Genomic DNA, 57,671 nt, shown 5'->3' on the forward strand with positions numbered 1-57,671 from the left:
CGGACAACACCTTGAATAACAAAAGCTTAACGCAGGGCCGATGCTAGACTGCAAGCCGAAGGAGAGATGCCATGACCATGACGAGCACGCAGCCCTTGCGCGAGGCGGAAAAGGTCGCGCATGCCAAGCACCAGGAGTGGTTGGAAGCGGAACTGGACGCCGGCGATGCCAGCGCCGAAACCGAGGGCACGGTAACGGCAGACGAGCTGCTGGAAAGCCTGGACGCGGCCATCGACCAGCATGCCGGCAAAGCCGCTTAGGGTCGCCCGGCTAGCCCAGCGCGACGCCGTCGCCGCTGTGCAGTGGTACGCAAGCGAGGCCGGCGAAAGCGTTGCCCGTCGGTTCCGCGACGAAATCTCCGCCGCCCTGACCTGGGTCGCCGAACATCCGCTGGCCGGCAGCCCTGGCAACAAAGGCCGGCGTCGCAAGCATCTCGCGCATTTCCCCTACACCTTGTACTACCGGGTCCATGCCAGCCACGTGACCGTGCTGCGCATCATTCACCAGCATCAAAACTACCGCTGAGCCCGCATGCGCATCGCCCTCTTCATCCCCTGCTTCATCGACACCTTCTTCCCCGACGTCGCCATCGCCACGCTCGAACTGCTCGAGCGGCTGGGCTGCCGGGTCGACTACCCGCCCGACCAGACCTGCTGCGGCCAGCCGCTGGGCAACAGCGGCTGCCATGACGAAGCGCGCGCCTGCGAGACGCTGTTCGTGCAGAACTTCGCCGGCTACGACTACATCGTGGCGCCTTCGGGCAGCTGCGTGCACCACGTGCGCGACCACCTGAGCGCGGCGCCCGACGACGACGTCACCCGCCAGGTCCGCGACCGCACCTACGAGCTGGTCGAGTTCCTGCACGACGTGCTCGGCGTGCGCAACTTCCCCTGGGCCGAGTTCCCGCACCGCGTCGGCCTGCACAACAGCTGCGGCACGCTGCGCCGGCTCGGCCACGCCAGCGCCAGCGAGCTGAACGGCCCGGCCTTCTCCAAGCCGCTGGCGCTGCTGGCCGGCGTCAAGGGCATCGAATTCGCCACGCCGAGCCGGCCCGACGAATGCTGCGGCTTCGGCGGCACCTTCTGCATCACCGAGGAGCCGGTCTCGGCGCGCATGGGCTACGACAAGGTGCGCGACCACAGCGCGGCCGGCGCGAGCTACGTGGTGTCGGCCGACATGTCCTGCCTGATGCACCAGCGCGGCTGCGCCGAGCGGCTGGGCCTGCCGCTGCGCTTCATCCACATCGCCCAGATCCTCAACGGAGCGCGCGCATGAGCCGCCGCGTCGACCACGCCAAGGCCTCGCGCGCCTTCATCGGCGACGAGCCGCACATCCGCTTCCACGACAAGCGGCTGTGGGGCCTGCGCGAATTGCGCGACCAGGCCGCCCACGGCATCGCCGAATGGGAGCAGCTGCGCGCGCTGGCCTCGCAGATCAAGGAACACACGCTGGGCAATCTGGCCGGCTACCTCGAGCAGTTCGACCGCACGGCGCGCGCCAACGGCGTGGTGGTGCACTGGGCGGCCGACGCGGCCGAGCACAACCGCATCGTCCACGACCTCCTGGCCGAGCGCGGCGTCGACCTGCTGGTCAAGAGCAAGTCGATGCTGACCGAGGAATGCGAGATGCGGCCCTACCTCGAGGCGCGCGGGATCGAGGTGGTCGAGACCGACCTGGGCGAGCGCATCCAGCAGCTCGACGGCGAGATGCCCAGCCATATCGTGGTGCCGGCCGTGCACAAGCTGGCCGCCGACGTGGCCGAGGTGTTCGCCGACAGCATCGGCACCGACCGCGCCAACGCCGATCCGCACTACCTGGCCGAGGGCATGCGGCAGGACACCCGGCCCTACTTCCTGCGCGCCGGCGCCGGCATGACCGGCTGCAACTTCGCGGTGGCCGAGACCGGCACCGTGGTGGTCTGCACCAACGAGGGCAATGCCGACCTGAGCGCCAACCTGCCGCCCATCCACATCGCCAGCATCGGCATCGAGAAGCTGATCCCGCGCCTGAGCGACCTCGCGGTGTTCGTCCGCATGCTGTCGCGCAGCGCGCTCGGTTCGCCGATCACCCAGTACACCTCGCACTTCCGCGCCCCGCGCGAGGGCGGCGAGCTGCACTACGTGCTGGTCGACAACGGCCGCAGCGCGCGGCTGGCGATGGACGACTTCTGGTATTCGCTCAAGTGCATCCGCTGCGGCGCCTGCATGAACACCTGCCCGGTCTACCGCCGCAGCGGCGGGCTCAGCTACGGCGGCGTCTACGCCGGCCCGATCGGCGCCATCATCAATCCGACCTTCGACCTGAAGAAGTACAGCGCCCTGCCCTTCGCCAGCACGCTCAACGGCAGTTGCAGCAACGTCTGCCCGGTCAAGATCAACATCCACGAGCAGATCTACAAGTGGCGCCAGATCGTCGCCGCGCAGGGCCACGTCGGCTTCGTCAAACGCGAGTCGATGAAGCTGGCCGGCGCGGTGCTTGGCGATCCGCGCCGCTACCGCAAGCTGTCGGAGACCACCGGCCGCGCCATCGCCGGGCTGCCGCGCGCCTTCCTCTACAACCCGTTCAACGCCTGGGGCAAGCAGCGCGAGCTGCCGGCGGCGCCGAAGCAGACCTTCCACCAGTGGTATGCCGCCAACCGCCCCAGCGAGCGGGTCAAGCCGACCGTGCCGTGCATGGCCGAGCCCGCCGCCGAGCCGCCGCAGGACCAAGGAGAGACCCGATGAGCAGCCGCGTCGCCATGCTGGCCACCCTGCGCGCGCATGCACGCGCCGCCGTGCCGCTGCCCGAGGTGCCGCTGTTCGACCTGGGGCTGCCCGAACGGCTGCCGCAGTTCGTCGCCATGCTGGAGAAGATGGGCGGCCGCTGGATCGGCGACCCTGCCGCCGAGGCGACCGGCGACGATCTCGACGCGCTGCTGCGGCGGCGCTTTCCCGATGCGCTCGCCTTCTGCTCGGCGGTGCCCGAGGTGCGCGGCACCGTGCGCATCGAGGCGATCGGCGACGCGCGCACGCTGGCCGGCATCGACGTCGGCGTGGTGCGCGCCGGCTTCGCGGTGGCCGAGACCGGCTCGGTCTGGCTGTCCGAGGCGCAATACCGGCTCAATCCGCTCGGCTACCTGCCGCAGCACCTGGTGGTGCTGCTCGACCCGGCCGAGATCGTGCCCAACCTGCACCACGCCTATGCCCGGCCGGAATGGCGCGAGGCGCGCTATGCCGTGCTGACGAGCGGGCCGTCGGCCACGGCCGACATCGAGGGCGTGCTGATCCGCGGCGCGCAGGGGGTGCGCAGCCTGACGGTGATCGCACTGGGCCGGGCGAGCGGGCCGGCCGAGGCGTAGAAGACCCTTTCGCCAGGGAGCCGAGGTATTCGAGACCCAAAAAAGGCGGCACGCCGAAGCGTGCCGCGAACTCTCCATTTGAAGAGAGGAGTGAAGCTGGAGGCTGCCGGTCGTGATCGCCCGGCTAGCCGATGATTTTGAATATATTCATGTTAACGATTACAGTGAAAATTTTCCAGCCACAATATCTTTCCAAATATTTCCTTTTACTATCGTATCGCAAGAATAGCGCCCGGTGTCGTCGGCATCCAGTCCTCCACCCGGTGTAAATCCTGCCGTCCCCGATGCAAGAATGACCGCCGCCATCGGCCCGATCTCCGTCCCACGCGGCCCGGCGGCGGGCACGCCGCTTGCGCATGAGCGGGCAGGACCGTCGCAATCGCACGGCCCCTCCCCGTCCAAGCCAAGGAGATTCCGATCATGCTCAACACCCCGGCCATTCCCCCCGGCGGCGCCGCCATCAGCGGCTCGGCCGAATCGCTCAACCAGAATCCCGGCCCCGGCCCCTTCCTGATGCTGGCCGACACGCTGACCGGCAACGACGTGGTCAATCCGGCCGGCGACAAGCTCGGCGACATCAAGGGCATCATGCTCGATGTCCAGCGCGGCCGGATCGCCTACGCGGTGCTGTCGTTCGGCGGCCTGCTCGGCCTGGGCGACAAGCTGTTCGCCCTGCCCTGGTCGGCGCTGCTGCTCGATACCGACCGCAAGTGCTTCGTGCTCGACGCCGACAAGGAACGGTTGGAGAAGGCCAACGGCTTCGACAAGGACCACTGGCCGAGCATGGCCGATCCGCGCTGGGCCAGCGACCTTCACCTGTACTACGGCCGCCGTCCCTATTGGGAATGAGCCTGCGCGGTGCGCGCCGCGGCTTCGCGGCGCGCACCGCGTCGGATCGAGGCAAAGAGAAACGGACCGCACGATCGCGGTCCGCTTGCTTTCGATCCGTCTTTCGATCGTTCGCCACGCTGGCGAACGCCGCTCACATGCCCAGGTGCTCGGCCCCGGCCGGCGGCTGCGGCGACGCATCGGGCTGCCCCAGCGCCAGGTGATGCGCATGGGCGCAGTGATCGCAGCAGTAGCAATCGTTGCCCTCGCCGGCCACGCCATGGCCGAGGATGCGACAGCCGCAATGGGCGCAGGCCGGCGCCATGGCGAAGATCGCGCATTCGAAGCTGTCGAACAGATGGCGCGCACCGTCGCGCTCGACGATGAAGCCCGACCGCGTCGGGGCTCCGCATTGTTCACACTTGTCCATCTCGTCTCCTTTCGGGAAATCCGCCGGAACGGCGGACGCGGGCAGCGGATCGGCCGCCCGCGCCCGGCCGCGGGAGCGGGATCAGCGATGCATCACGCTGCCGCCGCGGACCTCGACCCGGTCGCCGGCGGCGAAGCTGCCGTCGTCCTGGGTGACGGTCTGGTAGCGGCCGTCGTCCATGCGGATCGACAAGCGATAGGACACGCGGTTTGCGTTGTTGCGGTCCTGGACCTTGTCGCCGACGTAGGCGCCGCCGACCGCGCCGGCGATGGTCGCGGCGGTGTTGCCGTGCCCCTTGCCGACCTGGTGGCCCAGCAGGCCGCCGATCACGCCGCCGACCACCGCGCCGGCGCCGACGCCGTCGGTGCGCTTCTCGACCACGGTGACCGACTCGACCGTGCCGTAGCGCTCGGCGTAGGAGACGCGCGAGGGCATGTCGGAGCGGGGCGGCGTGCTGCTGCAGCCGGGCGCGGCCATCAGGGCGGCGGCCAGCGGAAGGGCGATCCAGAGGGATTGCATGGCGGTCTCCTTGCGAGGGTGGATGCGGCAAGGCGTGCAGATTCCGTGCCCTGTCGCAAAAAGGCCGCCGTTTCGCGCCGGATCGCCGGTCCATCCAGGCTGCGGCGGGGCCATCGCGAAGCAGGATCGGAAGGCCTGCCCGCGCGCCGGTCGCCATGTAAGTTTTTCAGCGCGCCGGTAAAAGCTGCATCCCGCCTTGCCCCGTCCGGGCGACGGGTTCCAGGCCTGGCGCGGCCCGGCGGGCTGGCCCCGGAATTGCTGAGTGACCGGCGCCCCCTCATCCCGCCGGAGTCCCCGCCATGCTCTTCCAATCCAGCCCTGCCCCATCCTCGCCCTGCGCGCTGCTGCACGCAGACGGCGGCCGTGCGCCGGCCCAGCCCGATGCGGCCCGGCCGGACGATGCCGAACGTACCCTGCGCCCGCGCGGAGCCCGCCCCGGCGAACCGGCCGCGGTGCTGCTGCATGCCGTGCTGCGGATGGAAGCGGCCGGCGTGGAACCGTCGTACGAGCCCAGCCGCCCTGCGCGCGCGGCGATCGACGGCGAAGCCCGCCGCACCGACGACGCCGAATGGCGCTGGCGCGAGGCGCAGTGCGGCCAGGAGAAGGCCGGCGGGTCGAGTTATCTGCTGATGTAGGCGTTGGCGCCTGGCGCGCGTGTCGGCGCCGCGCTTGCCTCATTTGCGCAGGAGCGGCTTCAGCCGCGAATGGCCGAGTTTTCATGGGCCATTCGCGGCTGAAGCCGTTCCTGCAAGGTCTCGGATTTGTCGTAGGCGGGGCTTCAGCCCGACAGCGCCATGCATTGCGGCCGCTGCCGGGCTGAAGTCCGGCCTACTTGCCCTTCCCCGTTCCCTTGCCCTTCGCCGGCGCCTTCGCCCCGCGCTCGGCCGAGCGCTGCAGCAGCGCCGCGCAATTGCTGTCCTCGGCGCCGCCGAGCTCCACCAGCGGCAGGATCGCCAGCGGCCCCGCCACGCTGCCCAGCAGCGCGGCCAGGCCGGTCCGGCCCGCCGCCTGGCCCAGCGACGGCCGCACGTCCGGGTCGGCCAGCGTGCCCTTGATCAGGATCGGCCCGCGCAGCGCCACCAGGCTGACGTCCTTCGGATCGGCCACCAGCTTGAGGTCGAGCGCCTCGTTGCGCAGGTCGACGCCGCCCTCGCCGGTAATCACCTGCTTCTCGGTGTCGATCAGCAGCGTACGCACCTTCATCCGGCCGTCGTCGGCCGCCAGGTCGGCCACCGCGCAGCGGATCGGCACCGGCTTGTCGCCGGTCAGCAGGACCACCAGCGTATTGGTCACGTCGAGGTTGGCCAGCCGCAGCAGGAGCTTGCTGATCTCGCCGCCCTTCATCGCCAGCGCCGCATCGCCGCTGGCGCTGCCGAGCATGGCCGCGACCGAATTGCCGCGCGCGGCGAGCTTGACCCGTCCGCCGATCAGCCCGCTGCTGGCCTTGCGCAACTGCAGCTGCGGGAACAGCCGCTGCAGCTGCAGCCGCTGTACTTCGATCCGGGCCTGGGTCGCGATCGGCGTGCTGCGCGCGTCCATGGCGATATTGGCCGACAACTGGCCGCCGGCCATGCCGAACTTGAGCGGCTCGAGCCGCAGTTGGCCGTCGCGGATCGCCATGAAGGCGTCGAGATCCTCGAACAGCCAGTCGGCGGTGGTGATGTGCTGGCCGCGCAGCCGTGCCTCGACGTTGGCGGCATTGAGCTTGTCGAGCCGGAACTCGGCGTGCGGCAGCACCTTGCCCGACGGCTGCGGCGTCTTGTCGCCGTCGGCCTTGCGGCCGCCGATGAAACCGGCCAGGTCGGCCAGGTCGAGCCGCTGCGAGCGCAGGTCGGCCTCGATGAATTGCGGCTTCTTGCCGCGGTCGACGCTGAAGTCGCCGCCCAGGTCGCTGGCGCCGACGCGGCCGCTGAAGCGGCGCAGGCTCCACACCGCCGCCGAATGCTGCAGGTGGCCGCGCAACTGGTAGGGCCGCGTCGGCGGCAGCGGCAGGCCGAGGATGCGGTAGAGCTCGTCCATGCTGGCGCCGGCCAGGCTGAAATCGACCGACAGCCCGGCCAGCCGCAGCGGATCGGTGACGGTGCCGGACGCCTCGAAGCGGGTCTTGCCGATCTTGCCGCCGCCGGCCAGCGGATAGGGCCGGCCCGGATCGCGCAGGCTCAGCAGCGGCCCGCCGCGCAGCGAGACGCCGGCGTCGAGCTTGCGGTACCGGCCCGCCAGCGTGGCCGCCAGCGGCAGCTTGCCGCCCTGCCCCGGCGTCAGCGACAGGTCGGCCTGCAGCGCGGTGCCGGCCTGCGGATCGAGGAAGCGCAGCCGGCCCTGCCGCACCGCCATCTGGCCGATCACCAGCGGCCAGCCGCCGGCCTCGCCGCGCTCGAACAGCCAGTTGTTGCTGCCGTCGGCGCGCTTCTCCAGCAGCACGTCGGCGTTCTCCAGCGTCACCTCGGGCAAGACCAGCCGGTGGCTGAACAACCGCGGCAGATCGACCACTAGCTCGAGCCGGCCGACGCGCGCCATCTCCGGCGCGCTGCCGCCCGGCGTGTTGCCGAGCACCAGCTCGCGCGCGGTGATGCGCGGCTTGAGGCCCAGCTTCACGTCGAGATCGCCGCGCATCTCGAAGCTGCGGCCGCTGGCATCGCTGACGCGGCGCTCGATCATCGGCCGCAGCCAGTTCCACTGGAACAGCCAGCAGGCGAGGCCGATCAGCGCCAGCAGCGCGACCAGCACGGCCGCCACGCGCTGGCGGCGGCTCGTGCGCCGCCTGGCCGGCGGCGGCGAAGGCGGCGGTTCGCCGGCCGCAGCGGCGGGCAGCGTGGGATCGGTTGGAGTCGGCGGCATCGTCATGGCGACCTCTCTTGGTCTTATGGATACGGGTATCGGGTCGGTCAGCGGCGCGGTCGGATCGGCTGCCGGTCCGGCACGTCGAGAATGACGCTCAGCTGGCCGCTGCCCTCGAGATAGGCGTGGCGGACGTTGGCCAGCGTCTCCTGGCCCACCTGGCGCAGCTCGGTCATCAGCTCCTCCTCGGAAATCCGCTGGCGTTCGAGATTGCGCGGGAGCAGGCGGCCGTCGCGCACCAGCTCGACGCGCTCGCCCTCGACCAGGTTCAGCCTGGGAAAGCGGTGGTCGATCAGGTCGGTCAGCAGCGCCCAGCCGAGAATGGTGCCGGCCAGGACCAGCGCCTCGGTCACCGAGTGGTATTCGCCGGCCATACCGTTCTGCACAGCGTCGGCCAGCAGCACGATGGCCAGCAGATCGCCGACGCCGAACTTGCCGAGCGCGCGGCGCGGCATCAGGCGCAGGGCGATGAACAACGCGAGGTAGACCACGCTGCCGCGGATGAAGATCTCGAGCAGCGAGCCCGAGGGGACGAACAGCGCCGACCAGTCGACTTCGATCATCGGCGGGCTCCCGTCGTTGTAAGGCTTACCGCCCGGCCGGGCGTTTTCTGCGCGGGCACGGCGACCGCGGCCGGAAGGCGGGACGAAGCGATCTGGACAGCGAGGTCGGCAATGACGGGGGACAAGGCGGGCTCCTGCGGCGCGATGACGAGGCGGCGGCCGGACCGGAACCGGCGCCATTGCCTGGATCGCGGGCACGTTGCGTGCCATGTGCGGGAGCTGAAGGCAGTTGGCGACACACGCATGCCGCCAAATCGGGGGAAAGAACTTAAGTATTCAGCACACGACGCCGCTTCAGCGCACGACGCTGATATAGCTCCTCTCCCGTGCACGGGAGAGGGGTTGGGGGCACCCGGCGTAGGGTGAGGGGCGTCCTACGAAGAGCCGCCCCTTCCAGCCCCCGGAATTACGTTCTTCCGAATTTGGACTACCGGACAGCTATAGAAACAAAGCCGAATCAAACGGACTAGAAGTTGTAAAACACCCGAATCACATTGCCATCCAAATCGCCCGCCACGAATTCATGCAGCCGCGACCACGACTTGGATTCCGGCGGATGCACGATCCGGGCGCCCTGCCCGCTCCACTTTGCATGAAGCGCATCCACGGCGTCCTTGCTGTCGAGATTGAGCCAGATCACCACCGGCGCCGGGTTGCCGAAGTATTCGCGGAAGGATTCATCGGTCACGAATACCCGGCAATGACCTTGCGAGATGCCTGCAATGCCGCCGCCGTCGCGGCCCCAATCCACCTTGAAGCCGAGTGCGTGTTCGTAGTAATCGAGCGCCCGGGCCAGGTCGGTCACCGGGATCTCGGGTACGGCGGCGGGGAAATCGTTAGTCACCAGGCCCACTCATGAACGGAACATGCAGCCGAGCAGCATTACATCGGCAGTCGCATCAAACCAGCCGGCAGGCGAAGGCCGACATCATGGCTCACCACCCACGAACACCAGCTGGCCACGGCGCTGGCGATATGCAGCGCATCAGGCAGTTTCATCCGCGTTTCCGCCCGCAGCGCGGCAGCTTGACGCAGGATCGTGCGATCGATCGGCACCAGTTCCACTTCGCCTCCGGTCAGGAAGGCGTCGTAGGCTTGGGCAATGGCGGCCTGTTCCTGCCGCAACGGCTGCACCAGCACTTCAGCCAAGGTCAGTTCACTGCTCACCAGCACGGCATCAGCGGCCACCACCGCACGCAGGACCGCTTCCACCCGCTCGTAGTATTCCGGGAAGGCTTCGATCAAGTAGATGACGACGTTGGCGTCCAAGTAGACGCGCGCGCCTTGCTCGATGCTTACCATTCGTCGCGCGCATGGCGGATCGCCGCATCGGCTTCCGCCGCGTCGGCATAGGCACCCCGGCCAGCGCCGTGATGGCGCCTCAACCGTTCCAACCGAGCACCGGCGGCTTCGTCCAATTCGGCCGCCGCTGGCGGGCTACGCCGCACGATGCGCACGGCCTCTCCTTCCAGCGAAACATCCAATGCGTCGCCGTCTTCCAGCTTCAAGGCGGCGAGCACTTCGTCCGGCAGGGTAATTCGGTGATGTTCGAGACGGACGATGGCTCCCATGGCGGGCCGGTCCTTGATCAAGTTGGGCGTGCGGCCATTGTATGCCTTCCTCTTCCCCGAACAAGCCGGACGGGGTAGGCACGTTCCCACGCATTTTCCGGCATCCGGACCATTCTTTTTTCATGCTGGACTCACTCTCGGAGTGAATTGAATCCACTCCTGCACACCCCTGCCCCGAACGCCAGTTCGACGCAAAACGTGCGGCCAGACGCTCAGCTCGCCCAGCAGAACCGCGTCAGCGCGAAGCTGAGCGCGAACAGGTAGCCGAAGGCGAAGCGATCGATCCGCAGCACTTGCTGGCCGCGCCTGGCGCGCCAGGCGCCGAGTGCGGCCATGCACAGGCCCGCGGCGACCGGCGTGGCAATCAGGTTGACCCAGCGCCACGGCGTGCCGGCCAGCATGCTGTGCGGGAACAGCGCGAGGCTGGCGCCACCCAGGAGGGCACCGACGATGGCATAACCCAGCGCGGCCAGCCAGGGGTTGGCCGGCTTGCGGTCGGGATCCGCCAGGCTTCTCAGGCCGAGCTCGAACAGCAGCTCGCCAATGATTTGAACGACGAATTCGAGCAGTAATTCGAACAGGATTTCCATCGATTCAAAGGACTCGCGTTGTGGCGGCCGAACGGTTCGGCGATGCCGGAGGTGCCGCATGTTAATCGGAACCGGTCGGACCGCCAGGCGACGCCTTTCCGCACGGGCCGCGCATGCGATGCCTTCCCCGCTCCGTCCACGTTCGCGGAGCCAAAACGGCAGCGCCCCGCCCACGGTAAGACACGATCGAATCCACGCCGCGTCCGCGACCCGATTCGCCTAGAATCACGCGCGCCGCCCGCCGGCCGCGGCGCTTGCGGCCATTCGAACAACGCCGCGGTGGCCGCAATCGCGTCCCGGCAAATCCTCATTCAAAAAGATCGATCCGAATCTCATGACATCCAGCATTTCACTGAAGCAATGGGAGGCCTTGACCGCTCCCGAGCGACAAGCCGTCCTGAGCCTGTCGGTCACCGACGAGCAGATCGAATTCGCCGGCAGCGTCGAACGATCGGTCGAGCGCTGTAACGCCGAGCCGGACGGACAAGTGGCCGGCCTGGCCATCTTCGAGTGCGACGCCATCGTGGGCTTCATGCTGCTCAAGCGCGCCACGGTCGAGCAGGCATGGGCGAACCCGTCCGACGCGCTGGTCACCGCGATGCGCATCGACCTCGCCCACCAGGGCAAAGGCTTCGGCACCGCGGCGCTGCGCGCGGTCCCCGGCTGGATTGCGCAGCATTGGCCGGACTCGCGGCGGCTGGCGCTGTCGGTGGACGAAGAGAACGCAGCGGCCCGGCGCGCCTACGAGAAGGCGGGCTTCATCGACTCGGGCGTGCGTGAAATGGGCCGCATCGGCTGGGTCCGCTACCTGGCCATGCCGCTGGAACAGTTGGCCGATGCAGCGGCCGCTTGAATGCGGCCCCTCGAACCAGGGACGACCCTAACCTATCGCTTCCTGCCGCTGCTGATGGCCGCCGTGCTCTCCACCTCGCATGCGGCCCGGGCCGATGAAGCCGAGGACCCGGCGCCGAAGCCGACATCCAAACCGATGTGCGCCAATCTCCAGGAGATCATGCAGCGCATGTCGACGCAGTGGACGGCCCTTGCCAACCGCCAGCGGATCGGGCTGGGGTGCAGTCTGGATGCCGCGGTCACGGTCGAGCACCGTGCAGTCGTCCAGGTCGGAGTGCTGCGCTCCGATTGCAAGCCGCCTGCCGTCAAGCTGGCCATGGAGCAGTTGCAACGGCTCGAGTGCGATGTCGAAGAAAAGGCGGTCCTGTCGGTTCCCGTCAAATTCTATATCGAGCCTTTTGAGTGAGCAGGTACTCCAGGCGTAGTTGATCCTCCTGCCTGAAATTTAGGCACAGCACGACCGTCAAAACAGATTGCAATACAATATATGCTACCAACTTGGGAAAATTCAAAGCATCTTTTAGCTGCCGATGATGGCTCAGCTACCGAGATAATTCTAACTGGCCTTCCGATTACACAGCTCCAGGTGGTCATTTCGGCATTATCCAGCTTGCCAGAATTGGAAGTCATATCATTCGATAGCGAAACATTCGAAAATAGCGAGACTTTTGATGCTGATTGGCGTATCCGGCTCGAAACAGTACCGGATCATAACTGCCAACATTCGTTACGCTCCGCCTGTGGTACTGCACAGCACCTTCAGGTGTATTTGTGGATTGATGTGAGTGCCAAATTAGTTGAACTGGATTTAGTTTTCTGGAACGACCTAACGTTTCCTCCGGGCTTGGCGGTCGAAGAATATGAACAACGCCTTCTGTCACTTTGCTCGCTGGTAGAGGATTGTCGTGCCGGCGTTAAAAATTCGAAATGCATTCTTACTCCTGAATACAATGGCCCAATCAGCGAATTGGAAAAACATGATTACATTGTTCAATGGTAAATGTGTTCAAAGAATGCATAATCTGATGAATTAAGCACCGACCGCATGAAAAGTGGCTGCGTCCCAACCAGGCCAACGTACCTGCAACCCCAAAGAGAAAGTGACGATCTTGCTGCCTATGGCATTCAAGTTCGAGTCCTGACACGCGACGATTAATCTCGACGGACGGTGAAACCATCGCGGCAACACCAACTGCCCGCCAGGCCGCATCTGCATTACCATCGCCGCCATGAAGACCTCCCTCGATCACCTGCCCGAACACAAGCGCGATCAATTGCAAAGCGCCGTCGAGCGCATTCGCGAGCTGATCGATCCGGACCTGATCATCCTGTTCGGCAGCTATGCACGCGGCGACTGGGTCGAGGAACGCGAGCCGGGCACGCCGTCCTACCGCTACCAGAGCGATTTCGACCTGATGCTGGTGGGCCGTAACGAGCATGCGGTGCGACAGATGGAACGCCTGCGCGAACGCCATGACAGGGCTCCAGCCCTATGCAGACGCCGACGGTGAGCGTGATCTGCGATGAGATTCACCACGTCAATGCCAGCCTCGCCAAGGCACGCTATTTTTACGTAGATATCTATAAGGAAGGCATCGTCCTTTACGACAACGACAAACTGAAACTAGATGAGCCGATGGAATTGACGCCGGCAGAGCGGCGGGCGTGGGCACAGGAGTACTACGAGCAATACATAGCGAGGTCCGCCGAATTCATTCTCAGCTACGAAGTCGTGCGAGACCATAATGCGCTGGCGACCGCGGCATTCCAGCTACATCAAGCCTGCGAACAGCTCTATTGCGGCATCCTGCTGGTCTATACGCATTACAAACCGCGGTCTCACGACTTGAAGAAACCAGGTGGTCTTGTCAATGCAGCCGACCCACGTTATTTGCCGGTTTTCCCTAAGGGCCAGCCTGAAGAGGTGCGTCGCTTCGAATTACTACGCAGCGCCTACGTTGACGGCCGCTACGATAAGAACTATCGGATCACGATCGGAGAGTTGGAATGACTAGCCGGGCGGGTGCATTTGTTACTTCAATTGGCAGAGAAGCATTGCCCGGAAAAAATCGCCGGATTTATTGACATCTCGAATCGGCTGTAGATTACATTTCATGCCGATAGCAAGACCATTTTTGTAGATTGGGCTGAGCAAAGCGAAACCCAATGTTCAACGCGATAAACGCCGGACTTCATTCAGCACAACCCACATGCTAAAAATGGTTTTAACACTATAATGATTTGGACTGATTAATTATTCTATGCTCAAGCTGCTCACATATCATATACATTTCCTTTGCTTCATTCCTGAATTCCAGGGAAGTGTCTGACTCCAGCATATTGGCTATGCGCTTTTGCGCTCTTGCAATCTGCTCTAGCGCCACCTCTTTTGGCCCATCTGAAGAAAGTAGCATTTCTACCTCACGAATTATTGATCGTATTGATTTAATACGATTTGACGATAAGTGAACATCACCACGATCTCTCTCCAACATATACATTGCCCTGCGAAAATCCGATCGCATTGCACTCATTTCCGCACGCACAAGCTGAAGCAAACCTGCATAGTCATCATCACCGACCTCCTTTAATGAAGCAGGTTTCGACAATGATAATATTCTGACAATTGAATTTATGCCCTCACCACGATCAGTCGCATCCTTGGTAGCCTTCAACGCCTCTGAAATTGATCTTTGGTCTTCCAGGACTTCACGATAACGAAGCTCTCTTCTATATTCCGTGTACCTTAATGGTGCAATATCAAATATCTTCGAAGACCCTGACTCTTGAACCAAAACCGTAGGTTTATCAAAAGCTTGCCGCAAACCAAGCTCAAAAAGAACATTAGGATTTTTAGCGCTCAAGTCACAGATTGCCATAGGTGAATCTATAAGCTTCTGAAGGATATCGAGATGGATTAAATTAGTCTGCCCCACATCATCTGCACGCACAGCTGTAAATCCTGCCGAAATACAAGCTGGTTTGAAGATATCCTCATATACCTTAGTGAAATGGCCCTTATCATATCCATCGTGATCAGCAATAGGCATAATTACAAAACAATCATTTGGCATGGGCTTTACTTCTGAGTGTTGTTGCTTAGCCATACGAACTCCAATCAAAGAAATTTTCTAGTGTACTAAGACACTATTAAACCGTTGCATTCATTGACCTAACCCTTTACTCCGTTACTCTTCTCACATGTGCCCAAGAAGCTCTCACCTCCCCACCTCATAAACCCCAAAAGCCTCCCGCAACTGCTCCCGCAACTGCCCGGCTGCCAAGGCTTGGTCATGAACCGAAAAATCGCCCCTTCATTGATCGCCGACAAGATCGACTCCACATCCGTGTAATTGCTCATCGCAATCCGCACCGTCTGCCCATGGATCCCCTTCACCTGGCGCAGGAAGTCTGCCCCGCTGATGCCCGGCAAGCGCTGATCCGCAATCACCACCCCCACCTGGTTGATCGCCAGAATATCCAGCGCCGATTCCGCCGAATCGGTATTCAGAATGTGATACCCCTCGCGATGCAATTCGCGCCAGATGCGCGCATGCACCGCCGGCTCGGCGTCCACCACCAGCAGGGTGCGCGGGTCGCGGCGCACGTCGAGGTCGGGCAGGCCGAAGGCGCCGCCCTGGGCCATCAGCGCCACGCAGCCGCTGGCCGGCAGCGGCGGCGAGTAGTAGTAGCCCTGGATCTGGCCGCAGCCGGCCTTGAGCAGGAAGCCGAGCTGCTCGATCGTCTCCACCCCCTCGGCGATCACCGCGATGCCGAGCGACTGCGCCATGCTGATGATCGCCCGCGTCATCGAGGCGTTGCCGATATTGCAGTGCACGTCGTCGATGAAGCTCTTGTCGATCTTGAGCTGGTCGAACGGGTATTGCCGCAGATAGCTCAGCGCCGAATAGCCGGTGCCGAAATCGTCGATCGACCACTTCAGGCCGGCCTCGCGCAGCTCTTCCATGATGCGCTTGGCGGTGTCGACGTTCTGCATCAAGAGGCCTTCGGTCACCTCCAGCTTGATGCGGCCCGGCGGCACGCCGTGGCGCGCCAGCGCCTCGACCATGAACTGGACGATGCCGCGCTCCTGCAGGCTCGAGGTGGAGAGGTTGATCGCCACCTCGCCCGGGTCGTAGCCCAGGTGGCACCACTGCGCCACCTGGCGGAACACCGCGTCGATCACGTAGCGGTCGATCTCGCGGATCAGGCCGGTCTCCTCGGCCACCGGGATGAATTCGAGCGGCGAGACGATGCGGCCCTCGCACTGCCAGCGCACCAGCGCTTCGAAGCCGCATAGCGCGCCGCTGCCGATGTCGAGCTGCGGCTGGTAGAACATCACCAGCTCGCGCTGGGCGATCGCCCGGCGCAGGTCGCGTTCGAGCGCGACGCGGCGCTGCACCGAGTCGTTCATGGTCAGCTCGAAGCGGCTGACCCGGCTCTTGCCTTGCGCCTTGGCCTTGTACATGGCGGTGTCGGCGTTGCGCAGCAGCGAATCGGCGTCGGCGCCGTCGGTCGGGTAGAAGCAGTAGCCGATGCTGCCGGAAACGTAGAGCTCCATCTGGCCCGACAGCACGATTGGCTTGCCCAGCGCGGCGTTGACGCGTTCGAGCACCACCTGCACCTCGTCCTCGTTGCGCGTCTCGGGCAACAGCAGCACGAATTCGTCGCCGCCCAGCCGCGCCAGCGAGTCGAGCTCGCGGATGCAGCCCTCGATGCGGCGCGCCACCTCGATCAGCAGCAGGTCGCCGACCGAGTGGCCCAGGCTGTCGTTCACGTACTTGAAGTTGTCCAGGTCGAGGAAGGCCAGCGCGAAGCGCTCTTCCTTGCGGTTGGCCAGCACGCTGGCCTGGCGGATGCGGTCGAGCAGCAGGTTGCGGTTGGGCAGGCCGGTCAGCGTGTCGAAATTGGCCTGGTGCTCGAGTTCGTCCTGGTAGCGCTTGGCCTCGGTCACGTCGTTGAGCACGCCGACGTAATGGCTGACCTCGCCGCGTGCGTCGAACGAGGGCGTCACCCGCAGCTCGTTCCAGAACATCGAGCCGTCCTTGCGGTAGTTGCGCAGCAGCGCCTTGCCCTCGGTCGACTGCTGCACGGCGCGGCGGATCGCCTCCAGCGCCGGCTGGTCCTGGTCGATGCCCTGCAGGAAGCGGCAGTTGCGGCCGATCACCGCCTCGCGCCTGTAACCGGTGATGCGCTCGAAGGCCTCGTTGACATAGGTGATCGGGTTGTCCGGGTGGCGGTTGTCGGTCATCACGATGGCGTTGACGCTCGTCTCGATGGCGCGGTTGCGGATGCGCAGCTCGACGTCGATCACCTGCTGGGCAGTGATGTCCTGGCCGACCAGCACCGCGCCCTGGATGCGGTTCTTCTCGTCGGTCAGCGGCACCACCGAGTTCAGCAGCGTGCGCTTGCCGCCGTCGGGCGTGTCGGTTTCCAGCAGGTCGTTGAGCACCACGTCGCCCATGCTCAGCGCACGGCCCAGCGCGGTCTGCAGCGCCGGCTGGGCGGCCTGGGCCTGCGCCTCGTCGGCCTCTCCCGCGCGGCCGAACACCGGCGCGAACGGCACGGTGTCGTTCCAGATCCGCTTGGCCTCCGGGTTGCCGAGCACCACCTTGCCGCTGCGGTCGGTCACCCACACGCCGACCGGCAGCGTCTCCAGCACCTTGTGCATCAGCGCCTCGCTATGGCGCAGCGCGACCTCGGCGCGTTCGCGCTCGGCCATCTCGAGGCGCAGCGCATGGGTGCGCTCGGCCACCAGCTGCTCGAGCTGCGAGAACATGCGCGCCTGCGCCAGCGCCACCACGAACTGGCGGCCCAGCGAGGTGAAGGTGTGCAGTTCGGCCTCGGGCCAGGCGTCGCCGTCCTCGCGCACCACGTTGAACACGCCGACCAGGTCGTCGCCCAGCCACAGCGGCACCGAGGCGTGGCCGCCGGGGTCGGCCTCGGCCAGCACGCTGCAGCGCTCGACGTTGAAGGCGTCGGTCAGCCGGTCCTGCCGGATCGCGTGGCGGCACAGGCAGAGCGCGTCCTCGCCGCGGCGCAGCCGCTCGGCGTCGACCTGGCCGGCCGCGCCGGCGAAGCGCAGCTCGGGCTGGCCGAACACCGGCGCCAGTTGCAGCCAGGCGCCGCTGCAGTGCGGAAAGGCGCTGACCGCCGCCAGCGCGCCGTCGATCAGCTCCTGCTCGCTGCGGGTGCCGGTGAGGCCGGAGGAGAAATGGAACAGGCTGTCGAGCATCGAATTCGATTCGGACAGCTGGACGTGCTGGGCCTGCAACTGGCTGTTGAGCCGGATGCCCTGTTCGTAGGTCGAGATCAAGAGGTCGAGGATCTGCTGGCGCGCCGCGGTGATGAAGTGGCGCTCGCCCTCGAGCACCACCTCGACGCCGACCGACAGCCGCTCGCCGGCGCGCAGCTCGCGGTTGGCCAGCAGGTAGCGGATGCGCGAGACCAGGTAGCGGTCGTCGTAGGGCTTGATCACGAAGTTGTCGGCGCCGCAGGCCAGGCCGCGCACCACGTCGCGCGGGTCGGACAGGCTGGTGACCAGGATCACCGGCACCTGGGCGGTGGCCGGGTTGCCCTTGAGGTGGCGGCACAGGGTGTAGCCGTCCATCCGGGGCATCACCACGTCGCTGACGATGATGTCGGGCAGCCGCTGCACCACCAGTTCCAGCGCCTCGCGGCCCTCGTGCGCGATGCGCACCGCGCAGCCGAAGGTTTCCAGCAGGTGGCCCAGCTGCATGGCCTGGCTCGGGCTGTCCTCGACGATCAGAATTTCGACGCCATTGAGCATGCGGGTCTTCCCCCTCATCCATTCCCGTACCGCCGCGCAGCGCGCCGCGGATCCGCTGATCGAGCCCGGCTATTCCGCATGCCGCTGCGCGGTTTTATCGATCGCGCGAATGACCGGCCGGCTTTAACCGCGGGGCCGCATTGCCCGGCGCAATTACCCATGTTCCACAGAATAGAAATAGATCGGAATTACGCAAAGCGGCCTATGTAACAGGCCGCTTCGCCTGGATTGACGGGCCTGTTCGGCGGTTCAGAATAAATCGGCGCGGGTTGAATATATTATTCATTCCGATTTATCCGGCATAAATCGCCCATTGCACGGGAATCGATTCGGCCGGTTCCGGCTCGTCGCCATGGGCCGATCGAATCCGATGGAAACCGTTTCATCTTGGCGAATGGGCCGATCGGGTCGCCGCCTCGGCGGCGCGGACCGGGTCAGCCGCTCGCGGTGCCGCCGGCCGGCGTGGTGCAGTCCGCGTCGACCTCGCCCGGCGCCACCGGCGGCCTGGGCCGCGGCTTGCGGCCGTCCAGGCTGTCGTCGAGCCGCTCGAAGAAGCAGGCGTACAGCGCGCCGTCAAGCACGGTGGTGGTACGCGAATCGCCGTTGGTGTCCCACACCGTCAGGTCGAAGCGCGCGCGCACCAGCGTGCCTTCGCCCGGCGAGGGGCGGATCGAGATCAGCGCGCGCATCGACTCGTGGTCGGGCTTGCCGCGCAGCGGGATGCCCTTGGCCTTGATCAGCGCGCGGATGGCGGCGCGCCAGCGGTTGCCGACGATGCGGTTGCGCTCGCCCTCGACCAGCAGCACCTCGGCATCGCTCTTGACCGGAGCGAAGCCCATGGCGGTGAGCGCGTCGGCGCCGGCGGCGAGCGCGCGGGCGCCGCTCACCATGCCGACGCGGCGATCCTGCAGCCGGGCGAGCTCGGCGCGCTGCGCTTCGTCGAGGTCGACGGTGATCTGCTTGGAGCTGACCCGCAGCATCCGGCCGGCATCGCCGGTGACGCGCTCGTTGGGATTCTTGGCGCAGCCGGCGCAGGCCAGGGCCAGCGCGAGGCCGAGCCAGGCGGGACGGCGGAGGGGGTGGTCGGGGTGTTGCATGGTTTGCTCCTGCAATGGGTTCGGCTCCCTTTTTGGGTCAGCTCTGGGGCTGATTCGTGTCCGGTTGGGCTGGTGGGGCCGAATGGGTTGCCCGTGTTGTCGCTTTCCCTTCTCCCGTGCACGGGGAGGGACTGAACGCAGCACGCGGTGTACCAAGCGCAGTCCGTTCAGCCGGCACCGCGTTTCCCCTTCTCCCTCGCGCGGGAGAAGGTGGCCCGGAGGGCCGGATGAGGGCTGGTCTTCGCTGAACCAGCCCTCACCCTGCCCTCTCCCGGTGGGAGCGGGTTCCAGGGCGCATGCGCTCCCAGCCCACAGCAGCTCCCAGGCCCCGGCAATACAAGGAATACAAGGCCAAAGCCTCAGCCATACCGCGCCACCAGCTCCCGCTGCACCTCGCTCAACGGCGGCAGCCACGCCGTCCAGTCCGCGTCGTCGGCCGGTACGGCCAGGTCGGGGTGAAAACGCCGCACCTCCTCGGCGAAGCGCCGTCCCATCGCCGCCATCGCGCGCAGGTGGTCGACCACCGCGCCGCGCGCCTGCTGGCCGATCGCCACGCGGTCGGCCTCGGCGCGCTGCATCGCCTCGCGCAGCTGGCCGGCCAGGTTCGGCGCATCCACCCGCAGCAGCCGGCGGCCGGCCTTGCCGTGGCCCAGCAGGTTGGCGATGCGCTCGTCCATGGTCACGCCGATCGCCGGCACGCCGGCTTCCATGCTGGCGACGATGGCGTGGAAGCGCGAGCTGACCAGCAGGTCGGCCGCGCGCAGCAGCCCCACCAGCGCCGCCGGCGGCGCGTCGCCGCTGGCGATCACGCCGGGCCGGCGCGCCAGCCGGCCGGCCAGTTCGTCGCAGGCCAGCCGGTCGACCCGGTCCATGCCGAGCACCAGCACCGAGCCGCCGTGCCGGTCCTGCCAGGCATCGGCCGCGCCGGCCAGCGCATCGAGGTAGGCGTGGTAGCGCTGGCGGATCGAGGCGTCGTCCGGATGGAACAGCACGCTGCCGAAATGCAGCTCGCGGTGCTCGCCGCGCGCCTCCAGCGCCATCGCCTTGGCCAGGTCCGGCCGCACCGGCCACCAGAACGGGTTCATCGGACAGACCACCAGCAGCGGCCCGCTGGCCACGCCGAGCGCGGCGCGGCGGCGCAGGGTCTCCGCGGCCGGCTCGGCGCGGTAGGTCCAGGCGGTGTCGGCGCCGCCGTCGACGCGCAGGCCCAGCGGCTCCAGCACCGCGCGCGATTCCTCGTTGCGGCACAGGATCAGCGGCCGCTCGCCCAGGCCGGCGATGAACTCGGTCAGCTCCGGTTCCATCCGGCCGGCCTCGGCGCCGTAGCCGACCGCCAGCCGGCCCGATACCGCCGCCATGCCGAGCGCGCCGCCCATCATCGCGGACAACATGCAGCACAGATTGGACTTGAACATCGAGCCGTCGCAGGCGATCACGCCGTGGTAGCGGGCGATGGTGCGGGCGATGAATTCGGGGAAGTAGTCGAGCACCACCTCCAGCGTCACCTCGTCCTGCAGGTCGGCCGGCAGCGCCTCGCCGCTGACCACCAGGCCGATCTCCAGCCGGTCGCGGCCGAAGATCGCCCGCACCTGGCGGATCATCTCGGCCACCCGGATGTCGGCGCCGGTATTGCCGCCGCCGGCATAGCCGACGAACAACAGCCGCAGCGGCTCGCCGGCCGCGCGCGGCGGCGCCGGGACGGTCGCGGCGGCCTCGATCAGCGCGTCGAGCTGGCGGTAGAGCACCGGGTAGGCCGCACCGGCGGCCATGAATTCTTCGAGCATCCTGGACATCGTCTTTCCTTCTCCTCGGTCGTTCGCGTAATCGGCGGCGCCTCGTTCAGCGCCGCTCCAGCAGTGCGGTCAGCGTGGTGGACAGGTGCTGGATCAGCGCCGTCTCGCTGTCGCGCACGAAGAAATGGCCGCCGTCGAACAGCCGGCGTTCGAAGCGGCCCAGCGTCAGGCCGCGCCAGGCGTCGAGCGCGGCCAGCGGCACCTGGCCGTCGTCGCGGCCGCCGAGCGCGCTGATCGGCACCCGCGCCAAGGGGCCTGCGGCCAGCAGGCCGTCGTTCAGTTCGAGGTCGGCGCGCAGCAGCTGGAACACCGTCTCGCGCAGCTCGGCCTCCTCGAACACGATCTCGGGCGTGCCGCCGAGCGCGCGCAGGTAGTCGGCCAGCTCCGCGTCGCCGAGCCGGTGCAGCGCGGTGGCGTAGTGCGCCAGCGGCGGCCGCCGGCCGGCGGCGAACAGGTGCAGCGGCGCGCGGCCGCGCCGCTCCAGCTCGGCCGCCACCGCGAACGCCAGGCCGGCGCCCATGCTGTGGCCGAACAGCGCCAGCGGCTTGTCCAGCAGCGGCGCGAGCGCGGCCAGCAGCGCCGGCACCAGCGCCTCGGCGCTGCGCAGCGGCGCTTCGCGGTAGCGGTTGCCGCGGCCCGGCAATTGCACCGGGCAGACCTCGACGAAGGCCGGCATGCGCGCCGCCCAGCCGCGGTAGGCCAATGCCGCGCCGCCGGCATGGTGGAAGCACAGCAGCCGGATCGCGGCCTCGGGCCGCGGCTGGCGGAACATCAGCCAGTCGCCCTGCGGCGCCGGCCGGTCGAGCTCGGCGATCGCGCCGGCATGGGAAGGGGTCGAGTACATGGTCGCTCCGCCTCTTCGCTCAGGCTGTCGCCACGGCGGTGGCAGCCGCCGGGACGGACGCTGCCGCCGCGAGCTGCGCCAGCCGGCCGGCCAGCGCCTCGATGGTCGGGTAGTTCCAGATCAGCGTCGGCGACAGCCGCAGGCCGAGCCGCGCCTCCAGCCGCGTCAGCACCAAGAGCGCGCGGGCCGAATCGAGCGCATAGCTCTCGAAGGTGCGGCGCGGATCGATGTCGTCGGCCTCGACTTCGAGCTGGGCCGCCACCTGGGCCATCAGCCAGTCGCGGATCGATTCGGCGTCGAGGGCGCCGGCGCCCTGCCCGGCCGATGCGGCGGCCAAGGACGCCGGGGCCGGCGCGGCCGACGAGCCGGTCGGCGCCGCATCGGCGGCCGCGACACGGGTCGCGGCCATCGCATCGGCCACCGCAGCACCGGCCGCCGCGACGCCCGTCGCCGGCGCGGCCACCGCCGTCGTGGCCTCGGCCGGCACCGCGGCCGCCGCCATCAGCGCCTCGGCCACCTCGGCCGCGCGCCGCGCCTCGGGCTCGGCGAAGCGGGTGCCGGCCGCCCAGGCGTTGAAGGCGCCCATCGCCGGGCCGCACCAGATCTGGTAGTCGAGCGCGCGCTCGGGCCGGCCTTCGATCGCCCAGCGCGACGACTGGCCCAGGTACCAGCGGAACACCAGCCCCATCATCAGCTTGGGATCGCGCTGCGCGCGCCCGGCCAGCTCCGGGTTGCGGGCGAGCCAGAACGCCTCGGTCTGCGCCTGCACCTCGGCCAGCGGCAGGCGGAACACGTCGCGCTCCAGCCGCGCGCGCTCGTCCGCCGGCAATCCGGCCAGGCTCGGCCAGGCGCGGTACAGCGCCCACAGCGCGGCGGCGCGGCCGGCGAACAGCGTGCCGCGCTTGAGCACCTGCACCTGCACGCCGAGCTCGAACATGTCGGCCGCCGGCGCCATCGTCACGTCGGCCAGCCCGGCGCCGGCCAACAGGCGCCGCACCGCCGGCGAAGTGCCCGATTCGACGCAGGCCTGGTTGATCGAGCCGGTCACCACGTAGTCGGCGCCCATGGCGAAGGCGGCGCGGATCGCCGCCGGCGTGCCGATGCCGCCGCCGGCGCCGAGCCCGACCGCGGCGGCCGGCGCGAAATCGCGGGCGACGCGGGCGCGCAGCAGCAGCAGGGCCGGCAGCGCGCAGACCAGCGACTGGCGGTCGGTGTGGCCGCCCGAATCGGCCTCGACCGTGATGTCGTCGGCCATCGGCAGCTGCCGCGCCGCGGCCGCCTCGCCCGCCGTCAGCGCGCCCTCGGCCACCAGCGCGGCCAGCAGCGCCTCGGGCGGCGGCCGCAGGAACGGTTCGGCCACTTCGCGGCGCGACACCTTGGCGATCAGCCGCTGGCGCGCCACCGCCCGGCCGGCCAGGTCGAAGCCGGCGCCGCGGGCGCGCCACAGCACCAGCGCCGGCGTCAGCGCCATGAAGGCCGAGGCCTCGACCACCTCGATGCCGGCGGCCAGGTACTGCTCGGCCAGCGCGCGTTCGAGCGCCGGCTCGTCCGGCGTGTGGATCAGGTTGAAGCACAGCGGCCGGCCCGGCAGCGCCGCGCGCAGCCGGACGATGGCGGCCGCCACCCGCTCGGGCGCGAGGCCGGCGGCGCCGAAGCTGGCCAGGCAGCCGGCGCGCGCCAGCGCCTCGACCAGCGCCTCGCCGGCGATGCCGTTGGCCATGGCGCCGGCCATATAGGCCAGCCGCAGGCCGTAGCGGCGGCGGAAGTCGGCGCTGCCGAGCGATTCGACGGCCGAGGAAAGGAGGGAAGGCGCGACGGCCTGGTTCATGGCTGGACTCCGAGCGATTGGATGGCGGCGGGCTGGGCGGCCGCCGGCGCCGGCTGGCCGACCAGCCGCACGCCGAGGCCCTCGACGCGGCCGGCGACGCGGCCCTCGTCGATCAGGTCGATGTCGGCGATCAGGTAGGGCTCCGGCCCGAGCCCGATCTCGACGATGTCGGCGCGATAGGTGAACAGCTGGTTGCGCGGCACCACCTGGGCGCGGAAGCGCACCAGGATCGGCCGCCCCGCCACCGGCTGGAAGCGCGCGCCGGCCACCGCGGTCTGCAGGCCCAGCGCCAGCGCGTGCAGCTGCAGCAGCTGCACCGCGCCTTCGAGCATGCAGGGGCCGGGGAACACCGGGTCGTCCTTGAAATGGGCGCGGATCGCCCAGTGCTGCGGGTCGATGCGCCACTCGGCCTCGCTTCGACCGAGGCCGCAGGCGCCGCCGGCGGCGTCGATGCGCACCACCCGGTCGATGAACTGGATCACCGGCGGCGGGATGCGCAGCGCCGGGTTGCGGCCGCCGGCGGCATGGGCCGGCGACAGCACCTCGGCGATCGCGCCGCGCGCCAGCGCGTTGAGGTCGGCCCGTTCCAGCGGCCGGCCCGGCGGCGCCAGGGGCGCGGCGAACGGCTGCGCCGCCGGCGGGCGCCGGTTGCGGTGCTGGTCGGTGATGCCAGCGCCGCGCGCCAGCTCCTCGTAGGTGAAGAAGCCGGCGGTGCAGTGGTCGATCTTCAGCACCGGCCGGCCGTCGACGCGGGCCAGGAAGTCGGTGCGGAACAGCGTGGCGTCGCCGTTGCGGAAGGCCTGGTGGATGTGGATGTCGTATTCGACCCGCTGGCCGGCGCGCGGCATCGGGCCGAGGTAGGTCAGCTGGGCGTCGAGCCAGCGGTAGGCGCGGTTGCCCCGGTTCTCGAAATCGATGCCGAGCCAGCCGGCCAGGAACAGCACGCCCTGGGCGTCGAGCGACAGGTAGGAGGCCTGGCCGTCGACCGCGTTCCAGGCGTTGTCGGGAATGTCGTACTCGGTGCGGATGCGCGAGCCTTCGAGCTGGCCATAAGTGCCGGACAGATGGGTGATGCGGCTGACCGCCATGAAAGGCGGGCCGGGGATGCGCACCCGGCGCGGCAGCGCGTCGACCGGCGCGTAGTGCGGCCCGAGCACGTTGGCGACGCGGCCCTCGGCGAATTCCATCACGTCGGCCTCGTCGAACAGCACCTCGCGCGGCGCCGCGGCCGCCTCGACCTGCGCCGCAGCCGCACCGGCGGCGAGCCGTGCATCGGCGGCGCGCGCTTCGGCGATCAGCGCCTGCAAAGCGGGCGGGACCGCGGCCGACGCCGCAGCGGGGGCCGGCAAGGTTGCGGGCGCCACCGGCGCCGCCTGCAGCGGCAACCGCCGCGGCCGCGCCAGCGCGCGGTCCAGCCCGTGCCGGCGCAGCGCCGCCACCAGGCCCGGCACCAGCGGCTGCCGGCCGAACACCAGGTCCTTGGGCAGCGCCGGCTTCTTCGCCGCCGGCGGCGGCAGCCGCAGCGCCGCGGCCAGGTCGAACGGCACGCGCTGGGCCAGCAGGAAGGCCAGCAGCTTGCCGAACATCGCCGCGTCGTCCTGGTCGCGCCGGCACAGCGCGAAGGCGGCATGCGGCCGCCCCTGCAGCGTGCGGGCGATCCAGCGGCTGCAGTTGGCGCCGGGGCCGATCTCGAGGAACAGCCGCACGCCGCGGCCGTACACCCGCTCGACCAGCGCCGGGAAATCGAGCGGCGCCACCAGGTCGGCCGCCACCCGCTCGGCCAGCGCCGCCGGGCTCCATTCCGCCGGCACGCCGCCGGCGAATTCCAGCCCCTCGGGCCGCGGCCCCAGCGGCGCGGTGAAACGGGCCGCGATTGCCGCCCGCTCGCCGGCGGCCGGCGCGCAATGCATGACCAGGCTGTCCGGCGCCGGCACCGCCTCGGCGCCGATCGCGGCCAGGATGCGGCCGCAGGCGGCGCGGTCGCCGACCAGGGTCGCCTCGGCCGGCGAATTGACCAGGCTGACATAAGCGCGCGGTTCGCTCCGCGCCGCCGCCAGCACCCGCTCGGCTGGCGCCAGCACCAGCAGGTTGGCCCAGTCCAGCGGCTCGCCTCGGCGAGATTCCAGGCCGCCCGCACCGCCGGCAGTTCGCCCGACAGCCGGCCCAGGCTGTCGCCCAGCGCGGCCAGCCGCTGCATCCAGCCGTCGTCGGGCAGCCAGGCGCCGGCAGCGAACAGCATGCTGGCCTGGCCCAGGCTGTGGCCGAAGCGCGCGGCCGGCGCCAGGCCGATGCGCTCGGTCAGCAGCCGGGTGTATTGCCAGCTGGCGATCACGCCGGCCTTGATCAGCGCCTGGTTGTCGGCCAGCAGCGCCTCCTCGATGGCGGCGCGCTGCTCGGCCGCCAGCGGCGCCAGCTGGCGCGGATAGAGCGCGCGGGTATCGGCCTCGGCGTCGCGATGGTTGGCGCACAGCGCGTCGACGAGGCCCGGCAGCAGCGGGCCGACGCCGGCGGCGAGGCCGGTGAAGGCGGTGCTCAAGGGCGAGTAGACCAGGCCGACGCCGCCGTCGCGGCCCAGCGGCTGCATGCAGAAGCGGCTGCCGCGCGGCGACTGCCAGTCGCCCGTCGCCGCCGGCAGCTGCGCCAGCGCGGCGCGCGCCTCCTCGATCAGCCCGGCCGGCTCGTCGGCCACCAGCGCCAGCGCCAGCGGCGCCTCGGCGCGGCAGGCCAGCGCCGCCTCGCGGCACAGCGCGGCGGCGGCGGCGCCGGCTTCGAGCGTGTTCAGATACCCGGTCAGCACGGCCAGGATCGCCTCGCGGCTGTCGCCGGCCACGGGCAGCAACAGCGGCAGCGTCCAGTCGGCCGGCTTGGCGGCGATGCCGACCGGCGCCTCGGCCAGCAGCGCGCGGGCGGCGCTGCCGTCGCCGTCGCGCGCCAGCACCGCGGCGATGCGGCAGCCGTGGCGCGGCCGCAGCCAGGGCCGCGGCTCGGTCGGCACATAGCCGGCGCGGCCGTCGAGCGAATGCGCCGCGGCCGCCTCGCGCCAGCCGGCCCAGGCCGGCAGCTGGCGCGCGTTCAGCGCCAGCGCGGCGTGCAAGGCGGCCAGCAGCGGCGCCGCCATGCGGGCATGGCCGAATACCGCGGCGGCGCTGGCCAGGGCCGGCTGGCCGGCCAGCTCGGCGGCGGCCGGCAGCGTGTCGCCGGCCTCGACCAGGCCGGGCTCGGCCGCAGCGATCCCCGTTGCGGCATGGGCCTGCCGCGCCGCTTCGGCCGGTTGCTCGCCGAAGCCGGCGCCGCGCCATTCGGCATAGGCGGCGCCGCCGCGCTCGCGCACCGCGGCGGCCGGCTCGAGCACCACCGCCACGGCGCCCTCGCCCACCGGCGCCGCCCGATCGACGCCCTGGGCCTGGCGCACCATCAGGTTCTCGATCGCACCGGCCAGGTCGACCGCGCCGACCAGCACCGCGTCGGCCTCGTCGCTGGCCAGCAGCTTGGCGCCGAGGTCGAGCGCGCGCAGCGCGCCGGTCTCGTCGCCGGTCAGCATGAAGGCCGGGCCGCTCAGGTCCCAGGTGGCGGCGATGCGGCTGGCCAGCAGGCTGCCGACGTAGCTCAGCATCACCACCGCGTCGACCGGCTGGTGCAGCGCGTCGCGCACCAGCGCGGCCAGTTGCGTGCGCTCCTCGGCGCTGAGGTCGAAGCCGGCCGCGTCGAGGTTGTCCTCCAGCCGCCAGGCCGCTTCCCAGCGCGCCATCAGGCGGTGGCCGGCGTGGTCCATCGCGCCGGCCACGATCACCGCGGTGCGGCTGCCCGGCTCGATGCCGGCGTCGCGCAGCGCGGCGTCGCCGACCGCCAGCATCAGCAGCTGCTGCGGATACATGCGGTCGATGTCGTTCGGCGGCACCCGCAGCCGCAGCGCGTCGATGGCGACGCGGTCGAGGTAGGCGCCTGCGGGCGCATCGAACGGCAGGCCGGCGTGGCGGCCGGCCGGCAGGGGCCGCAGCCGCGGCTGCCCCTTGGCCAGGGCGCGCGCCACCGCGGCGAGGTCGGGGCAATCGCCGATCGCGGCGCCGAGGCCGGTCAGCAAGGCCGCGCTGGCGGCGCGGCGCGCGGTGCCGGCCTCGGGCGCCGGCTGGCCCGGCGCGTCGACCACCAGGTGGGCGTTGACGCCGCCGAAGCCGAAGGCGTTGACCGCCGCGCGGCGCTGCGCGCCCGGCCAAGGCGTCGGCTCGGTCAGGATGCGCGGCTGGCCGGCGATCTCGGCCGCCAGCGACTGCCCGATGCCGACGGTGGCCGGGATCATGCCCTCGCGCAGCGCGAACAGCGTCTTGACCAGGCCGGCCACGCCGGCGGCGGTCAGCAGGTGGCCGACGTTGGACTTGACCGAGCCGACCGGCTGGCCCGGGCCGAACACCCGGCCGACCGTCTCCAGCTCGACCCGGTCGCCGAGCTTGGTACCGGTGGCGTGGCATTCGACGTAGGCCACGCTGGCCGGATCGATGCCCGACCGCGCATAGGCGCGTTCGCAGGCCAGCTGCTGGCCCTTGGATTGGGCGCGGTCAGCGTCTGGCCGCGGCCGTCGCTCGACAGGCCGATCGCGCGGATCACGCCGTAGGCCTCCCGGCCGCATAGATCCGGCCCCTCGCGGCCGGATAGACCCGGTCTTTCATGGCCACGGCTGCCGGAACGCCGCAATACCAGCGCCACCGCGCCGTCGGCCGGCGCCACGCCGTCCGAGCGCGCGTCGAACGGCCGGTTGGGGCTGCCGTCGGGCAGCGCCTGGGTGGCGGCGAAGCCGAAGGTCGCATACAGCGTGTCGAAGGCGTTGGCCGCCACCACCAGCATCGCGTCGGCCTCGCCGGCCGCCAGGTGCAGCGCGGCCAGGTGGATGGCGTAGAGCGAGGTGGCGCAGGCCGCGTCGATGGCGTAGCGCGGCCCGCCGAGGCCGAGCGCGCGCGCCACCGTGGTGGTGATGCCGCCCGAGATGCGGGCCGATTCGGGATGGGTGCTCGGCGTCGGCCGGCCGACGGTGAGCCGCAGCGGATCGCGATCCGGGTCGCCGGCGGCCTCGGCGAAGGCCTGCGCCAGCGCCTGGTCGTACAGCGGCCGGGTCAGCGCATCGCTGGCCGAGCCTGCGGCCCAGGCATAGCTGCCGAGCACCAGGCCGACGCGGCCGAGGTCCTCGCCCGGCTGCAGGCCGGCGTCGAGCAGGGCCTGGCGCGCCGCTTCGAGCGGCCACTGGATGCAGCGGTCCTGAGCGGCCAGGAAATCGGCCGGCAGCAGGTAGCCGCTCGGGTCGAATACGAAATCGCGCGGCTTGCCGAGCTCGAGGCTCGACACGTGGTCGGCCACGCCGCGGCCGGGCGCCAGGAAACGGGTCGGCTCGACGCCCCAGTCGCGCGCGTCGGCGTCGCGGATCGAGCGGCGGCCGGCGCAGAGGTTGGCCCAGAAGGTTGCCGGATCGCCGGCGTCGGGCACCAGGCAGCCGAGGCCGATGATGTCTAGCGGGAACATGGAATTCTCCGTTGCTGTTGCATGTGTCGTCATGGCCGGCCTCACGCCAGCGCGACCGGTTCGGCCGGCGCCTGCCTGTCCGCGGCGGCCGGCATGGTGTCGCCCACCACGTATTGGAAACCGCCGCCGGCGCGGCCCAGCGCGGCCTCGGCGAACAGTGCCGCGCCGTCGGCGACCGGCAGGAGGCCGATGCCGCGCTCGGCGAACATCCGCTCGAGCGCCGGCGTGACCATACCGGCCGCCCACGGCCCCCAGGCCAGCGCCACCGCGCGCACGCCGCGCCAGCGCAGCGGCAGCTGGAAGGCCAGCTTGGCCAGCGCCTCGTTGGCCATGGCGTAGTCGGCCTGGCCGGCGTTGCCGGAGAAACCGGCGGTCGAGGAGAACAGCAGCACGCGCGCCGGCGGCGCCGGATCGAGCGCTTCGAGCAGGGTCAGGAGGCCGTCGAGCTTGGGCCGGAACACCGTTTCGATGTCCTGCGCGGTCTTGTCGGCGATGCGGCGGTCGGCCAGGGCGCCGGCACCGTGCACCAGCGCAGCGACGCGGCCGTGGCGCGCGGTCAGCGCGGCGATCGCGGCGCGGGTGGCGGCGGCGTCGCCGAGGTCGAGCGGCAGGTAATCGGCCTGGGCGCCGTGCGCGGCCAGGGTCTGCAGCGTCTGCCGCACCTCGCGGCCGGCCAGCACCGCCTGGCAGCGCGCCTCGACCAGCCGCGGCGTCGGCGCCGTACCCTCCTCGCGCAGCTGCTGCAAGGCGCGGGCACGCAGCGCGGCCGGCTCGGCGATGCCGGCGGCCCAGGCCGGATCGGCCGCCATCGGCGCGCTGCGGCCGATCAGCACGAAGCGGGCCGGCACGCGCGCCGCCAGCGCCTCGATGCAGCGCGCGGTTACGCCGCGCGCGCCGCCGGTGACCAGCACCAGCTCGCCCGGCTGCAGGGGCGGCAGCGTGGCCATGGCCTCCGCCGCCGGCTCGCCGCAGGCCAGCGTCCAGCGCCGGCCGTCGCGGCTCCAGCCGGTCTCGGCCGGGCCGGCGGCCAGGCTGCCGATCTCGTCGGCCAGGTGCAGCGCGGCCAGCTCGGCCGGCAGCCCGGCGGCCAGGTCGACGAAGCGCACCTGCGCGGCCGGCAGCTCGTGCTTCAGCGTCTTGACCAGGCCGGCGAGGCCGCCGGCGACCGCCTGGCCGGCCCCGGAGCGCCGGCCCCGGATGGCCGGCCCCGGCGTCGGCGCAGCCGTCGGTGCCGAGCCGGCCGTCGAGCCGGGCCACCGCCAGCAGCGCGGTCGGCGCTTCGTCGGCGGCCAGCGCCGGCAGCAGCGCCTGCACCGTGCGCAGCGCCAGGCCCAGCCGCCGCCGGCTGGCGGCGGGCGCGTCGGGGCCTGCAGCAGCAGCGCCACGGCCGGCCGGCCGTGCTGTCCGGCCAGCGCGACCCAGTCGGTCGCCAGCGTCTCGATGCGCAGCGTGCATTGCGGCCAGTGGGACGGCAGCGCCGCGGCGGCCGGCGTCCAGCCGTCCAGTTGCAACAGCAGCGGGCGGTAGCCGAGGCCGGCCAGGCGTTCGACCAGCGCGGCGGTCAGCGGCGTGCCGTCGGCGAAGATCGCGGCGATGCGGCCGGGCGTGGCCAGCGGCTGATGGGCCGGAGGCGGGGGCAGCGGGACGGCGACGACGGGCAGCGGACGCCAGCGCGAGGCGGTCGCCTGCTCCAGGTTGGGTCGGGTTGCGCCGATCGGGCTTGGACTCGGCCAGGTGGGGGTCATGGCGTCGCTGTCGGGCATGCCCGGTGAAACGGGGCTGGCCCTAAAGCCCGACCTACCGGACGATTGCGATTGCGGCGACGCCAGCATCTGCAGGCGTTCGGCCAGCTCGGCCAGCGTGACGGCGCCGCGCAGGCCGTCGCCGGCGCCGTCGGCCGCCAGCCCGAGCGCATCGCGCATGGCGGCCAGGATCTCGACCCGCTTGATCGAATCGACGCCGAGGTCGCCTTCGAGCCGCATGTCGAGCGACAGCATCTCGACCGGGTAGCCGGTCTTGTCGGCCACGGTCTGCAGCAGCAGGCGGGCCAGGTCGGGCGTGCCGGCCGGCGCGGCGGCCGCGGGCGGCGCATCCGTCGGCGGGACGGCGTTCGGTGCGGCAGCGGGAATGACCGGCACAGCGGCGACCGGTGCAACGATGGCGGGCGCGGCAGCAGCCGGATACACCGCCGCCGTGGCTGCGGCGAACGCCGGCACGGCCGCTTCGGCGCGCACCGCCGAGGCGATCTGCGCCACCTCGGCGCCGCCCTGCAGCAGCGCGGCGATCTCGCCGAGCGTGGCGGCGCCGCGCAGCGCCTCGCCGTCGCCGGCCGCGGTCGTCAGACCGAGCGCGTCGCGCACCGCGGCCAGGATCTCGACCCGCTTGATCGAGTCGACGCCGAGGTCGGCTTCGAGCTTCATCTCCAGCGTCAGCAATTCGACCGGGAAGCCGGTCTTGTCGGCCACCGTGCGCAGCAGCAGCGTGCCGGCGTCGATGGCCACCGTAGCGACGGCCGCCGTGGCGACGGCCGCCGTGGCGACGGCCGCCGTGGCGACGGCCGCCGTGGCGACGGCCGCCGCTGTGGCGATCGGTGCGGCATGCGCCACGGGCTGCGGGAACGGCGCAGCGGCCGGCGCCGCAGGGGCGGCCGTGCCGGCCGTGGCCGAGGCCGCCGCAACCGCGCCAGCCGCAGTCGGCGTCGCGGGCGACACGGCCGCCACGGGCGAAGCGCCGGCCTCGGCCAGCCGTGCCGCGAACAACGCCGCGATGTCGGCCAGCGTGGCGGCGTTGCGCAGGGCCTCGCCGGCCTGCCCGTCGGCGGCGGCCAGGCGAGCGCGTCGCGCAGCGCGGCCAGGATCTCGACGCGCTTGATCGAATCGACGCCGAGGTCGCCTTCGAGCCGCATCCCGGGCGCCAGCAGCTCGACCGGGAAGCCGGTTTTGTCGGCCACCGTGCGCAGCAGCAGCGCGGTCACGCGGTCGGTCGCCGCGGCCGTACCGGCCACCGGAGCACCGGCCATCGGGACGCTGACCACCGGGGTGCCGCCACCGGGAGGCCAGCCGCCGGAGCGCCGGCCGCCGGAATGCCGGCCACCGGAATGCCGGCCACCGGGGCGCCGGCCGCCGCGGCTCCAGCGTCCGCACGCGGCTCCACGACAGCCGCAGATGCCGGCGCCGGCGCAGCCGTCGCAGCGGGCAAGGCCGCGCCACCCGCCGACGCCTGCGCCGCCATCAGCGCCGCCATCAGCGCCGCGATCTCGCCCAGCGTCGCCGCGCCGCGCAGCGCTTCGCCGTCGCCGGCCGCCGCCGTCAGGCCGAGCGCATCGCGCATCGCGGCCAGGATTTCGACCCGCTTGATCGAATCGACGCCGAGATCCGCCTCGAGCTTCATCTCCAGCGTCAGCAGCTCGACCGGGAAGCCGGTCTTGTCGGCCACCGTGCGCAGCAGCAGTGCGCCCAGCGCCGCTTGCCGGGACGGATCGGCGGCGGCGGGCGGCGCGACCGGTGCCGCCTGCCCGGCCGCCTGCGGCATGGCGGCCGGAACGACCGGCATCGCTTGCGCAGCGGCCGCAGGCGTCGCGGCCGGCACGGCCGGCGTGAACGGCATCGCTGGCGCGGCGGCCACGGCTAGCGCACCGGCAACCGCCGACGCCGCGACCACCGGCTGCACCGCTTCCACAGGCGCCGCCACGGATGGCGCGGCCGCCATAGCAGGCACCGGCTCGCCGCCCGCCTGCGCAGCGCCTCCGACCACCGGCCAATGCCCCTCCCGCGCGGCCGGATCACCGCCGTGCTGAGCCGGATCGCCAGCGGCCCGGGCCGCGGCCGCATCGGCGCGGCGGCCAGTTGCAGCGGCAGGCCCAGCACCGCCAGCCGCACGATCGCGTCGTCGAGCTGGCGGCCGTCGTCGCCGGCCGGATCGGGCGCCAGCGGCAGCGCCAGGTGCGGCCGCGGGCCGAGGATGTCGCCGACCAGCCGGCTCAGGATGCCGCGCGGGCCGATCTCGACGAAGATCCGGCCGCCGGCCGCATAGGCCGCCTCGACCTGCTCGCAGAAACGCACCGGCTCGAACGGCTGGCGCGCCAGCAGCGCGCGGATGCCGGCCGCGTCGGCCGGGTAAGGCTGGGCGCTGACGTTGGCCCACACCGGCAGCCGCGGCGCCGCCAGCGGCAAGCCGGCCAGCGCGGCCTGCCACGGCGCGGCGGCGTAGTCGACCAGGCCGGTGTGGAAGGCCGCCGCCACCGGCAGCCGCACCGCCTGCAGACCGGCCTCGGCCAGCCGCGGCAGCGCCGCCTCGACCGCCGCGGCGCTGCCGCCGGCCACGGTCTGGCGCGGGCTGTTCAGGTTGGCCAGCGCCAGGCCCGGTAGCTGCGGCAGCAGCGCGCTGACCTGCTCGGCCGGCGCCGATACGGCGATCAGCCCGCCGACCTCGCGGCCGGCCGGCGGCGTCAATGCACTGCCGCGCGCCAGCACCGCAGCGCGGTAGCCGGCGTCGTCGAGCGCTCCGGCCGCCCACAGTGCCGACAGCTCGCCGAAGCTGTGGCCCAGCGCCATGTCCGGCGCGAAGCCGGCGCTGCGCAGCACGCCGTACAGCGCCATGTTGTAGGCGCCGATGGCGGCCTGGGCGTGCTGCGTCTGCGTCAGCGCGGCGCGCTGGGCCTCGGCACGGCCGGCGTCGAAGGTGTCGGGCGGGAATACCAGCGCGCTGATCGGCGCGCTGCCTTGGGCCCGGCCGGCGGCGTCGAAGGCCTCGAAGCAGGCGCGCGCCGCCGGGTGGTCGATGCACAGCCGCGCGCCCATGCCGACGGTCTGGGCACCCTGGCCGGCGAACAGCGCGACCACGCGCGCGCCGGGCTCGATCGCCGCGGCGCGGTAATGGATGCCGCCGGGCAGCGACCAGGCCGCCTCGCCGCCGCGCCGGGCGATCGCTTCGGCCGCGCTGCGCAGCAGCGCCGGCGCCTCGTCCCAGCTGCGCGCCAGGATGCCGACGCGCGGCAGCCGGGCGGCCGGAGGAGTCACTGGCCAGCGCGCGTCCTCGCCCTCGCCGGCGGCGATCCGCTGCGCCAGCGCCAGGCAGGCCTGCGCCAGCGCGGCCGGGTCGGCGGCGGCCAGCAGCAGCGGCACCCGGCCGGCATGGCCCGGCGCCGGCTGGGGCTGGCCGTGCTCCTCCAGCGCCAGGTGCACGTTGGCGCCGCCGAAGCCGAACACGCTGACGCCGGCGCGCCGCGGTCCGGCCGCCGGCGCCAGCCAGGGCCGGGCCCGGCGCGGCAGGTAGAACGGCCGCTCGCGCGGGTCCAGCCGCGGATTGGGGGCGGATACGCCGAGCGTCGGCGGGATCACCTTGTGGTACAGCGCCAGCAGGGTCTTGATCAGGCTGGCCGCGCCGGCCGCCGCCTTGGCGTGGCCGATCTGGGCCTTGACGCTGCCGAGCGCGACCGGCGCCGCGGCGCCGCCGAGCACCGACTCGAGCGATTCGATCTCGACCGCGTCGCCGACCACCGTGCCGGTGGCGTGCGCCTCGATCAGGCCGACGCTGGCCGGATCGATGCCGGCGTCGGCGTAGGCCGCCTCCAGCGCGCGCGCCTGGCCGGCCGCGTGCGGCGCGAAGATGGCGCCGCCGGCGCCGTCGGTCGAGGCGCCCAGGCCGCGGATCAGGCCGTAGACGCGGTCGCCGGCGGCCAGCGCGTCGTCCAGCCGCTTGAGCACCAGCATGCCGACGCCCTCGCTGATCATGGTGCCGTCGGCCGCCGCGTCGAAGGCGCGCACCCGGCCGCTGCGCGACAGCGCCGGGGTCTTGCTGAAGCTGAGGAAGGCGACGTTGGAATTGTCGGTGTCGACGCCGCCGGTCAGCATCAGGTCGGCCGCGCCGCTGCGCAGCTCGAGGCAGGCCAGCCGCACCGCCGCCAGCGAGCTGGCGCAGGCGGCGTCGACGGTGTGGCTGGCGGCGCCGAGGCCGAAGCGGTTGGCGATGCGGCCGGCTACCAGGTTGGCCAGGAAGCCGGGGAAGGTGTCCTCGGTCCAGTCCGGGTAGTGGCGCCGCATGGCGCCGGCCACCGTCTCGATCAGCGCGCGCCGGCGCCGGCCTGGCGCAGCGCGTCGATCCACTTGGCGATGTCGGCGCGCTTGCCCATCTCCGAGCTCAGTTTCATGGTGTTGCCGGACACGCCGAGCACGATGCCGGCACGCCCGGCCGGCAGGCGGCGGCCCGTGCCGGCCGGGTCGGGGTCGTAGCCGGCGTCGAGCAGCGCCTGGCGGCCGACCGCCAGCGCGTAGAGCTGGGCGGCGTCGGTCGAGGCCAGGGTGTTGGGCGGCATGCCGTAGCGCAGCGGGTCGAACCACAGGTCGGGCACGAAGCCGCGCGCTCGGCATAGGCGCGGTCGGCCGCCTTGGGGTCGGCGTCGTAGTAGTGCTCGCTGCGCCAGCGGTCGGCCGGCAGCGGTTCGAGGCAGTCGGTGCCGTCGACGATGTTGCGCCAGTACTCGGCCAGGTCGTGCGCCTTGGGCAGCATGGCAGCCATGCCGATCACGGCGATCGGCGCGGCGGCGTGGGAAGGGGGTCGGGTCATTGCCGTCTCTCTGTGCGATTTGGCGTAAGGGGGAATGGCCCGCCGGCCGGCGCGGATTGGCGCGCGGCCGAGGGGCGGGATGCGGAACGGGAAACGGTCATGCGCCGGCGTCCTCGCAGGCGGCCACCGCCTCGGCCAGCCGGGCGGCCAGGCCCTCGGCGAACGGCGCGGTGACCATGCCGATGTGATCGCCGGCGGTCAGCGGCGTGGCGGCGACGCGCGCGCAGTGGGCGGACCAGCCGAGCGAGGGGTCGGCCGCGCCGGGATCGGCCGCCGACGGGTCGCCGCCCGCGGGATCGCCGCCGACGGTTCGCCGCCCGCGGGATCGCCCACCGACGGTTCGCCGCCCGCACGTATCACCGCCAGCGCGCCGGGCCAGTGGCCGGCCGGTAGCGCGCCAGCGCGTCGACGCTGTCGCGGTAGATGCGCAGCAGCTCGTCGATCACGGCCGGCGCGGCGCTGGCCGGCAAGGCGCCGATCGCCTGCAGCCAGGCCAGGAGCCGCGGCCGCCGCAGCGCCGGCGCCAGCGCCCGCAGCTCGCCATGGCCGGGCGGCGCCAGGCCGGCCGGCTGGCCGAAATAGCCGCCGGCCGCCTCGGCGATGGCGGCGATCCAGTCGCAGTCGTCGTAGCCGGCGAAGGCCGCGCCGCCGTCGGGCACCGCGCTGTCGAGCAGCACCAGCGCGCTGACCTCGCGGCCGGCCGCGCCCAGTTGGCAGGCGGTCTCGAACGCCAGCGCGGCGCCGTAGGAGTGGCCGGCCAGCCGGATCGGGCCGTCCGGCTGCCGCGCCGCGATCGCCCGCGCCAGCGCCGCGGCGGTGGCCTCGATGCTGCCGGCCGGCTCGGCCTGGCGCCGATCAGCGCATGGCGGCCGTCGAGCGCGCGCGCCAGCGGCAGGTAGGCCAGCGGATTGCCGCTGGCGCCGGGTACCAGGTAGAGCGGCGGGCCGGCTGGCCCAGCGGCTGCAGCGTGGCGCCGCCCTCGCCCGCCGGAGCGCCGAGCAGCGCGGCCAGGCCGGCCACCGTCGGCGCGCGCAGGAAGGCGGCGAACGGCACCGCCGGCCGAAGCGCGCGCGCAGCCGCGCCATCAGTTCGAGCACCAGCAGCGAATGGCCGCCGAGCGCGAAGAAACCGTCGTCGCGGCCGATCGGCGCCAGCCGAGCAGGTCTTCCCACAGCCGCGCCAGTTCGAGTTCGAGCGGTCCTTCGGGCGGCGCGACGCGCCGTTCGGCCGGCCGGCACCGCCGCGGCGGCTGAGCCGGCAGCCGGGCCAGCGCGCCTTCGAGCGTGGCGGCCGGCCCGGTCGCCGCGGCGCCAGCGCGGCGAAGGCGTCGAGCAGGCGCAGCGCCTCGTCGGCCGGCATGTAGGCCTGGTCGCATACCAGCTCGCAGCGCCAGCCCTGCTCCGGCACGATCAGCAGCGCCAGCGGGAAGTGGGTGCGCGCGCCGCGGCCGGCACCGCGGCCAGTCGCAGCGCGCCCTCGCCGGCCGGCTGCGGCGAATTCGGGTAGTTCTCGAAGATCAGCAGCGTGTCGCTCAGCGCGCGGCCCGGCGGCAGGCCGGACCAGGCATGCACGTCGCCGCCGGCGCACCATTCGTACGGCGCCTGCGCGGCGGCGCGGTCGGCCGCGGCCGCCAGCCAGTCCACAGCGGCCCGTCGGCCGGCAACGACAGCCGCAACGGCAGGCTGTTGATGAACAGCCCGACCCAGCGCTCGCTGCCGTCGACCTCGGCCGGGCGGCCGGCCACGGTGCGCGCCAGCGTCACTTCGCGGCGGCCCGAGGCCCAGGCCAGCGCCAGGCCCCACAGGCCCTGCGCCAGCAGCGCCGGGGTGAGGCGGTGGCGCCGCGCCAGCGTCTCCAGCTGCGCCACCGTCGCCGCATCGATGCGCCGGCAGCGGTCGGCGTGGCCGCGGCCCGGCGCCAGCGCCGGATCGACGCGGCCGGCCGGCGTCGGCACCTCGGCTCCGGCCAGCTCGGCGCGCCAGAACGCGGCGGCGGCGGCACGGTCCTGGCCGGCCAGCCAGCGCGCATGGTCGCGCGCGGCCGGCGGCGCCTCGTCGGCAGCCGGCGCCAGCGCCTCGGCCAGCAGCCGCGCCACGCTCCAGCCGTCGAGCAGCGCGTGGTGATAGGTCCAGACGAACAGCCAGCGCGACGCGTCCAGCCGCAGCGTGGCGAAGCGCAGCGGCGGCCGGGCGCCGTCGAAGCCGGCCAGCCGGTCGCGCTCGAGCCAGGCGGCGATGCGCGCTTCGTCGACCGCTTCGCCGCGCCAGTCGAGGTGCTGCCAGGCCGGTTCGGCGCGGGCGTGGACCAGGCACAGCGGCGCGTGCTCCTGGCGCCAGGCGAAGCCGCTGCGCAGCGTGTCGTGGCGGGCGACCAGGCGCGCCCAGGCGGCCTCCAGCGCGGCGCGGTCGAAGGCGCCGTCGAAGGTGGCGACGAACTGCTCGACGTGCAGGCCGAGCCCGGCGTGGGCCTGGCTCTCCAGCAGCATGCCGCGCTGCTGCGGCGTCACCGGCAGCAGGTCGGCCAGTTCGGCGGCGGCCAGGCCCTGTTCGCGCAGCAGCTGGTCGAGCTCGGCCTGGTCGGCCAGGCCGGCCAGCGGGAAATCGCACGGCGCGCGGCCGCCGGCGGCCGGCTCGGCCAGGTGGTCCAGCAGCGCCAAGAGCGCCGCGCGCATCGCCGCGGCCCAGGCCTCGACCGCGGCCGGCTCGAAGCGGCCGGGGCCGTAGCGGAAATCGACGCGCAGCGTGCCGGCCTCGACCACCGCCACGATCTCGAGCGGGTAAGGCCGCCGATTGGCCGGGTGGCAGGCGGCGCCGCATTCGGCCGCGACCGGCCGCAGCGGGCCGTCGGCGGCCAGCGCGTTGTCGAAGCGGCCGAGGTAGTTGAACGCCACCAGCGGCGCCGGCCGGCGGTGGCCGCCATGGTCCGCGGCGCGCTGCGCACGGCCTGTTTGAGCGCCAGCAGCGCCGCGCCCGGCCCGGCCGCCTCCCGTTCCAACGCCGGCGGCAGCGCCAGCAGCAGCGGCACGATGGCGGTGAACCAGCCGACCGTGCCGGCCAGCTCGACGCCGTCGACGTCGCGGCCGTGGCGTTCGAGCGCGACGGCCAGCGCGGACCGGCCGTGCGCCGCCTGCAGGCCGAGCAGCAGGCCGGCCAGCAGCAGCTCGGTCGGCTCGCTGCGGTAAGGCTGGTTGGCCGGTCCGAGCAGCGCGGCGGTGGCATCCATCGGCAAGGCCAGCGTGGCGATGCGGGTCTGGGCCTCGAAATCGTCGCCGTCCGGCCGCGCGATCGGCGGCGGCGCCGGCGGCACGGCGGCGCGCGGCGGCTGCGGCGGCAGGCCGGCCAGGTGGGCAGCCCAGTCGGCGTAGCCCAGCGCGGCCGGCGCCGGCTCGCCGCCGGCCAGCGCCTGCGCCAGGTCGTCGACCAGCAGGCGCCAGGACACGCCGTCGACCACCAGGTGGTGGGCGATCAGCACCAGGTGCGGCCAGCCGTCGTGCGGGCCGTCGATCAGCAGCGCGCGCCAGACCGGGCCGGCGGCGAGGTCGAGGCTGCGCTGGGCCGCTTCGATCTGCACCAGCGCCTCGCCGGCGTCCTCGGCGCGCACCCGCCGCAGCGGCGGCGCGCCGGCCGGGGCGACGCGCATCGTCCAGCCGGTTTCGCCGGGGGCGAAGCGCAGCCGCAGCGCCTCGTGCGCCGCTTCGAGCGCGGCCAGCGCCGGTTCCAGCCGGCCGGCGGCGGCCGGATCGAGCGCCAGCCGCACCGCCTGGTTCCAGTGCTGCGGATGGGCCAGCTCCAGCGCGAAGAACCAGGCCTGGATCGGCGTGACCGGCAGCGCCGCGTCGCTCTCGCGCCGCCGCACGGCCGCCGCCTGGCGCCGCATCAGCGCGCACTGCGCCGCCAGCGTCGGCTGGCGCAGCATGTCCTGCGGCCGCAGCGTCCAGCCCTGCCGGGTCAGCCGCATCGACACCTGCATGGCCATGATCGAATCGCCGCCGAGCGCGTAGAAATCGTCCTCCAGCGCCAGCTCGCCGCACTGCAGCACGGCGCGCCAGACGGCCGCCAGCGCCTCGGCACGCTCGCCCTCGGGCGCGGTGCGGCGCGCCGGCTCGGCCTCGTCGGGCGGCGGCAGCGCGGCGCGGTCGAGCTTGCCGTTGCGGGTCAGCGGCAGCGCGGCCAGCGTCACCAGCGCGGCCGGCAGCATGTGGCGCGGCAGCCGCTCGGCCAGGAAGGCGCGCAGCGCGGCGTGGTCGGGCGCGGCGCCGGCGGCCGGCACCAGGTAGGCCACCAGCCGCGGGCCGCCGCCGCTGTCGCGCGGCTCGACCACCGCCTGCGCCACCTCCGGGTGGGCGGCCAGCTGGGCCTCAATCTCGCCCGGCTCGATGCGGAAGCCGCGGATCTTGACCTGGCGGTCGGCGCGGCCGAGGAATTCGAGCGCGCCGTCGTCGCGCCAGCGCGCCAGGTCGCCGCTGCGGTACATGCGCGCGCCGGGCAGGCCCGCGAACGGGTCGGGCAGGAAGCGTTCGCGGCTCAGCTCGGGCCGGCCGAGGTAGCCGCCGGCCACGCCGCCGCCGCCGATGTACAGCTCGCCGATCACGCCGGCCGGCACCGGCTCGCCGTGCCGGTCGAGCACATAGAGCCGGCTGGCGCCGTGGGCGCGGCCGATCGGCAAGGCGCCGGCGGCCGGCTCGACGTCGGCCGGCATGACGCGGTACTGGCTGGCCAGCACGGTGGTCTCGGTCGGGCCGTAGACGTTGTAGAGCCTGACCGGGACGCCGGACGCCGGGCCGGCCGCAGCCAGTACCTCGCGCGCCGCCGCCGGCGAGACGCGGTCGCCGCCGCTCATCAGGATGTCGAGCCGCGCCAGCGTGCGCGGCCGGGCGCGGGCGAGCTGGTGGAACAGCCCGGCGGTGAGGAAGCAGACCGACACCCGCTGCGCCTCGATCAGGTCGGCCAGCGCGTCGAGCCCCGGCAGGCCCGGCGGCGCGATGACCAGCCGGGCGCCGGTCAGCAGCGCGCTCCAGATCTCCAGCACCGAGGCGTCGAAGCCCTCCGGCGCGAAATGCAGGTAGACCGCCGCGTTGCCCTCGCGCGCCGGCGGCATGCCGGCGGCGAAATGCAGCACGTTGGCGTGACTGACCTGCACGCCCTTGGGCCGGCCGGTCGAGCCCGAGGTGAACATCACGTAGGCGCGCTGCGTGGCCGAGGCCGGGCCGGGCGCCGCCAGCGCCTGCGCCAGCGACGGCGGCAGCTGCGCCGCGGCCAGCACGGTGGCGAAGCCGTCGGCGTGCGCCAGGCCCGCCGCGTCGCTGCCGACCAGGATGGCGGCGCCGCTGTCCTCGCGCATCTCGGCCACCCGCGCCGGCGGCAGCTCGGGCGCCAGCGGCAGGTAGCAGCCGCCGGCGGCCAGGATGCCGAGCATCGCCGCGACGAAATCGACCGAACGCTCGCCGGCCAGCGCCACCGCCTCGCCCTGGCGCAGGCCGCAGGCCGCCAGCGCGGCGGCCACCGCGCCGGCGCGCGCCAGCAGCTCGCCGTAGCTCACGCTGCGCGCGGCGGCGTCGTTCCAGCCGAGGGGGCCAGCAGGGCCGGCCGCCCGGGCTCGGCCAGCGCGATGTCGCGCAGCCGCCGCCATAGCGAATCGCCGGCCGCGGGCGCGGCCGCCGGCGCCGGCTGGGCTGCCAGCAGCGCCGCGCGCTCGGCGGCCGACATGAGCGGCAGGCGCGACAGCGGCGCGGCCGGGTCCGTCACCGCCGCCTCGGCCAGCCGCACGAGGTGGTCCAGCATGGCCCGCATGCGCGGCGCATCGAAGCGCGCGGTGGCGTATTCGAGCGCCAGCGTCAGCGCTTCGCCGTCCTCGTCGACCGCCAGGAACAGCTCGAACTTGGCCGATTCGCCGGCCAGCGGCAGCGGTTCGGCCGCCAGCCCGGCGAAGTCGAGCCGGCTGCGCACCGCGTTCTGCAGCGCGAGCATCACCTGGAACAGGCCGCCGCGCGCCTCGGGCGCCACCGCCTCGGCCAGGATGCGCTCGGCCGGCAGCGCGTGGCTCAGCGCCGCGGCCGAGGCGCGCGCGCAGCGCCGCACCAGCTCGGCGAAGGCCGGATCGCCGTCGAAGTCGAGCCGCAGCGGCAGCCGGCCGGCGAACAGGCCGACCACCTCCTCCAGCTCGATGCGGCCGCGGCCGGCGCTGGCGGTGCCGAGCACCAGCTCGCGCCGGCCGCCGTAGCGCTGCAGCAGCGCGGCGAACAGGGCCGCCAGCGCGCTGAACAGCGTGGTGCCGGACTCGGCCGCCAGCCGGCGCAGGCCGCGCGCGGTGGCGGCCGGCAGCGTGGCCTGCACCGCGGCGCCGGCGTAGCCGGCGGCGATGCCGTCCGTGCCGGCGGCGGCCTGGCGCGCGGCCGGCAGTTCGAGCGGCGGCGGCAGCTCGGCCAGCGTGGCGCGCCAGTAGTCGAGATCGGCCGCGTCGGCGCCGGCGGCGATGCGGCCGGCCTGCCAGGCGGCGAAGTCGGGATAGCCCAGCGGCGCCGGCAGCGGCGGCGGCGGCGAGCCGTCGGGCCGGTAGAACAGGCTCAGCTCGCGCACCATCACGTCGATGCTCCAGCCGTCGGCGACGATGTGGTGCGGCGTCAGCGCCAGCACGTGTTCCTCGGCCGCCAGCCGCACCAGCACTGCGCGCAGCAGCGGCGCCCGCGCCAGCTCGAACGGCCGCGCCGCTTCCGCGGCCAATAGCCGTTCGAGCGCGCCATCGCGTTCGGCCGGCATCAGCGCCGACAGGTCGTGTTCGGGCAAGGCGAAATGCACGGCCGACTGCACGCACTGCATCGGCTCGTCGCCGACCAGCCGGATCGCCGTGCGGAAGGCCTCGTGGCGGTCGACCAGCGCCTGCAAGGCCAGCCGCAGCGCCGCGGCGTCGAGCCGGCCGCGCAGGCGCAGCGCGCCGGGGATCAGGAAGGCGCGGCCGCCGCCGTGCTGCTCGGCCAGCCAGACCGCGCGCTGCTCGATCGACAGCGGCACCGGCGCCTCGGCCGGGCCGGGCCGGCGGCCGACCGCGCCGTCGGCCCGGCCGCGGTCCAGCAGCGCCAGCAGCGCGCCGCGATGGGCCGCCAGCTCGGCGCGCCAGGCCTCGGTCAGCCGGCCCTTGGGCGCCCGGAAGCGCAGCTGGCCGTCCTCGGCCCACAGCGCGATGCCGGCGCGTTCGAGCTCGGCCAGCAGGCGGATCGCTTCGGCGCTCATAAGGCGCCCTCCTCGTATTCGTCGGACGCCTCGGCCGCCGGCAGGCCCTGCATGGCGCGCACCGCGGCCGCCAGCAGCCGCACCGTCGGCGCCTGCAGCACCAGGCCGACCGACAGCGGCAGGCCGGTGGCGCCGCGCAGCCGCGCGATCACCCGGGTCGCCACCAGGCTGTCGCCGCCGAGCGCGAAGAAGTCGTCGTCGGGCCCGACCGCGGCCAGCGCCAGCGTGTCGGCGATGGCCTGGGCCACCGCGGCCTCGGCCGGGTCGGCGTAGTGGTCGGCCGCGACGAAGGCGGTCGCCGCGGCCGCCGGCGCCGCGGCCTCGGCCGACTCCGCCACCGCCTGCCAGCGCGCCAGCCGCTCGGCCAGCCGGCCGGCCGACAGCAGCACCCGGCCGGCAAGACCGGCCGCCAGCGCGCGCTCGGTCAGCGCGATCGCCTCGGCCGCCGCCAGCGCCGGCCCGGTGGCCGGCGGATCGCCATCGAAATGCCAGCCGTCGTAGCCGAGCGCCAGCCATTGGGCGCCGTCGCGCGACTGCCGCTCGGCCAGCACCTCCAGCGCGCGGTTGCCGGCGGCGTAGGCGGCGAAGCCCAGCCCGCCGAGCACGGTCGACAGCGAGGAACACAGCAGCACCCGCCGCACCGCCACGCCGTCGAGCGCCGCCGCCAGCCGGCGGGTGCCGTCGAGCTTGGCGGCCTGGATCGCGGCGCGCTCGGCGCGGCCGCATTCGAGCAGCGGCCGGTGCGCCGCTTCGCCGGCCACGCCGGCGGCGTGGATCACGCAGTCGAGCCGGCCGAAACGGCCGAGCGCGGCCTGTACCGCGGCATGGGCCACGCCGTCGGCGGCGATGTCGCCGGCCAGCGCCAGCACCTCGGCGCCGAGCGCGCGCAGTTCGAGCAGCCTAGGGTCGTCGCCCGCCGGCACCTGGCGGCCCAGCAGCACCAGCCGCGCGCCGGGCCGCGCCGCCAGGCGGCGGGCGAAGGCCTGGCCGACCCGGCCGAAACCGCCGGTGATCAGCGTCACCTGCGATTCCAGCCAGGGCTCGGCCGCCGCGGCCGGTTCCAGCTCGGCGATCGCCGGCAGGCGGCGGCGGCCGTCGCGCAGCAACACGCCGGCCGGCCCGTCGGCCAGGCATTCGGCCGCCAGCGCGGCCAGTTGCCGGCGCGACAGCGGGCCGCCGAGGTCGATCTGGCGCAGACCCAGTTCGGGCAGCTCCTGGCCGGCCGAGGCCAGCGCGGCCGCCAGCCGGGCCGCCTCCAGCTCGGTCGCCGCCTCGGCGTCCTGGGCGTGGCGCGTCACCACCCGCAGGCCGCCGCCATGGCGGCCGGCCAGCCCGGCGGCCAGGTCGAGCATGGCGTCGAAGCCCGGTTCGAGCACGACCAGCCGGTCGGCCGGCGGCGGCGGCAGGCTGCCGTCCCACATCAGGACGCGGGCGCCGTGGCCGGCCAGCGCGGCGGCCAGGCCCTCGCGCAGCGCCGGTTCGCCGCCGTGCAGCGCGACCGCCAGGCCGGCCGGCGGGTGCAGGGGCTCGGCATAGCGCCAGTCGAGCAGCGCCAGCGCGGGCCGGGCCATGGCGGGCCGGGGCGTGGCGGCCGGCGCCAGCCAGTGGCGGTTGCGGGCGAACGGATAGCCGGGCAGCGGCACCCGCCGCGGCGGCTCGGCCGGCTGCATGGCGCGCCAGTCGGGCGCCGCGCCGGCCTGCCACAGCGCACCGATGGCCTGCATCAGATTGCCGCGGCCGGCAGCGACAGCGCGGCGAGGCCGGCCTGGCGGGCGAAGGCGGCCAGCGTGGTGCCGGCGCCGATCTCCAGCAGCAGCGCGCCGGGCCGGCCGGCCAGCTCGGCCAGCGCCGGGGCGAACTGCACCGGCGCGCACAGCTGGCGCGCCCAGCGCTGCGGATCGACCGCCTCGGCGTCGCTCATCCAGCCGCCGTCGAGGTTGGACAGCAGCGGCCATTGCGGCGGATGCGCCGTCAGCGTCGCCAGCCAGGGCCGCAGCGCGGCGGCGGCCGGCGCCATCGCCGGCGAATGGAAGGCATGGCGGCCGCGCAGCCGCTGCCAGGCCACGCCGCGCGCATCGAGCTGCGCGGCGAAGGCTTCGACCTGGGCGACGGGGCCGGCCGCCACCGTCAGCGCCGGGCCGTTGCAGGCGGCGATCGCCAGCCCGTCCGGCAGCAGCGCGGCCAGCTCGGCGGCCGGCAGCTCGGCCTGCAGCATCGCGCCCTCGGCGCTGTCCTGCATCAGCCGGGCGCGGCGCACCACCAGCTGGATCGCGTCCGGCGGCGTCAGCACGCCGGCCAGCGCGGCGGCGACGATCTCGCCCAGGCTGTGGCCGAGCAGGCCGGCCGGCCGGAGGCCCCAGTCCAGCAGCAGCCGCGCCAGCGCGTACTGGTGGACGAACAGCGCCGGCTGGGCCACCTCGGTGCGCGCCAGCAGCGCCTCGGCCTCGGCGCCGGCCTCGGCCGGATCGGCGAAGGCGGCCAGCCGCACCTGGGCGGCCAGCTCGGCCGGCAGCAGCGCGAGGCAGGCGTCGGCCAGCGCGCGGAAGGCCGGCTCGGCGGCGTAGATCGCGTGGCCCATGCCGGCGCGCTGGCTGCCCTGGCCGGGGAAGGCGAAATACAGCGCCGGCGCCTCGGCCGGCGCGGCGGCGGCCGGCAGCGGCGCGGCCAGCAGCGCGCTGCGCGCCTCGGCCGCGGTGCGCGCCGTCACCGCCAGCCGCAGCGGCAGGATCTGGCGGCCGCGCTGCAGCGTCCAGGCCACCGCGGCCAGGTCGGCGTCGTCGGCCAGCGCGGCGGCCAATCGGCTGCGCTGGCGCTCGAGCGCGGCGGCGTCGAGCGCCGACAGCAACAGCAGCTGTTCGCGCGGCTCGCTCGCCTGGCGCTCCGGCCCGGCCGGCCGCGGCGGCTGTTCGACGATGCAGTGGGCATTGGTGCCGCCGATGCCGAAGGAGCTGACGCCGGCGCGGCGCGGCCGGCCGTCGTCGGGCCAGGCCACGGTCGCGGTCGCCAGCGCGAAGCGCGACCCGCCGGCCGCCAGCAGCGCATTGGGCTGCTCGACGTGCAGGCTGGCCGGGACGATGCCGCGCTCGACCGTCAGCACCGCCTTGATCAGGCCGGCCACGCCGGCGGCGGCGTCGAGATGGCCGAGGTTGGACTTGAGCGAGCCGATCAGGCAGCGCGCGCCCTGCCCTGCGCCGCCGAAGGCGCCGGCCAGCGCGCTGAGCTCGACCTCGTCGCCCAGCCGGGTGCCGGTGCCGTGGGTCTCGACGTAGCCGATGTCGGCGGCATCGAGGCCGGCCTCGCGCAGCGCGGCCTGCAGGACTTCCTCCTGGCCGCCGACCGAGGGCGCCGAGAAGCCGACCTTGTCGGCGCCGTCGTTGTTGAGCGCCACCGCGCGGATCACCGCGCGGATCGGATCGCCGTCGGCCAGCGCGCGCGACAGCCGCTTGAGCACCACCACGCCGACGCCGTTGCCCGGCACCGTGCCGGCGGCATCGATGCCGAAGGCGCGGCAGCGGCCGTCGGGCGACAGGATCGAGCCGTCCTCGTACAGGTAGCCGACCCGCTGCGGCACCGACACCGAGGCGCCGCCGGCCAGCACCGCGTCGCATTCGCCGCTGCGCAGCGCGCGCACCGCCATCGCCACCGCACCAGCGAGGTCGAGCAGGCGGTCTGCACCCCGACCGCCGGCCCCTTGAGGCCGAGCTTGTAGGCGACCCGGCTGGCCAGGTAGTCCTTGTCGTTGGCGAACAGCGCGCGGAACAGCTCGGTATCGGCCAGCGCCGGGCCGCGCAGCGCGGCCAGCGCATAGCTGCTGACGCTGGCGCCGGCGTAGACGCCGATGCGGCCGCCGCAGCGGGCCGGGTCGATGCCGGCCGAGGCCAGCGCTTCGTGCGCGCATTCGAGGAAGATCCGGCCTTGCGGATCGATCAGCGCGGCGTCGGCCGGGCTGTAGCCGAACAGGCGCTCGTCGAAGGCGTCGATGCCGTCGAGCGTGCCGGCGAACGGCACGTAGCCCGGATGGTCGAGCAGCGCCGGGTCGGCGCCGTCGGCCAGCGCCTCGTCGCGGCCGATTTCGCGCACCCCGCTGCGGCCTTCCAGCAGCAGCTGCCACAGCGCCTCGACGTCGGCCGCGCCGGGGAAGCGGCCGGCCATGCCGACGACGGCGATCGGCTCGTCGGCGGCCGCCGGCGCCGCGGCCGTTCCGGCCGCCGCTTCGGCCGCGGCGGCCGGCGCCTGCTCGCGGCCGAGGAAGGCGGCCAGCGCCGCCACGCTGGGGAAGCGGAACAGGTCGGCCAGCCTGGGCGCCGGCGAGAACGCCTGCTTGAGCCGCGCATGCACCTGCATCAGCAAGAGCGAATTGCCGCCGGCCTCGAAGAAATTGCGCGCGGCGTCGACCGCCGGCAGGCCCAGCACTTCGCACCAGATCGCCGCGATGCGGCGTTCCAATGCGCCGGCCGGCGCCGGCCCGGCGGCCGCCTCGGCGCGCGGCAGCTGGGCCAGCAGCGCCTGGCGGTCGGTCTTGCCGGCGCTGCTGAGCGGGAAGGCGTCGCGGACCTGCAGCAGCGCCGGCACCATGGCCTCGGGCAGCTCGGCCGCCAGCCGGCCGCGCAGCGCGGCCGCGTCGGGCGCGGCGCCCGGCCCGGCCAGCACGAAGCCGACCAGCCGGCTGGCCTCGCGCTCGCCCTCGACCAGCACCACCGCGTCGAGCACGCCCGGCTGGCGCCGCAGCGCCGCCTCGATCTCGCCCAGCTCGATGCGCTGGCCGCGCAGCTTGATCTGGCCGTCGCGGCGGCCGAGGTATTCGACCCAGCCGCCGTCGCACCAGCGGCCGACGTCGCCGGTGCGGTAGAGCCGGCCGCCCGCCACGAAGGGATCGGCGACGAAGCGCTCGGCGCTCAGCTCGGGCCGGTTCAGGTAGCCCTGCGCCACCTGCACGCCGGCGATGCAGATCTCGCCCGGCACGCCGATCGGCAGCTCCTGGCCGAGCGCGTCGAGCACGTGGATGCGGCAGTTGGCGATCGGCCGGCCGATCGGCTGCGGCTTGCCGCGGTCGGCCGCCTCGCACGGCCGCCAGGTGACTTCGATGCTGGCCTCGGTCGGGCCGTACAGGTCGTGCAGCCGCGCCGGCAGGCCGAGGTCGAGGAAGCGGTCGCGCAGCTCGGGCGTCAGCGCTTCGCCGCTGGCGAACACGTAGCGCAGCGCGCCGCAGCGGGCCGTATCGGCGACGGCCAGGAAGGCGGCCAGCATCGAGGGCACGAAGTGGATGCAGGTGATGCCGGCGCGCTCGATCAGCGCCGCCAGGTAGTCCGGCTCGCGCTGGCCGCCGGGCCGCGCCATCACCAGCGTGGCGCCGGCGCTCAGCGGCCAGAAGAATTCCCACACCGAGACGTCGAAGCCGGCGCTGGTCTTCTGCAGCACCTTGTCGCCGGCGCCGAGCGCGAAGGTGGCCTGGCCCCAGCGCAGCCGGTTGACCACGCCGCGGTGCGCCACCATCACGCCCTTGGGCCGGCCGGTCGAGCCGGAGGTGTAGATCAAGTAGGCCAGGTCGTCGGCGCTGCGCGGCGGCGGCGCGAACGCGGCCGGCGCCTCGCCCGCCTCGGCCGGCGCCAGCTGCGGCAGCGGCGCGGCCAGCCAGCCGGCGCTGCCCGGCCGGGCGATCAGCGCCACCGGGGCGGCATCCTCGACCATATAGGCCAGCCGCTCGCCCGGCAGGTCCGGGTCCAGCGGCAGGTAGGCGGCGCCGGCGCGATGCACCGCCAGCAGCGCCACCGGCAAGTCGACGCCGCGCGGCAGGTGCACCGCCACCACCCGGCCGGGGCCGGCGCCGAGCGCCTGCAGCCGGGCCGCCAGCGCATCGGCGCGCGCCAGGAGGCCGGCGTAGTCGAGCCGGCCGTCGTCGGCCTCGATCGCCGGCGCGGCGGGCGTGCGCGCGGCCTGAGCGGCGATCAATTCGTCGATGGTGGCGGCCGGGCCGAAGTCGGCGGCGGTGTCGTTCCAGGCCGCCAGCGCCTCGCGGTCGGCATCGCGCAGGATGGCTGTGCGCAGCGGCTGCCGCGCCGGCTCGGCGGCGTCTTCCAGCAGGTGCAGGAAGGCGGCCGCCATGCGCTCGGCGGTGGCCGGCAGGAACAGCTCGCTGCGGTAGACCAGCCGGGCGGCCAGCCCGCCGGGGGCGTCCTCGAGGTAAAGGCCGAGGTCGAACTGGGCGGCGCCGCCGTCGATCTCGAGCGGCGTCACGGCCAGGTCGGCCCAGTCGTGCCGGTGGTAGTCGGTGCGCTGGTAGTTGAACAGCGCCTGGAACAGCGGCTGGCGCGCCGCGTCGTGGGCCGGCCGCAGCCGCTCGACCAGGTGCTCGAACGGCAGCGCCGCATGGGCGAAGGCGTCGAGGCTGCGCGTCTTGACGCGCTCGACCAGGGTGCGGAAATCGGGCGAGTCGCCGAGCTCGGCGCGGATCGCCACGGTGTTGACGAAGCAGCCGACGGTCTCCTGCCAGTCGAGCGCCTCGCGGCCCGATACCGGCACGCCGACGGCGAAGTCGCGCTGGCCGCTCCAGCGCGCCAGCAGCGCCTGGAAAGCGGCCAGCAGCACCATGAAGCGGCTGGCGCCGGCGGCGCGGGCCAGCCGGTCGGCGCTGCCGCACAGCCGCGCCGGCACGGTGAAGCGGTATTGCGCGCCGCGGTAGCCCGGCAGCGGCGGCCGGGCGAAGTCGGTCGGCAGTTCCAGCGGCGGCAGCGCGTCGAGCGCGCGGCGCCAGTAGTCGAGCTCGGCCGCGGCGGCCGGCGCGGCCAGCCGGGCCGCCTCGCCGCGCGCGTAGTCGGCGTACTGCGGCAGCGGCGTCCAGTCGGGCGCTCCGCCCTCGCGCAGCGCCCGGTAGCCCTGCACCAGGTCGCGCCAGACCAGGCCGAGCGACCAGCCGTCGGCCACGATGTGGTGCAGCGACAGGCTCAGCACATGGCAATCGGGGCCGAGCACCAGCAGCCGCGCCCGCACCGGCGGCGGGCCGGGCAGCTCGAACGGCCGCCGCGCCTCGGCGTCGAGCCGGCGCTGCAGCTCGGCCTCGCGCATCGCGGGCGCCAGCCGCGACAGGTCGTCGATCGGCAGCGCGATGCCGCTCGGCGCCAGCACGGTCTGGCTGGGCACGCCGCCGGCGGCGTCGAAGCGGGTGCGCAGCGCGTGGTGGCGCGCCTGCAAGAGGTCGAGCGTGCGCGACAGCAGGCTGCGGCTCAGCGCGCCGTCGATGCGGATGGCGCCCGACAGCACGTAGGCGGTACTGGCCGGGTCGAGCTGCTGGACGAACCACAGGCCGAGCTGGCTGGCCGACAGCGGCGCGGGCCCGCCGTCGGCGGCGATTGCGGCGCCGGCCGCCTCGGCCGGGCCGCGATCGGTCGGGCTGCGGTCGGCCGACGCGCTGCCGGCCGCGGCCGACTCGGTGTCGACCGCCGCGGCGGTCTCGGCCATCCGCGCCGCCTCGATGCGCGCCGCCAGCGCGGCCAGCACCGGCGCGTCGAACAGCGCCGCCATCGGCAGCCGCAGGCCGAAGCGGCGGCCCAGCCGGGCGGCCGCACGGGTGGCCAGCAGCGAATGGCCGCCGAGCGCGAAGAAGTCGTCGTGGCGACCGACCCGCTCGACGCCGAGCAGCGCCTGCCACAGCGCGGCGATCGCCTGCTCGACCTCGCCCTCCGGCGCGGCATAGGCCGCGCTGGCCAGCGCCTCGGAGCCCGGCGCCGGCAGCGCGCGGCGGTCGACCTTGCCGTTGGGCGTCAGCGGGAAGGCGTCGAGGCAGACATAGGCGGCCGGCAGCATCGGCTCGGCCAGCGTGGCGGCCAGCCGGTGGCGCAGCGCGGCCGGGTCCGGCGCCGCGGCGCCGGGCCGCAGCCGCAGGTAGGCCACCAGCCGGCGCTCGCCGGGCTGGTCCTCGCGCGCCATGACCAGCGCCTCGTCGACGCCGTCGCAGCGGCGCAACTGGGCCTCGATCTCGCCCGGCTCGATGCGGTGGCCGCGGATCTTGAGCTGGAAGTCGGCGCGGCCGTGGTATTCGAGCAGGCCGTCGGCGCGCCAGCGGCCGAGGTCGCCGCTGCGGTAGAGCCGCGCGCCCTCCTCTTCCGCGAACGGGTCGGCGCCGAAGCGCTCGGCGTCGAGTTCGGGCCGGCCGAGGTAGCCGCGCGCCACGCCGGCGCCGCCGATCCACAGCTCGCCGATCTCGCCCGGCGGCAGCAGCCGGCCGGCCGGGTCGACCACGTGGACGCGGGTGTTGGCCAGCGGCCGGCCGATCACCGGCGCGTCGCCGGCCTCGAACAGCTCGCAGCCGGTGGCGTCGACCGTGCATTCGGTCGGGCCGTAGACGTTGTGGATGCGGGTCGCCCGCCGCGTGACCGCGTCGCCACTGCGCAGGATCTGCCAGCTGCGCGGCGAGATCGCCTCGCCGCCGAGCAGCACCCAGGTCGGCCGGTAGCGCGAGGTGGTGGCGAAGCCGGCGGCGATCAGCAGGTCCATCACCGCCGGCGTGCAGTCGAAGCCGTCGATGCGCTCGGCCTGCAGGAAGTCGAGCAGCGCCGCGCCGTCGCCGCGCAGCTGCGGCGGGATCGGCAGCAGGCAGTGGCCGTCCAGCAGTTGCAGCAGCGACTGCAGCGAGGCGTCGAAGGCCAGCGCGGCATTGAGGCCGATGCGCGCGCCCTCGGGCAGGCCGGCGCACAGCGGCGCCAGCGCGGCGCGCAGATTGGCCAGCGAGCGGTGCTCGACCATCACGCCCTTGGGCTGGCCGGTCGAGCCCGAGGTGTAGATCACGTAGGCCAGGTGGCGGTCGGTCAGGCCGATCTCGTCGGCGTCGGGATCGTGGCCGGGCAGGCCGTCGAGCAGCGCCAGCGTGGCCGGCGCGTCGAGGCAGATACGCGGCGAGGGGCCGGCGTCGAAGCGCGGCAGCAGCGCCTCCTCGGTCAAGAGCGCCACCGCGCCGCTGTCGCCGAGCAGGTAGGCCAGCCGTTCGGCCGGGTGGGCCGGGTCGAGCGGCACGTAGGCGCCGCCGGCCTTGAGCACCGCCCACAGGCCGACCAGCTGGACGCAGCCGCGCTCGCAGCACAGCGCGACGCGGTCGTCCGGCCGCACGCCGAGCGCGCGCAGGTGGTGGGCCAGCTGGTTGGCGCGCCGGTTCAGCTCGCCGTAGCTCAGCGTCTCGCCCTGGTAGCGCACCGCCGGCGCATCCGGCGTGCGCGCGGCTTGGGCCTCGAACGCGCGGTGCAGCAGCTGGCCCGGCTCGACCGCCTGGGCGGTGGCATTGAAACCGCGCAGCAGCGCGCGCTGCGCCGCGTCGAGCGGCGCCGCCGGCCGCGCCGGCAGCGATTCGGTCAGCGCGCGCAGCGCCTGCTCGGGCCGCGTCGCGGCGGCGGCCAGCACGGCGCGGTAGCGCTCGGCCAGCCAGGCGATGGTGGCGGCGTCGAACAGCGCGGCGTCGTAGTCCAGCGTGGCGGCGCAGCCCGCGGCCGTCTCGCTCAGTTCCAGCACCAGCTCGGTCTTGGCCTCGCCGCCGCGCAGCGGCAGCGCCGTGGCGCTCAGGCCGTCCAGCGCCAGCGGCGGCGCCGCCGGGTTGAGCGAGAACAGCGTCTGCAGCAGCGGCGTGCGGCTGCGGTCCTGCGGCCGGCGCAGGCGCTGCACCAGCCGGTCGAACGGCAGGCCGGCCTCGGCCAGCGTGTCGCGCCAGCCGTCGCGCACCCGCCGCAGCACCTCGCCGACGGTCGGCTCGCCGTCGCAGCGGAAGCGCAGCGCGGCGGTCTCGGCGAACAGGCCGACCACCTCGGCCAGCGCCGGGTCGGCGCGGCCGCTGACCGGGGTGCCGATGGCGAAGTCGTCCTGCCCGCTCCAGCCGGCCAGCACGATGCCCCAGGCCGCCAGCAGCACGGCGAACGGCGTGCTGCCGAGCGCGCGGGCGCGCAGCGTCACCGCATCCATCAGCACCGCGTCGAGCGCGAAGGCGTGGCGCGCGCCGCGGCCGGCGCGCAGCGCGGGCCGCGGCCGGTCGGTCGGCACCAGCAGGTCGGGCACGCCGGCCAGCCGCGCCGCGGCGGCGGCCAGCAGCCGTTCGGTTTCCGGCCGCGCCAGTTGCTCCTGCTGCCATTCGGCGAAATCGGCGAACTGCAGCGCCGGCGCGGCCGGCAGCGGCCGGCCCTGGCCGCGGCCGGCATAGGCGGCCGCCAGGTCGGCGATCAGGATGCCCAGCGAGGGGCCGTCGCAGACGATGTGGTGGATCGCCAGCGCCAGCAGCCAGTCGTCGGCGCCGAGCCGGAACAGCCGCGCGCGCAGCAGCGGCGGCCGCGCCAGGTCGAACGGCTGGCGCGCCAGCGCGCCGGCGGTGGCCAGCGCGGCTTCGAGCCGGGCCTCGGCCGGCAGCGCGTCGAGCTCGGTCAACGGCAGCGCCAGCGCCGCCTGCGGCTCGATCGCCTGCTGCGGCACGCCGTCGATCTCGGCGAAGCCGGTGCGCAGGCTTTCATGGCGCGCCAGGCAGTCGTTCAGCGCCGCCTCCAGCCGGGCCGGATCGAGCGCGCCCTGCAGCCGCAGCGCACCGGCGATCACGTAGTTGGCGGCGTCCTCGCCCAGGCCGCACAGCAGCCACAGCCGCTGCTGGGCCGGCGTGGCGGCGCACAGGAAGACTTCCTGGCCGGATTCGGTCTGCGCGGCTTCCGCCGCACCGTCGATGCGCTTGGGATCGTTCATTTCGGGAGTCCTTGGGTCGAGGCCGCGTCCAGCGTGGCCTCGCTCGAGAGTTGATCGCGCGAGACGCGGCGGCGCTCGCGCAGGCGCAGGCCGTCGGCCGGCGCGTCGGCCTGGGCGGCCTCGATCAGCGCGGCCAGGCAGGCCACGGTCGGCAGTTCGAAGAAATCCTTCAGCGCCGGCTTGACCGACCACTGCCGCTGCACCCAGCCGATCAGCTGGGTGGCGGCCAGCGACTGGCCGCCGGCGGCGAAGAAGTCGTGGTCGATGCCGCGCAGCGCGACCTGCAGCGTGCCGCGCACGTAGTCGAGCAGCGCCGTCTCCAGCGGCGTGCGCGGCGCCTGGTCGCCGGCGTCCGGCGGCGGCAGCTCGGGCTCGACCAGCGCCTGGCGGTCGACCTTGCCGTGGCGGCTCACCGGCAGCGCCGCCAGCGGCACGAACTGGGCCGGCAGCATGTAGGCCGGCAGCCGCGCCGCCAGCGCGCGGCGCAGCTCGGCCGGCTCGGCGATGGCCTGGCCGGCGCGCGGCACGAACCAGGCGACCAGCCGCTGCTGCGCCGGCTGCGCGCCGCGCAGGTCGACCACCGCCTCCTGCACGCCGGGGCACTGGCGCAAGGCGTGCTCGATCGCGCCGGTCTCGATGCGCTGGCCGCGCAGCTTGACCTGGCCGTCGGCGCGGCCGAGGTAGTCGACGCTGCCGTCGGCGCGCCAGCGCGCGCGGTCGCCCGTGCGGTAGAGCCGGCCGCCGGGCACGCCAGCGGCGGCGACGAAGGCGCGCGCGTCCTGCTCGGGCCGTTCGAGGTAGCCGAGCGCCAGCGGCAGGCCGCCGATCAGCAGCTCGCCCTCCTGGCCGACCGCCACCGGCTGGCCGAGCCGGTCGACGATGCGCAGCACGGTGTTGGCGATCGGCCGGCCCAGCGGCAGCGGGCCGGGCTCGCCGGGCGGGCATTCGCAATGGCTGACCAGGATGCCGGCCTCGGTCGGGCCGTACAGGTTGTGCAGCGCGGCGCCCAGGCCCAGCGCGTGGAAGGCGTCGCGCAGGCCGGCGTGCAGCGCCTCGCCGCCGGCGAACACCTGGCGCAGCGAGCGGCAGTGCGCCGCCTCGGGCACCGCCACGAAGGCCTCCAGCATGGCCGGCACGAACTGGGCGACGGTGACGCGCTCGGCCACGATCTGGCCGACCAGGTAGTCCGGATCGCGGTGGCCGCCCGGCGCAGCGATCACCAGCCGGGCGCCGGCCACCAGCGGCCAGCACAGCTCCCACAGCGAGATGTCGAAGGTGTACGGCGCCTTGTGCAGCACCGCGTCGTCGGTGCCGAGCGGGAAGCGCGTGCAGGTCCAGGCCAGCAGGTTGGCCAGGTTGCCGTGGCTGCCGAGCACGCCCTTGGGCTTGCTGGTCGAGCCCGAGGTGTAGATCAGGTAGGCCGGTTCGTGCAGGCCGACCGGCACGGGCGCCGTGGCCGCCTCGGCGCTGGCGGCCAGCGCGTCGGCCGGTTCGACGATCAGCAGCGGGCAGCCGACCGCCAGCCGCGAGGCGATCTCGGCGACGGTGACCAGCGCGGCCGGCCTGGCCTCGGCGAACAGCTCGTCGCGCCGCTGGGCCGGCTCGTCCGGGTCGATCGGCAGGTAGACCGCGCCGGCGTAGAAGATGCCGAGCAGCGTGGCGGCCAGCTCCAGCGAGCGCGGCAGCATCACCGCCACGGTGCGGCCCGGCCCGGCGCCGAGCGCGGCCAGGTTGCCAGCGACGGCGCGGGCGGCGCGGTCGAGCGTGCGGTAGTCGATGCGCTTGCCGTCGGCGCAGGCCGCCACCCGCTCCGGGTGCTCGGCCGCCATGCGGGCGAAGCGCGCCGGCACGCTGTCGCCCTCGCCCACCGCCAGCGCGGCGCCGGCGAAGCCGTGCAGCAGTTGCTCCAGCTCGCCGGCCGGCAGCGCCGGGCAGTCGTCGAGCACCGCCTCGGGCGCGGCCGCCAGCCGCAGCGCCCAGTCGATCCAGCGCCGGCCCAGCTGCTCGACCTCGGCGCGCGGGTAGCGGCAGAACGGGTAGTCGAGGTCGAGCAGCCAGCCCTGCTCCGACTGCAGCAGGTTGATCGCCAGGTCGAACTTGACGCCGGCCACCGGCGCGTCGAGCAGCCGGGTTGGCAGGCCGGCGAAGGCCGGATCGCGCACCCGGTCGAGGTTGAAGGTCAGCGTCAGCGCGCCGGGCCGCTCGTCGCCGCCGGCCAGCACCGGCTCGACGATGCGCGCCAGCGGATGGGCCTGGTGCGCCGCCATCGCCTCCAGCTCGAGGTCGAGCCGGTGCAGCAGCTGGTCGAAGCGCAGGCCGCGCTCGATGCGCGAGCGCAGCGGCATCAGCTGCACCGCCTGGCCGACCATGCGCTCCAGCCCGTCGGGCGGCCGTGGGCCGGTACGCCGATCAGGATGTCGTCGCGGTCGCACAGCCGGTGCAGCCAGCCCAGCGTCAGCGCCAGCGCGGCGGTGAACGGGGTGACGCGGCGGCCGGCGGCCAGCGCGGCCAGCTTTTCGGCCAGCTCGGCCGGCAGCGCCAGCCGTACCCGCTCGCCTTCCCAGCGCGGCCGCGCGGCGGCGTCGAACAGGCGCTGGCCGGGCAAGGCCAGCGGTGCCGGCGGCTCGGCCACGCGGTCGCGCCAGAAACGCTCGGCGGCCTCGTCCTGCGCGCCGGCCAGCCAGTCGAGCTGGCGCCGGAACGGCTGCGCCTCGGCCAGCGCGGCGCCGCCGTGGTACAGCCGGCCGAGCTCGTCGACGATCAGCGCCAGCGACCAGCCGTCGACCAGCACATGGTGGGCGCGCAGCGCCAGCACGTGGCGGCCGTCGCTGCGCTTGAGCAGGGCGGCGCGCAGCGGGCCGCCGGCGGCCGGGTCGAAGGCGGCCTCGACGAAGCCGCGCAGCCAGCCGGCCACGTCGTCGTGCTCGCCGTAGCTCAGCGGCGGCTTCAGCGCCGGCTGCACGGTCTGGCCGGCGCCGCCGGCGTCGAGCACGGTGCGCAGCGCCTCGTGCCGCAGCGCCAGTTGGGCCAGCGCGCGTTCGAGCAGCGCCGGGTTGAGCTCGCCGTCGACCTCGAGCGCCACCGTCTCGCAGTAGGCGCCGGCGCCGGCCGGATCGAGCTCGGTGGCCAGCCAGATCTGGCGCTGGCTGTCGGACAGCGGCAGCGTGGCGGCCTCGGCCGCCGGGCCGGCACGGACGGCGCCACCGCGGCCGGGCGCGGCTCCAGCCAGCCGCCCTCGCGCAGCGCGGCGACCGAATCCATCACGCCGTCGACGATGGCGTCGAGTTCGGCCGCGCCGTGGGCCTCGCACAGGAAGCAGTTGCGCCCTTCCCAGACGAACAGGCCGCGATGCAGCAGGTGGTAGTAGAACAGGTCGAGGTTGCCGGCGTGCTTGAAGCGGAAGGCCGAGCCGAAGCGGATCAGCTCGAGCGGCGCCCGCACGGCCGCCAGCCGCGCGTTGAGGCGGTCGACCAGCTCGCCGGTACGGGCATTGAGGCTTTCCTGGAAGGCCGGGCCGCGCCGGTCCAGCTCGCCGAGCACGGCATGGGCCAGCGCGAAGCCAAGCGGATGGTTGTTGAAGGTGCCGGCGAAGAAGGTGGTGTGCGGATCGGGCGCCGAATCGTCGCCGAAGCGCCAGATGCCGCCGTCGATGCCGTCGAGCAGCCGGCCGCGCGCCGCCAGCGCCGCCATCGGCACGCCGCCGCCGATGGTCTTGCCGTAGGTGGCCAGGTCGGCCTCGACGCCGAACAGCTGCTGGGCGCCGCCCGGCGCGCAGCGGAAGCCGGTGATCAT

Annotated in this window: 39 protein-coding genes and 7 pseudogenes (1 of these 46 running past the window's edge); 12 read left to right on the forward strand and 34 right to left on the reverse strand. The window is 73.2% G+C overall.

Annotated elements, in window-relative coordinates; genetic code table 11:
• Positions 1–71: 71 nt before the first annotated feature.
• Genes H9L41_RS11705 through H9L41_RS11725 form a run of 5 tightly spaced genes read left to right on the forward strand, consistent with a single transcriptional unit; the run spans position 72 to position 3,337 of the window.
• A complete protein-coding gene (locus H9L41_RS11705; protein WP_028447119.1) occupies positions 72–260 on the forward strand; it encodes a hypothetical protein in 189 nt (62 codons plus the stop codon).
• Entirely contained in the window at positions 241–525 is a 285-nt protein-coding gene (locus tag H9L41_RS11710) for a type II toxin-antitoxin system RelE/ParE family toxin (protein ID WP_028447118.1), read from the forward strand. The genes H9L41_RS11705 and H9L41_RS11710 overlap by 20 nt, the downstream gene beginning before the upstream one ends.
• Positions 526–531: 6 nt before the next feature.
• Positions 532–1,275: a (Fe-S)-binding protein gene (locus tag H9L41_RS11715; RefSeq protein WP_028447117.1), complete on the forward strand. Its 744-nt coding sequence runs from the start codon at positions 532–534 to the stop codon at positions 1,273–1,275.
• Positions 1,272–2,723 carry a lactate utilization protein B gene (locus tag H9L41_RS11720; RefSeq protein ID WP_084300476.1) on the forward strand — a complete coding sequence of 484 codons (1,452 nt, stop codon included), beginning with the start codon at positions 1,272–1,274 and terminating at the stop codon, positions 2,721–2,723. The genes H9L41_RS11715 and H9L41_RS11720 overlap by 4 nt, the downstream gene beginning before the upstream one ends.
• A complete protein-coding gene (locus H9L41_RS11725) occupies positions 2,720–3,337 on the forward strand; it encodes a LutC/YkgG family protein (protein WP_028447116.1) in 618 nt (205 codons plus the stop codon). Before H9L41_RS11720 ends, H9L41_RS11725 begins: the two co-directional genes overlap by 4 nt.
• Before the next feature lie 159 nt (positions 3,338–3,496).
• On the opposite strand, the gene H9L41_RS11730 is transcribed toward H9L41_RS11725, so the two are convergent.
• Positions 3,497–3,643 (reverse strand): hypothetical protein, encoded by a 147-nt coding sequence (locus H9L41_RS11730; protein ID WP_187523854.1) that lies wholly within the window; start codon positions 3,641–3,643, stop codon positions 3,497–3,499.
• Positions 3,644–3,757: 114 nt separating this feature from the next.
• Between H9L41_RS11730 and H9L41_RS11735 the strand changes: the two genes are divergently transcribed.
• Positions 3,758–4,186: a PRC-barrel domain-containing protein gene (locus tag H9L41_RS11735; protein WP_034607460.1), complete on the forward strand. Its 429-nt coding sequence runs from the start codon at positions 3,758–3,760 to the stop codon at positions 4,184–4,186.
• A 133-nt stretch (positions 4,187–4,319) separates the two neighbouring features.
• Here the strand turns inward: H9L41_RS11735 and H9L41_RS11740 are convergent, their stop codons facing one another.
• Together H9L41_RS11740 and H9L41_RS11745 are read right to left on the reverse strand one after the other, a co-directional pair.
• Positions 4,320–4,595, reverse strand: coding sequence for a metallothionein (locus H9L41_RS11740; protein WP_051319220.1), 276 nt, complete (start codon positions 4,593–4,595; stop codon positions 4,320–4,322).
• An 81-nt stretch (positions 4,596–4,676) separates the two neighbouring features.
• Positions 4,677–5,114, reverse strand: coding sequence for an outer membrane lipoprotein (locus H9L41_RS11745; RefSeq protein WP_034607458.1), 438 nt, complete (start codon positions 5,112–5,114; stop codon positions 4,677–4,679).
• A 299-nt stretch (positions 5,115–5,413) separates the two neighbouring features.
• On the opposite strand from H9L41_RS11745, the gene H9L41_RS11750 reads away from it, so the two are divergent.
• Positions 5,414–5,749, forward strand: a complete 336-nt coding sequence (locus tag H9L41_RS11750; RefSeq protein WP_028447113.1) for a hypothetical protein — start codon at positions 5,414–5,416, stop codon at positions 5,747–5,749.
• A 193-nt stretch (positions 5,750–5,942) separates the two neighbouring features.
• Here the strand turns inward: H9L41_RS11750 and H9L41_RS11755 are convergent, their stop codons facing one another.
• The 6 genes from H9L41_RS11755 to H9L41_RS11780 all read right to left on the reverse strand — a co-directional run bounded on the left by H9L41_RS11755 (position 5,943) and on the right by H9L41_RS11780 (position 10,676).
• Positions 5,943–7,958, reverse strand: coding sequence for an AsmA family protein (locus H9L41_RS11755; protein WP_028447112.1), 2,016 nt, complete (start codon positions 7,956–7,958; stop codon positions 5,943–5,945).
• Between the two features lie 41 nt (positions 7,959–7,999).
• Complete coding sequence (locus tag H9L41_RS11760; protein ID WP_028447111.1) at positions 8,000–8,515, reverse strand: DUF421 domain-containing protein; 516 nt, start codon at positions 8,513–8,515, stop codon at positions 8,000–8,002.
• Between the two features lie 466 nt (positions 8,516–8,981).
• On the reverse strand, positions 8,982–9,359 hold the full coding sequence (locus H9L41_RS11765; RefSeq protein WP_034607627.1) for a VOC family protein: 378 nt from the start codon (positions 9,357–9,359) through the stop codon (positions 8,982–8,984).
• 38 nt (positions 9,360–9,397) lie between these two features.
• Positions 9,398–9,784 (reverse strand): type II toxin-antitoxin system VapC family toxin, encoded by a 387-nt coding sequence (locus H9L41_RS11770; protein WP_169730214.1) that lies wholly within the window; start codon positions 9,782–9,784, stop codon positions 9,398–9,400.
• Positions 9,785–9,810: 26 nt separating this feature from the next.
• Positions 9,811–10,086 carry an AbrB/MazE/SpoVT family DNA-binding domain-containing protein gene (locus H9L41_RS11775; RefSeq protein ID WP_157462052.1) on the reverse strand — a complete coding sequence of 92 codons (276 nt, stop codon included), beginning with the start codon at positions 10,084–10,086 and terminating at the stop codon, positions 9,811–9,813.
• 212 nt (positions 10,087–10,298) lie between these two features.
• A complete protein-coding gene (locus tag H9L41_RS11780) occupies positions 10,299–10,676 on the reverse strand; it encodes a hypothetical protein (protein ID WP_034607456.1) in 378 nt (125 codons plus the stop codon).
• Between the two features lie 370 nt (positions 10,677–11,046).
• On the opposite strand from H9L41_RS11780, the gene H9L41_RS11785 reads away from it, so the two are divergent.
• From H9L41_RS11785 to H9L41_RS11805, 5 genes are all read left to right on the forward strand, one after another.
• Positions 11,047–11,529 carry a GNAT family N-acetyltransferase gene (locus H9L41_RS11785; protein WP_051319219.1) on the forward strand — a complete coding sequence of 161 codons (483 nt, stop codon included), beginning with the start codon at positions 11,047–11,049 and terminating at the stop codon, positions 11,527–11,529.
• Entirely contained in the window at positions 11,530–11,934 is a 405-nt protein-coding gene (locus H9L41_RS11790) for a hypothetical protein (protein WP_028447106.1), read from the forward strand. It abuts the gene before it with no gap.
• An 81-nt stretch (positions 11,935–12,015) separates the two neighbouring features.
• On the forward strand, positions 12,016–12,528 hold the full coding sequence (locus tag H9L41_RS11795; RefSeq protein ID WP_157462051.1) for a hypothetical protein: 513 nt from the start codon (positions 12,016–12,018) through the stop codon (positions 12,526–12,528).
• A 229-nt stretch (positions 12,529–12,757) separates the two neighbouring features.
• Positions 12,758–13,039 carry a nucleotidyltransferase domain-containing protein gene (locus H9L41_RS11800; RefSeq protein ID WP_028447105.1) on the forward strand — a complete coding sequence of 94 codons (282 nt, stop codon included), beginning with the start codon at positions 12,758–12,760 and terminating at the stop codon, positions 13,037–13,039.
• A complete protein-coding gene (locus H9L41_RS11805) occupies positions 13,036–13,539 on the forward strand; it encodes a HEPN domain-containing protein (protein WP_187523855.1) in 504 nt (167 codons plus the stop codon). The genes H9L41_RS11800 and H9L41_RS11805 overlap by 4 nt, the downstream gene beginning before the upstream one ends.
• Positions 13,540–13,759: 220 nt before the next feature.
• Here H9L41_RS11805 and H9L41_RS11810 read toward each other — a convergent pair whose 3' ends face one another.
• From H9L41_RS11810 to H9L41_RS11925, 25 genes and pseudogenes are all read right to left on the reverse strand, one after another.
• Entirely contained in the window at positions 13,760–14,635 is an 876-nt protein-coding gene (locus tag H9L41_RS11810) for a hypothetical protein (RefSeq protein ID WP_157462050.1), read from the reverse strand.
• A gap of 65 nt (positions 14,636–14,700) precedes the next feature.
• Positions 14,701–18,318, reverse strand: a complete 3,618-nt coding sequence (locus tag H9L41_RS11815) for an EAL domain-containing protein (protein ID WP_187523856.1) — start codon at positions 18,316–18,318, stop codon at positions 14,701–14,703.
• Between the two features lie 434 nt (positions 18,319–18,752).
• Positions 18,753–19,415: a hypothetical protein gene (locus tag H9L41_RS11820; protein ID WP_051319218.1), complete on the reverse strand. Its 663-nt coding sequence runs from the start codon at positions 19,413–19,415 to the stop codon at positions 18,753–18,755.
• A gap of 359 nt (positions 19,416–19,774) precedes the next feature.
• Complete coding sequence (locus tag H9L41_RS11825; protein ID WP_157462049.1) at positions 19,775–21,208, reverse strand: polysaccharide pyruvyl transferase family protein; 1,434 nt, start codon at positions 21,206–21,208, stop codon at positions 19,775–19,777.
• A 46-nt stretch (positions 21,209–21,254) separates the two neighbouring features.
• Positions 21,255–22,052 carry a thioesterase II family protein gene (locus H9L41_RS11830; RefSeq protein WP_051319217.1) on the reverse strand — a complete coding sequence of 266 codons (798 nt, stop codon included), beginning with the start codon at positions 22,050–22,052 and terminating at the stop codon, positions 21,255–21,257.
• A gap of 19 nt (positions 22,053–22,071) precedes the next feature.
• Positions 22,072–23,880 (reverse strand): PfaD family polyunsaturated fatty acid/polyketide biosynthesis protein, encoded by a 1,809-nt coding sequence (locus tag H9L41_RS11835; protein ID WP_051319216.1) that lies wholly within the window; start codon positions 23,878–23,880, stop codon positions 22,072–22,074.
• Positions 23,877–25,466 carry a hotdog family protein gene (locus tag H9L41_RS24715; RefSeq protein ID WP_265583752.1) on the reverse strand — a complete coding sequence of 530 codons (1,590 nt, stop codon included), beginning with the start codon at positions 25,464–25,466 and terminating at the stop codon, positions 23,877–23,879. The genes H9L41_RS11835 and H9L41_RS24715 overlap by 4 nt, the downstream gene beginning before the upstream one ends.
• Before the next feature lie 1,865 nt (positions 25,467–27,331).
• Positions 27,332–28,504: pseudogene (locus H9L41_RS24720) on the reverse strand (beta-ketoacyl synthase N-terminal-like domain-containing protein); the annotation flags it as partial.
• A 116-nt stretch (positions 28,505–28,620) separates the two neighbouring features.
• Positions 28,621–29,421, reverse strand: a pseudogene (locus H9L41_RS24725) (beta-ketoacyl synthase N-terminal-like domain-containing protein); the annotation flags it as partial.
• An 8-nt stretch (positions 29,422–29,429) separates the two neighbouring features.
• Positions 29,430–31,994 (reverse strand): SDR family NAD(P)-dependent oxidoreductase, encoded by a 2,565-nt coding sequence (locus tag H9L41_RS11845; RefSeq protein WP_265583753.1) that lies wholly within the window; start codon positions 31,992–31,994, stop codon positions 29,430–29,432.
• Positions 31,995–32,272: 278 nt separating this feature from the next.
• Positions 32,273–32,407, reverse strand: a pseudogene (locus H9L41_RS26160) (hypothetical protein); the annotation flags it as partial.
• Positions 32,359–33,066: an acyl carrier protein gene (locus H9L41_RS11855; RefSeq protein ID WP_265583754.1), complete on the reverse strand. Its 708-nt coding sequence runs from the start codon at positions 33,064–33,066 to the stop codon at positions 32,359–32,361. The gene H9L41_RS11855 and the pseudogene H9L41_RS26160, both read right to left, overlap by 49 nt.
• Positions 33,015–35,492, reverse strand: a complete 2,478-nt coding sequence (locus H9L41_RS11860) for a type I polyketide synthase (RefSeq protein ID WP_187523360.1) — start codon at positions 35,490–35,492, stop codon at positions 33,015–33,017. The genes H9L41_RS11855 and H9L41_RS11860 overlap by 52 nt, the downstream gene beginning before the upstream one ends.
• Positions 35,450–35,952: pseudogene (locus tag H9L41_RS26165) on the reverse strand (beta-ketoacyl synthase N-terminal-like domain-containing protein). The gene H9L41_RS11860 and the pseudogene H9L41_RS26165 overlap by 43 nt, the downstream one beginning before the upstream one ends.
• Positions 35,953–36,308: 356 nt before the next feature.
• Positions 36,309–37,124 (reverse strand): thioesterase domain-containing protein, encoded by an 816-nt coding sequence (locus H9L41_RS11870; protein WP_187523361.1) that lies wholly within the window; start codon positions 37,122–37,124, stop codon positions 36,309–36,311.
• A gap of 237 nt (positions 37,125–37,361) precedes the next feature.
• Positions 37,362–37,523 carry a hypothetical protein gene (locus tag H9L41_RS11875; RefSeq protein WP_187523362.1) on the reverse strand — a complete coding sequence of 54 codons (162 nt, stop codon included), beginning with the start codon at positions 37,521–37,523 and terminating at the stop codon, positions 37,362–37,364.
• Positions 37,484–38,437 (reverse strand): condensation domain-containing protein, encoded by a 954-nt coding sequence (locus H9L41_RS24735; protein ID WP_265584047.1) that lies wholly within the window; start codon positions 38,435–38,437, stop codon positions 37,484–37,486. Before H9L41_RS24735 ends, H9L41_RS11875 begins: the two co-directional genes overlap by 40 nt.
• A 17-nt stretch (positions 38,438–38,454) precedes the next feature.
• The gene (locus H9L41_RS11880) at positions 38,455–41,490 is read right to left on the reverse strand and encodes a non-ribosomal peptide synthetase (RefSeq protein ID WP_187523363.1); all 3,036 of its coding nucleotides are present in this window, start codon (positions 41,488–41,490) and stop codon (positions 38,455–38,457) included.
• Entirely contained in the window at positions 41,487–43,178 is a 1,692-nt protein-coding gene (locus H9L41_RS11885; RefSeq protein WP_187523364.1) for a condensation domain-containing protein, read from the reverse strand. Before H9L41_RS11885 ends, H9L41_RS11880 begins: the two co-directional genes overlap by 4 nt.
• The gene (locus H9L41_RS11890; protein WP_187523365.1) at positions 43,175–44,902 is read right to left on the reverse strand and encodes a beta-ketoacyl reductase; all 1,728 of its coding nucleotides are present in this window, start codon (positions 44,900–44,902) and stop codon (positions 43,175–43,177) included. The genes H9L41_RS11885 and H9L41_RS11890 overlap by 4 nt, the downstream gene beginning before the upstream one ends.
• Complete coding sequence (locus H9L41_RS24740; RefSeq protein ID WP_265584048.1) at positions 44,902–45,756, reverse strand: acyltransferase domain-containing protein; 855 nt, start codon at positions 45,754–45,756, stop codon at positions 44,902–44,904. Before H9L41_RS24740 ends, H9L41_RS11890 begins: the two co-directional genes overlap by 1 nt.
• 128 nt (positions 45,757–45,884) lie before the next feature.
• A pseudogene (locus H9L41_RS24745) lies at positions 45,885–53,879 on the reverse strand (beta-ketoacyl synthase N-terminal-like domain-containing protein); the annotation flags it as partial.
• Entirely contained in the window at positions 53,876–55,708 is a 1,833-nt protein-coding gene (locus H9L41_RS11915) for a non-ribosomal peptide synthetase (protein WP_373282116.1), read from the reverse strand. The gene H9L41_RS11915 and the pseudogene H9L41_RS24745, both read right to left, overlap by 4 nt.
• Before the next feature lie 126 nt (positions 55,709–55,834).
• A pseudogene (locus H9L41_RS11920) lies at positions 55,835–57,189 on the reverse strand (condensation domain-containing protein); the annotation flags it as partial.
• Between the two features lie 200 nt (positions 57,190–57,389).
• Positions 57,390–57,671, reverse strand: a pseudogene (locus H9L41_RS11925) (aminotransferase class III-fold pyridoxal phosphate-dependent enzyme) (its annotated part continues 1,299 nt past the right edge of the window); the annotation flags it as partial.

Origin of the sequence: Chitinimonas koreensis, from assembly GCF_014353015.1 — a bacterium.
Taxonomy (GTDB): domain Bacteria; phylum Pseudomonadota; class Gammaproteobacteria; order Burkholderiales; family Chitinimonadaceae; genus Chitinimonas; species Chitinimonas koreensis.

Coding starts and splice junctions, on each gene's coding strand:
- H9L41_RS11715 (WP_028447117.1), top strand. CDS start 532: ATGCGCATCGCCCTCTTCATCCCCTGCTTCATCGACACCTTCTTCCCC.
- H9L41_RS24735 (WP_265584047.1), bottom strand. CDS start 38,437: ATGCTGCTGGAGAGCCAGGCCCACGCCGGGCTCGGCCTGCACGTCGAG.
- H9L41_RS11740 (WP_051319220.1), bottom strand. CDS start 4,595: ATGGACAAGTGTGAACAATGCGGAGCCCCGACGCGGTCGGGCTTCATC.
- H9L41_RS11820 (WP_051319218.1), bottom strand. CDS start 19,415: ATGCAACACCCCGACCACCCCCTCCGCCGTCCCGCCTGGCTCGGCCTC.
- H9L41_RS11760 (WP_028447111.1), bottom strand. CDS start 8,515: ATGATCGAAGTCGACTGGTCGGCGCTGTTCGTCCCCTCGGGCTCGCTG.
- H9L41_RS11815 (WP_187523856.1), bottom strand. CDS start 18,318: ATGCTCAATGGCGTCGAAATTCTGATCGTCGAGGACAGCCCGAGCCAG.
- H9L41_RS11810 (WP_157462050.1), bottom strand. CDS start 14,635: ATGGCTAAGCAACAACACTCAGAAGTAAAGCCCATGCCAAATGATTGT.
- H9L41_RS11720 (WP_084300476.1), top strand. CDS start 1,272: ATGAGCCGCCGCGTCGACCACGCCAAGGCCTCGCGCGCCTTCATCGGC.
- H9L41_RS11745 (WP_034607458.1), bottom strand. CDS start 5,114: ATGCAATCCCTCTGGATCGCCCTTCCGCTGGCCGCCGCCCTGATGGCC.
- H9L41_RS11725 (WP_028447116.1), top strand. CDS start 2,720: ATGAGCAGCCGCGTCGCCATGCTGGCCACCCTGCGCGCGCATGCACGC.
- H9L41_RS11835 (WP_051319216.1), bottom strand. CDS start 23,880: ATGAACCAGGCCGTCGCGCCTTCCCTCCTTTCCTCGGCCGTCGAATCG.
- H9L41_RS11800 (WP_028447105.1), top strand. CDS start 12,758: ATGAAGACCTCCCTCGATCACCTGCCCGAACACAAGCGCGATCAATTG.
- H9L41_RS11710 (WP_028447118.1), top strand. CDS start 241: ATGCCGGCAAAGCCGCTTAGGGTCGCCCGGCTAGCCCAGCGCGACGCC.
- H9L41_RS11755 (WP_028447112.1), bottom strand. CDS start 7,958: ATGACGATGCCGCCGACTCCAACCGATCCCACGCTGCCCGCCGCTGCG.
- H9L41_RS11780 (WP_034607456.1), bottom strand. CDS start 10,676: ATGGAAATCCTGTTCGAATTACTGCTCGAATTCGTCGTTCAAATCATT.
- H9L41_RS11885 (WP_187523364.1), bottom strand. CDS start 43,178: ATGAGCGCCGAAGCGATCCGCCTGCTGGCCGAGCTCGAACGCGCCGGC.
- H9L41_RS24715 (WP_265583752.1), bottom strand. CDS start 25,466: ATGTTCGGCAAGCTGCTGGCCTTCCTGCTGGCCCAGCGCGTGCCGTTC.
- H9L41_RS11750 (WP_028447113.1), top strand. CDS start 5,414: ATGCTCTTCCAATCCAGCCCTGCCCCATCCTCGCCCTGCGCGCTGCTG.
- H9L41_RS11795 (WP_157462051.1), top strand. CDS start 12,016: ATGCTACCAACTTGGGAAAATTCAAAGCATCTTTTAGCTGCCGATGAT.
- H9L41_RS11705 (WP_028447119.1), top strand. CDS start 72: ATGACCATGACGAGCACGCAGCCCTTGCGCGAGGCGGAAAAGGTCGCG.
- H9L41_RS11890 (WP_187523365.1), bottom strand. CDS start 44,902: ATGCAGGCCATCGGTGCGCTGTGGCAGGCCGGCGCGGCGCCCGACTGG.
- H9L41_RS11730 (WP_187523854.1), bottom strand. CDS start 3,643: ATGGCGGCGGTCATTCTTGCATCGGGGACGGCAGGATTTACACCGGGT.
- H9L41_RS11735 (WP_034607460.1), top strand. CDS start 3,758: ATGCTCAACACCCCGGCCATTCCCCCCGGCGGCGCCGCCATCAGCGGC.
- H9L41_RS11775 (WP_157462052.1), bottom strand. CDS start 10,086: ATGGGAGCCATCGTCCGTCTCGAACATCACCGAATTACCCTGCCGGAC.
- H9L41_RS24740 (WP_265584048.1), bottom strand. CDS start 45,756: ATGGGCCACGCGATCTACGCCGCCGAGCCGGCCTTCCGCGCGCTGGCC.
- H9L41_RS11830 (WP_051319217.1), bottom strand. CDS start 22,052: ATGTACTCGACCCCTTCCCATGCCGGCGCGATCGCCGAGCTCGACCGG.
- H9L41_RS11915 (WP_373282116.1), bottom strand. CDS start 55,708: ATGGCGGCCGAGCACCCGGAGCGGGTGGCGGCCTGCGCCGACGGCAAG.
- H9L41_RS11790 (WP_028447106.1), top strand. CDS start 11,530: ATGCGGCCCCTCGAACCAGGGACGACCCTAACCTATCGCTTCCTGCCG.
- H9L41_RS11825 (WP_157462049.1), bottom strand. CDS start 21,208: ATGTCCAGGATGCTCGAAGAATTCATGGCCGCCGGTGCGGCCTACCCG.